Here is a 54,290-nt window from a genome sequence, read left to right as displayed (position 1 = left end):
CGTGGCGCAGGAACCAGTAGAGGTTGAAGTCCTGCAGGTCGTACGGCCCGATCTTCTGCTCGCTGGACTGGATCTCCTGGTCGGAGTCCGCGGGCACCAGCTCGGGGCTGATCTCGGTGTCGAGCACGTCGGTCAGGACCGTGCCGACCTCGTCGTCGAACTGCTGCGAGCTGATGACCCAGCGGATGAGGTGCTGGACGAGCGTCTTCGGCACCCCGGAGTTGACCGTGTAGTGCGACATCTGGTCGCCGACGCCGTAGGTCGACCACCCGAGCGCCGCCTCCGACAGGTCGCCGGTGCCGACGACGATGCCGCCGCGCTGGTTCGCCGCGCGGAACAGGTAGTCGGTGCGCAACCCGGCCTGGACGTTCTCGAACGTCACGTCGTACTGCGGCTCGCCCTGCGAGAACGGGTGGCCCAGCTCCTTGAGCATGAGCCGCGCCGTCTCGGTGATGTCGATCGTCTCGAACGTGACGCCGAGCGCCTCGGACAGCCGCTGCGCGTTCGACTTGGTCCGCTCGCCGGTGGCGAAGCCGGGCAGGGTGAAGGCGAGGATGTCCGAGCGCGGGCGCCCGGCGCGGTCCATCGCCCGCGCCGCCACGATCAGCGCGTGGGTGGAGTCGAGCCCGCCCGAGACGCCGATGACGACCTTCGCGTCGCCGATCGCGCGCAGGCGCTGCAGCAGGCCCGCGACCTGGATGTTGTAGGCCTCGAAGCAGTCCTGCTCGAGGCGTGCCGGGTCGGCGGGCACGAACGGGAAGCGCTCGACCTCGCGGCGCAGCCCGATGTCGCCGGCCGGCGGGTCGAGCACGAAGCCGATCGTGCGGAACGGGAGGTCGTGGCGGCGGCGGTTGTCGTCGAACGTCCCCATCCGCAGGCGCTCGGAGCGGAGCAGGCGCAGGTCGACGTCGGCGACGGCGTGCCGCTCCCCGGACGGGAAGCGCTCGGTCTCGGCGAGCAGCGTCCCGTTCTCGTGGATGCTCGTCTGGCCGTCCCAGCTGACCTCGGTGGTCGACTCGCCGTCGCCGGCCGCGGCGTAGACGTAGGCCGCCGAGCAGCGCGCCGAGGCCGACCTCGCCAGCAGCTGGCGGTCGTCGGCCCGCCCGACCGTGATCGGGCTGCCGGAGATGTTGGCCAGCACCGTCGCCCCGGCCAGCGCCGCCTCCGCGCTCGGCGGGATCGGCACGAACATGTCCTCGCACACCTCGACGTGCAGCACGAGGCCGTCGACGTCGGTCGCGTCGAAGAGCAGGTCGGCGCCGAAGGGGACGTCCTCGCCGCCCAGCGTGATCGTCCCAGCCTCCCCCGCGCCGGAGGCCAGCTGGCGGGGCTCGTAGAACTCGCGGTAGTTCGGCAGGTAGGTCTTGGGGACGACGCCGAGCACCCGCCCGCGGTGCACCACCACGGCGCAGTTGTAGGCCCGGTTCCGGTGGCGCAGGGGCGCGCCGACCACCAGCACCGGGGTCAGCTCCGTCGACGCCGCGACGACGTCGCCGAGGGCGGCGACGACGCTGTCGAGGAGGGTGTCCTGCATCAGCAGGTCCTCGATCGAGTAGCCGGACAGGCACAGCTCCGGGAACACCGCGAGGCCCACCCCGTCCTCGTGGCACTCCCGGGCGACGGCCAGCAGGGAGCGGGCGTTGGCCGGCGGGTCGGCGATCGTGGTGCGCAGGGTCGCGGCCGCGACGCGCACGAAGCCCTGGTGGTAGACCGACGTGAAGGGCGGGGTGGGCATGTCCGGCTGTCCTCCTGGGCCTGCTCCGGGGCGGAGACGCGGGCGAGCGTAGATCGCCCGCCCGGTCGCCGCCGGAGGGTCAGGCGGTGCCCGCGACCGGCGTGACCGGCGTGCGGTCCTCCTCGGGCACGAGCGCCCAGGCGGCCAGGTAGGCGATCAGACCCACGAGGTGCCCGAAGACGGCCAGGAGTATCGCCACGACCCGCACGAGCGTCGGGTCGAGGCCGGTGCGGGCCGCGCTGCCGCCGCAGACGCCGGCGATCCAGCGGTCGCCGACGCTGCGGCGGAAGCCGAACGACTCCGGCGCGGGCTGCTGTTCCGGCGGCTGTTCCGGCTGCGGCGCGGGGGTCGGGTCGGCGGGCGTGTTCTCCGGTGTGCTCACGGGACCGAGCGTGCCGCCGCGGGACGGCCGCGCCCTCCGGGTCGGTCCCTGGTCCGACCCCGGTCCTCGCCCCGGGTGCCTCAGGGAGTCCCCGGGGTCGCAGGTCACGGTTGACCCGGCGCCCGGCGGGCACTCCTGCCGCGACCCCCTCGAGCCCCCGGGAGCACCGTGTCCGCCGCACCGACGCACCTCACGGCCGTCCCGCCCGCCGCGCCCGTCCGGGTGCCGCCCGGCGAGTTCGTCGCGGACGACCCCCCGGTGCCGGCCGGGGCGGTGCGCGCGGTCGCCGACGAGATCGCCGAGGCCGCGGCCACCGTCGCGGAGGACGTCGAGCAGATCGTCGAGGGAGCCGTCGGCGAGCTGCTCGCGGGCGCCGGCGTGGCGTGGGGCCTCGTCCGCGACGCCCTGGGCGAGCTGACCGACACCGGCGTGGCGGACCTGCCGCGCACGGTGGTCGAGGTCGGCGGCGCCGCGCTCGCCGCGCTGGCCGCCGAGACGTGGCGCCGCGGCGGCGCGGTCGCCGCCACCACGCAGGTCGCCGGCCGCCACGCCGCGGCCCGGGCGGCGACCGCCGTGCTCCGGATCGCCACCGCGGACCCGTCCGGCCGCCGATCCTGACCGTTCGTCACAGTCACGCCGTCTCACCCAGCCGCAGTCACCCTTTTGACGTAGCACTGGCGATGTGTTCTGACTTACAGTGACCGGCACCGCCGGCACAGCCGGCGGACCACCACTGTCAGCAGCGGGTGTCCCGGGGGGTCCGGGGACCCCGCAGGAAGGGGTCGGCGATGCGCACGACCTACCGGGTCCTCGCCTGGATCCTGGCCCTCGAGGTGGTCGTGCAGGCCGCCGCCATCGCCTGGGCGCTCTTCGGCCTCAGCGCCTGGATCGAGGGCGGCGGGGTGCTCGACGCCGCCGCGATGGAGGCCGAGCCGCAGTTCGACGGCGTCGTCGGCTTCATGGTCCACGGCCTCAACGGGCAGATGATCGTGCCGGTCGTGGCGCTGGTCCTGCTCGTGGTCTCGTTCTTCGCGAAGCTGCCCCGCGGGGTCGCGTACGCCGCGGCGCTGTTCGTCATGGTCCTGCTGCAGGTGCTCCTGGGCATCGTGTCGCACTCGATCCCGGCGCTCGGGATGCTCCACGGGGCCCTGGCACTGGCCATCCTCGTCACCGCCGTGCTCTCGGCCCGGCTCACCGCCGCGCCCGCGAGCACCGCGACGCCGGCCGCGATGGCCTGAGCGGGCTCGACGATGTTGCGAGCGCGGCGGCGGTGGCGCACCAGGGTCCGGCGCCGGACCCTGGTCGCCCTCGTCGCCGCGCTCGCGGTCGTCGTCCCGATCGCCTGGATGTGGGCCGACAGCCTGGTGCCCGCGACGTACTCGGTCGCGGACATGGGCACGCCCGACTTCGGTGGCGGCCCGGTCGGGCCGGACCACGCGGGGATGGCGGGAATGGCCGGGACGACCTCCGTCGACCGGCTCCGGGAGCCCCCGGGTCCGGCCGACGTCGACGTCACGCTGGTCGCCCGCGGCGGGCGCGTGACGCTGCCGTCGGGACGTGTGGTCGACGGCTTCACCCTCAACGGCACCACCCCGGGCCCCGAGATCCGGGCCGTGCAGGGCCAGCTCGTGCAGGTCCGGCTGGTGAACGAGAACGTGGCCGAGGGCGTCACCCTGCACTGGCACGGCTACGACGTGCCCGCCGGTGACGACGGTGTCGCCGGCGTGACCCAGGACGCCGTGCGGCCGGGCGGCTCGTTCGTCTACCGCTTCCGCGCCGGGCAGGCGGGGACGTACTGGTACCACTCGCACCAGGTGGCCGACCCGCAGGTGCAGGGCGGGCTGTTCGGCGCGCTCGTCGTCACCCCGACCGACGGGCTCGGCGGCACCGGCGACGTCACGGCCGTCACCCACCTCTACCAGGGCCGGCGCACGGTCAACGGGCTCGACGGCGACGTCGCGGCCCCGGGCGCCCCGGGCACGCGGGTGCGCGTGCGCGTGGTCAACACCGACAACGGGCCGGTGCAGGTGTGGGTCGGCGGCGCGCCGTACCGGCTCGCCGCGATCGACGGCACCGACGTCACCGGGCCGACCCCGACGAGCGACGCGCTGAACGTCACCGCGGGCGCCCGCGCCGACCTGGAGATCGACCTCCCCGCCGACGGTGCGGGCGTGCGGGTCGAGCTCGGCGGCGCCTCCGCGGTGACCTTCGGGCGGCCCGCGGCCCCCACCCCGCGGCCGCGGGGCGAGCTCGACCCCCTGCGCTACGGCAGCCCGGCCGCCCTGCCCTTCGACCCCGCGGCCGCCGACCGGCGCTTCGACTACGTCATCGGGCGGCGCCTCGGGTTCCTCGACGGCACGCCCGGCCTGTTCTGGACGATCAACGGCCACCTCTGGCCCGACGTGCCCATGTTCGTCGTGCGCGAGGGCGACGTCGTCCGCATGCACATCGACAACCGCAGCGGCCAGCTGCACCCCATGCACCTGCACGGGCACCACGCGGTGGTGCTCGCCCGCGACGGCGTGCCGGCCACCGGCAGCCCGTGGTGGGTCGACAGCCTCGACGCGCAGGACGGCCACACATACGACGTCGCGTTCGTGGCCGACAACCCCGGCCTGTGGATGGACCACTGTCACAACCTGACCCACCCGGCCGAGGGCCTCATGGCCCACCTGATGTACGAGGGCGTGACCACGCCGTACCGCGTGGGTGGGGACCCCCACAACGACCCGGAGTGATCGCGCCCCGCGACGGGGGGATACTCGTCGGTAACCCACGCGGTCGCCACGACCGCCCGGAGGTGACCGATGTCCACCCCGACCACGCTCGCGCCCGGGGTCGCCCCCTGGCTGCTCGCCCACGCGACCGCCTGCGCCGAGGCCGTGACCAGCGCTCTCGCCCTGCTCGACGACGACGAGGTCGACACCGTCCCCGATCTCTCCGGGGAGGGCTTCACCCTCGAGGTGCACGCGGATCCGCCACGCGCGGTGCGGGCGCTGCGCTGGACCGCGCAGGGCTGGACCGTCACCGCCGACTCCGCCCTGCGACGGGCACCGCGCTGGACGGGCCTGGGCCTGCCGGCCGATGCCGATCCCCTCGAGCTGTGCGAGGCGCTGCGCGCCGCGGGCTGAGCAGCCGGCGGCAGGGGGCGGGTCCGGGCCGGTGCGGGCCCCTCGTCCGCACCGACGACCCGCACCGGAACGTACCGGGCGGTCGGCCCGCCACCAAGGCTCGAGCCGGACGGGCGGTCGCACCCCGTCGGCGAGCGCCCACGGGCCGTACGCACTTTGACGTACAGCGCTCGGGGCCGTAGCGCCCCTAGCCTCGGACGGGCGACGCCCCGCCGGGGGCCACGGGAGGCGACATGCGCGACCGGATGGACGACCACCTGATCCAGGAGCCCCGCATCCGTCGCGTCGTCCGGCGGCCGGCCGAGGACGTCGCGGAGCCGCCCCGGGACGGGCCCCCGGCCGCGGGGCGTCCCCGGCGCGACGAGCGAGCGGGCGACCGGTCCGGGGACCGGCAGACCGGCTAGCGGCCCCGCCCGTGGCCGTGACCGTTGCCGCGGCCGTTGCCGTTGCCGTTGCCGTTGCCGTGCCCGGGTCCGTCCCCGGAGCCGCCACGACCCGCGGCCGCGCGGTACTGCTCCCACCAGCGCTCCCACGCGGCCGCGGCGCGCGCCGAGTCCTGGCCACGGGAGCGGCGGGCCGACGACGTCGCCGCGACCTCGTCGACGTCCTCGACCGCCGTCTGCCGGGTCGTCGTGGTGCGGGCGGTGGTGCTGGGGGTCGGGTCGACCGGGATCACGGGGGGCGCGGCGACCGGCACGGGTAGCGGCGCCGGGAGCGCGGCGCCGGCGGCGTCGGGCCCGGCGGCCAGCGGCACCGGGTCGGCGGTGTTCGCCGCGACCACCACCCCGGCCACGCCGAGCACCCCGACCAGCCCGGCGCCCGCGGCGACGACCCGCCGGGCGGGGCGGAGGCGGTCGGAACGCTTGCGGCGGGCGGAGCGCGCGGTGACCGGGGTGACGGCGCGGGTGGCGGGCGGTAGGGCGATCGGGCCGGTGCGGTCGGTCGCGCCCTCGGACACGAGGGTGTCGACGCCCGGCGCGGACGCCGACTCCCCCGACAGCAGGCGGGCCGCCTGGGCGGCGGTGGGCCGCCGGGCGGGGTCGTGGTCGAGCAGCGCACGCAGCACCGGCGTGAGGTCGCCGGCGTGGCGGGCGGGCTGGACGACGCCGGTGGCGACGCGGGCGAGCACCTCGAGCGCGTTGCCGCCGTCGCCGGCCGGCGGGGTGCCCTCGAGGGCGGCGTAGAGCGTCGCGCCGAGGGAGAAGACGTCGGCCGCGGCGGTGGCGACGCCCCCGCGCGCGAGCTCGGGAGCCATGTAGTGGGGCGTGCCGGCGACCAGGTGGTCGCCCGCGCCGGGGTCGGCGTCGACGACCGCGATGCCGAAGTCGGTGACCGTCACGACGTCGCCGACGCCGATCATGATGTTGGCCGGCTTGACGTCGCGGTGGACGATCCCGCGCCCGTGCATCGCGGCGAGGCCCTCGGCGATCTCGGCGCCGATCGCCGCCACACGGGGCGGGGGCAGCGGGCCCTCGCGCTCGAGGAGGTCCGCGAGCGAGGGCGCCGCGACGTACTCCATGACGAGGCAGACCTCGCCGTCGAGCTCGGTCATGTCGAAGATCGCCGCGAGCCGCGGGTGGTGCAGGCGGGCGGCGACGCGTCCCTCACGGTGTGCCCGGTCGCGCACCTGCCGGGCGCGGGCCTCGTCGAGCGCCCGCCCGCCGTGCAGCCGCTTGATCGCGACGTCCCGGTCGAGCAGCTCGTCGTGGGCCCGCCACACCGAGCCGGAGCCACCGCGACCCACGGGGGCGATGAGGAGGTACCGGCCGGCGACGAGGCGTCCGGGCTCGATGGTGGCCCGGGCGTCCCACAGGGCGCTCGGTGCCGAGGTCGGCGTCGACATGCCCCTCCCTTCTACTCCCTGACCGTTCATCGCGGGGCGTGACCGTTCCGTTACCGAATCGGCACCGGATCGCGCAGCTCCCCCCGATCGGGTGGTGCCGCATCCTCGCCCACCCCCACGCTCGCGCCGCACCGGCCCACCGGTGCGCGAGCTGTGATCGGGGCCATGCGCCGTGTCGTGCGCGGGGACACAGCACTGACCAGCGGCGATCCGCTCGACTATTCGGTACCGTCGGTATCGAGTACTTCAGGTACTCCCATCCGACCCCGTACGACGCGGAGGGAACCGCCGACATGGCGATCTCGGACATCAAGGAGTTCACGCACCTGAGCGAGGCCGACGTCGCGGCCATCGGGCGTGAGTTCGACCAGATCCGTCGCGACGTCGAGGCGACGCGCGGCGAGGACGACGCCGCCTACATCCGTGGCGTGATCAAGCTGCAGCGCCGCCTGGAGATCGGCGGGCGCGCCGCGCTGGTGGGCAGCATCCTGCCCCCGCTGTGGATCGCCGGCACCGCCGCCCTGGCCGCCTCCAAGATCATCGAGAACATGGAGATCGGCCACAACGTCATGCACGGCCAGTGGGACTGGATGAACGATCCGGAGATCCACTCGGCCGCGTGGGAGTGGGACAACGTCTGCCCGGCCGAGCAGTGGAAGCACTCCCACAACTACCTGCACCACACGTACACGAACGTGATCGGCAAGGACAAGGACGTCGGGTACGAGATCCTCCGCGTCCGGTCCGACCAGCCGTGGCACCCCTACTACCTGGGCCAGCCGCTCTACAACGCGCTGCTGATGTTCCTGTTCCAGTGGGGCGTCGCGCTGCACGACCTCGACATCGAGGGCGCGGCGAAGATGGACGCCGACCCCGAGGAGATGAAGGCCAAGCTGCGCCAGATCGGGCGCAAGGCCGGCAAGCAGGCGCTCAAGGACTACGTGTTCTTCCCGGCCCTGTCCGGCCCGTTCTTCCCGGCGACGATCGCCGCGAACGTGACGGCCAACTTCGTCCGCAACGTGTGGTCCTACGCGATCATCTTCTGCGGGCACTTCCCCGACGGTGCCGAGGTGTTCACCGAGGAGGAGCTCGAGGGCGAGACGTGGGGCGAGTGGTACCTGCGCCAGCTGCTCGGCTCGGCCAACTTCACCGGCGGCAAGCTCATGCACCTCATGAGCGGCAACCTCGGCTACCAGATCGAGCACCACCTGTTCCCGGACCTGCCGTCGAACCGGTACCCGGAGATCGCGGAGAAGGTGCGCGACATCTGCGCCCGCTGGGACCTGCCCTACACGACCGGGCCGTTCCCGCAGCAGTTCTGGCAGTCCACGCGGTCGATCTGGAAGCTCTCGCTGCCGGTGGCGGGCGAGCTCAGGCGCTTCGTCGACCGCCTGACCGGCCGCGAGAAGCCGACCCCCGAGAACGCCGACGTTCCGGCGCCGCGGACGGCCGCCGAGCCGACCCACGTCGAGGAGCCCGTCGCCGCTTGATCCCTACGTGCGTGATCTTTCGAGCTATCGCTCGAAAGATCACGCACGTACGGTCACGAGTCGGGCGAGACCATCACGTAGTCGTCGGGCAGGGGCCGGCCGTCGAGGTGCGCCTCGAGCATCTCGTGCACACCCTCGGCGATCTTGACCTGGGCCTCCTGCGTCATGCCCGAGCAGTGGATCGTCATGGCCTCGCGGCCCTTCGGCAGCGACCGCCACGGGTGGTCGGCCGGGGCCGGCTGCGGGTACCACGTGTCCCCCGCGTAGCCCGCGAGGTGACCGGACTCGAGCGCCTCGACCAGCCCGTCCCGGTCGACGATCGCGCCGCGCGCGGTGTTGACCAGCCACGACCCCGGCTTCATCGCCTTCAGGCGCTCGGGCCCGAACAGGGCCTGGCTGCCGTCCATCAGCGGCAGCGCCAGGCAGATCACGTCCGACTGCGCGACCAGGGTGTCGAGCCGGGCGTAGCGCACGCCCAGCGTGGCCTCCTCGCCCGGCGACCGGCGGTGGTTCGCGTAGTAGAGCATCGTCACGTCGAAGCCCTTGAGGCGCAGCGCGGTGCGGGCGCCGATCGCGCCGAGCCCGACGATGCCGACCGTCTTGCCCTCGAGGTCGTGCGACGGCGCGGAGACGCCGGCGACGTCCCACCCCCCGTCGCGGGCGTTCTCGTGCGCCGGGACGAAGTTCCGGACCAGCGCCAGGATCTGCAGGACGTTGTGCTCGGCGACGCTGACGACGTTGCTGCCGGTGACCTCGGCGACGGTGATGCCGTGCTGCTTCGCGGTCTCCGGGTCGGTGTGGTCCGAGCCCACGCCCGCGGTGATCACGAGCTTGAGGTTCGAGGCCTTGGAGACCCGGTCCTCGTCGAGGTAGACCGGCCAGAAGGGCGTCGTGATCAGCACCTCGGCGTCGGAGAGCTCGGCGTCGAGCCCCTCGCCGGTGTCGGTGGTGGTGACCAGCTCGTGGCCACGGTCGGTGAGGAAATCGTGCAGCCCCAGGGCCTGGTCGGCGCTGGCGGGGACGTCGCCCTCGACGGCGTCGGACGGCGGGTAGGACACGTAGACGACCTTCATGCGGTCGGCTACCCGATCGCACGGGTGCCCTGCGGGCAGGTGAGCAGAAAACAGTGCTCCGGCACTGATCTCTGCTCACCTGCCGGAGGCACCTAGCGCAGGGCAGCGATCCTGTCGAGCACGGTCTTGCGGTTCTTGGTGCGGCGCTCGTAGGCGTCGACCTTCCCGAGGTCGCTCGGCGAGAGCCCGTCGACCGCCTTGGCGGCGTCCGCCGCGTTGAGGTCGTCGTAGTTCTTGATCGGCAGCTCCTCCTCGCGCGAGACCGCGCCCTTGGCCTCGCCCTCGGCCTGGGCGACGCCCGGCACGCGGCGGGCCTGGTCCGCGGCCGCGCCCGCGGCCCCGCCGATCTGCGTGCCGAGGCGCTGCAGCAGCGCCGGGAACGCCTCGGCGAGCTCGCGGGTGAACTGGGCCTGGGCGCGGGCGAACGCCTGCACCCACTCGGCCGTGCGGTTGCCGGCGGCCTCCTCGGCCTCCGCGACGTTCTCCAGCAGCTCCTTGTAGGCCCGCAGCGACTCCTCGCCGCCCTGCCGGGCCCGGCTGACGATCTGCTCGTTCAGGCTCCGGACCTGCTCGACCACCTGCTCGACGCGCGGATTGCCGGCCATCGCTCCTCCTCGATCGGTGCTGCGCTGCACCACGGGGTGACAGCGGGTGGCGTCTCGCTTCCCGGCCATCGACACGGCCAAACAGGTGATCGGCGACCGCTCTCCGTACGCGGGACGAGCGGCGGTACCCCGGGCGTTCCGGAGAGCACGACGAGCTGTGTGACGCGCCTCGCATCGCCACCTACAGTGGTGACCGCCGCAACACGGTGCGTAGGAGGTCGTCAGCGATGCGCAAGCCACGCCACGTCCGGCTCACGGAGCCCCTGGTCCGGGAGAACGGGGAGCTGCGTCCGGCGAGCTGGGAGGAGGCCCTCGCGCGCGCCGCGGCGGGTCTGCGGGGCGTCCCGGCCGACGCCTTCGGGATGTTCAGCTGCTCGAAGGCGACCAACGAGATGAACTACGCCGCGCAGAAGTTCACGCGGGCGGTGATGGGCAGCAACAACGTCGACAGCTGCAACCGCACTTGACACGCTCCCAGTGTCGTCGGTCTGACGACGGTGTTCGGTGCCGGCGGCGGCACCTCCGCCTACATCGAGGCGGAACACGCCGACCTGCTCGTGCTGTGGGGTTCCAACGCGCGCGAGACGCACCCGATCTTCTTCCACCACGTGCTGCAGGGGCTGCGCCACGGCGCGCGGATGTACTCGGTCGACCCGCGCCACACCTCGACGGCGCACTGGGCCGATGCCTGGCTGGGCCTCGACGTCGGCACGGACATCGCGCTGGCCAACGCGATCGGCCGCGAGATCATCCACGCCGGGCTGGTGAACCGCGCGTTCGTGGAGCGCGCCACCACCGGCTTCGACGACTACGCGGCGACGGTCGAGCCCTACACGCTCGAGCGCGCCGAGGAGATCACCGGTGTGCCCGCGGCGACGATCCGCGAGCTCGCGCACGCCTACGCCCGCGCCGACCGCGCCCAGATCTGCTGGACGCTCGGCATCACGGAGCACCACAACGCCGCGGACTACGTGTTCGCGCTGATCAACCTCGCGCTGCTGACCGGCCACGTCGGCCGGTACGGCTCGGGGCTGGTGCCCCTGCGCGGGCAGAACAACGTGCAGGGCGGCGGTGACATGGGCGCGATCCCGGCCAAGCTGCCCGGCGGCTACGACGTCGGCGACGAGGCTGCGCGGCACCGCTTCGCGCAGGTGTGGGGCACCGACGACTACCCGCGCGAGCCGGGCATGCACCTCTCGCAGATGTTCGAGGCGATGGAGCGCGGCGAGCTCACGGCGCTGTACTGCATCGGCGAGAACCCCGCGGAGTCCGAGGCCAACGCCGCGCACGCGCGGCACCTGCTCGAGGGGCTGGACTGCCTGGTCGTGCAGGACATCTTCCGCACGGCCACCGCCGAGCTCGCCGACGTCGTCTTCCCCGCGACGGCCGACTGGTGCGAGTACGAGGGCACGGTGACCAACTCCGAGCGCCGCGTGCAACGGGTGCGCAAGGCGATCGAGCCGCCGGGGCAGGCCCGACCGGACACCCTGATCATCAGTGCCCTGGCCACCGAGCTGGGGCACGACTGGGGGCAGCCCAGCGCCGAGGAGGTCTGGGACGAGCTGCGGTCGGTGTCGCTGAACTGGCACGCCGGCATGAGCTACGCCCGCCTCGACGCGCTCGGCGGCATCCAGTGGCCCTGCCCGTCGGAGGACCACCCGGGCACGCCGCTCATGCACGCCCGGCTCTGGGCCGACGATCCCGCCGAGCGGGGCGCGCCGGCGCCGTTCACGCCGGTGGAGCACGTCGCGCCCGTCGACGCCCTCGACGACGAGTTCCCCATCCGCCTCACCACGGTGCGGGTGCTCGACGCCTACAACTCCGGGGTGCAGACCGGCGGCTATTCGTCGCCGCTGCGCCGCCGCGAGTCGCTGCGCATCGACGCCACCGACGCCGCACGCCTGGGCATCGCCGACGGCGAGCGCGTGCGCGTGGTGTCCCGGCGGGGAGCCGTGGAGGCGCCGGTGGCGGTCGACCCGTCGCTGCGGCCGGGGCTGGCGTCGTTCACGCCGCACTTCACCGAGGAGGTCGACGTCAACGTGCTGACCAACGACGCCTGGGACCCCAAGTCGGGGACCTCGGAGTTCAAGGCGACGGCGGTCCGGGTGGAGAAGCTGGACCGGATGGCCCCGGCGGCCACCGCGATGCCGGTGGCGGGAAGCTGACGGATGGATCTGCACCTCTCGAAGGCCGAGCCCAGCACCCTCGAGCGCGACACGGTCGACGCGGCGTTCGGCACGCTGGTCGCCCCGTCGAGCCGGGAGGACCGGCCGCAGCGCAGCGAGCACGCGGGCCACGACGCCCGTGCCCGGCGGCACCTGCTGCTCCCGGTGCTGCACGCGGTGCACGACGCCGTCGGCTGGATCTCCGAGGGCGCGCTGAACCACATCGCGCGGACGCTGTCGGTGCCGCCGGCGGAGATCTACGGCGTGGCGACGTTCTACGCGATGTTCTCCGTCGAGCCCCGGGCGCCGCGGGTGGTGCACGTGTGCGACGACGTTGCGTGCGGTCCGTACGGCGGCGAGGAGATCATCTCCCGGCTCACCGATGAGCTCGGCCCCGAAGGTGCCGGGTCGCAGGTGTGCTGGGTGCGCAGCCCGTGCCTCGGGCTCTGCGAGCGGGCCCCGGCCGTGCTGCACCAGCGCACGGGCGAGCCCGACCTCAGCCAGGCCCCGGCCCGTCCCGACGGGGTGGCCGCCGCGGCCGGCAGCGACGACCCCGCGCTGGCCGACGAGGCCGACGCGGTCTTCGCCGACACTCGCGTCAGCGCCCCGCAGACCGGTCACGGTGGGCACCTGCCCGACGGGGCCCCGTTGCGCCTGCTGCGCCGGGTCGGGGTCGTCGACCCCGAGAGCCTCGACGACTACCGCGCCCACGGGGGCTACGCGGCGCTGCGCCGCGCGGTCGACCTCGGCCCGACGCGGGTCATCACCGAGCTCGAGGACTCCTCGCTGACGGGCCGCGGCGGCGCCGCGTTCCCCACCGGGGTGAAGTGGAAGGGCGTCGCCGGCGCGCCGGAGCGGCCGCACTACCTCGTGTGCAACGCCGACGAGTCCGAGCCGGGCACGTTCAAGGACCGCGTGCTCATGGAGGGCGACCCGTTCGCGCTCGTCGAGGCGATGACGATCGCCGGGTACGTCACCGGCGCGCGCACGGGCTACCTCTACCTGCGCGGGGAGTACCCGCTGGTCACCCGCCGGCTGGAGAACGCGATCGCCGCGGCGCGGGCCCGTGGCTTCCTCGGCGAGGACGTCATGGGTGAGGGGTTCGGGTTCGACATCGAGCTGCGGCGCGGGGCCGGCGCCTACATCTGCGGCGAGGAGACCGCGCTGCTCGAGTCGATCGAGGGCTTCCGCGGCGAGCCGCGCAACAAGCCGCCGTTCCCGAGCGTCGCGGGCCTGTTCGGCAAGCCGACGGCCATCAACAACGTCGAGACGCTCTACAACGTGCTCGGCATCCTCGACATCGGCGGGCAGGCGTTCGCCGAGATCGGGGGCGGGCGCTCCACCGGCACCAAGCTGTTCTGCCTCTCCGGTGCGGTCGGGCGGCCCGGGGTCTACGAGGTCGGTTTCGGCACCACGCTGCGCGAGCTGCTCGACGTCGCCGGCGGGGTGCGCGGCGAGCTGCGCACCGTGCTGCTCGGCGGCGCCGCGGGCGGGTTCGTCATGGAGGAGAACCTGGACGTCCCCCTCACCCTCGAGGGCACCCGCGACATCGGGGCCACCGTCGGGTCCGGGGTGGTCCTCGTGTTCGACACCGACGCCGACCTCACCGGCACCCTGCGGCGGATCGCGGCGTTCTTCCGCGACGAGTCGTGCGGGCAGTGCGTGCCCTGCCGCGTCGGCACCGTGCGCCAGGAGGAGGCGCTGGCCCGCCTCGAGCGGGACACGCCGATCGGCTCGCGCGAGACCGAGATCGCCCTGCTCGACGACCTCGCCCGCGTCATGCGCGACGCCTCGATCTGCGGGCTCGGCCAGACCGCGCCCGCCGCCGTCACCTCGGCTCTGCAGCTCGGCCTGCTCGACCGGCCGAGCCGCTCCCCCAACGGAAAGGTCCCCTCGGTATGACCACCACGGGCAAGGGGCCGGCTCCGGCGGGCAGCGGCTCGACGGCGCCGGACGACCGGTCGATCGATGGCGCCAGCGAGGCGGCCGAGGGCGCCGACGTCCGCGCCGGCGACCACGGCGGGAGCGGTCCGCCCCCGGGCGAGCGCACGGACGGCGACACGGCTGTCCCGTCGCCGGTCGGACCCACCGTGCTCGACCCGGCCTCCTCGGGCGGCAAGCCCGAGGAGCGCCTCGCCACCGGCCCGGTGATGCTCGGGCCGATCCGGCGGCGGGTCAGCCTCGAGCTCGACGGCCGCGAGGTCCGGGTCACCGAGGGCTCGACGATCCTCGACGCGCTGCACGAGCAGGGCACGCCGGAGCAGGCGGACACGCCGACGCTGTGCTGGGCCCCGAACATGGACCCGATCAACGCCTGCCGGGTCTGCGTCGTCGAGGTCGAGGGCTCGCGGGCGCTGGTGCCCTCGTGCGCCCGGGCGTGCGAGGACGGCATGCAGGTCCGTACCGACACCGAGAAGGTGCGGCACAGCCGGCGGATGGTGCTCGAGCTGCTCGCGTCGTCGGTCGACATGGACCGCGCGAGCGTCGACGTGCAGCGCTGGATGGGCGACTACGGCGTCGACGCCGGGCGCTACGGCCCACCCGCTCCCCCGGCCGCGGCCGGCGAGCGCGACCGACGCCACGCGGGCCACCACCACGCCCCCGACGGCGCCACCGCGGCCACCGTCGCCCAGCCCGTGAAGATCGACAACGACCTCTACGTCCGCGACTACTCGCGCTGCATCATGTGCTACAAGTGCGTCAACGCCTGCGGCACCGACGCGCAGTTCACGTTCGCGATCGCCGCGGCCGGGCGCGGTTTCGACGCCCGCATCGCCACCGAGTTCGACGCCCCGCTGCCCGACTCGGCCTGCGTGTACTGCGGCAACTGCATCGGGGTCTGCCCCACCGGCGCGCTGGTGTCCCGCCGCGAGCACGAGCTGCGCGAGGAAGACGACTGGCACCCCGAGGAGGAGACGGTCACCACGACCATCTGCTCGTTCTGCGGCGTGGGCTGCAACCTCGAGCTGCACGTCCAGCAGAACGAGATCGTCAACGTCACCAGCCCGTCCGACCACTCCGTGACCCACGGCCACCTCTGCATCAAGGGGCGGTTCGGGTTCCAGCACGTGCAGAACTTCTGAGCCGGGTGGGGCCCCCACCGACCGCGAACGGCCGAACACGCGCGGCCATGAGGGGCCAACGCCGTGGCGGACCTTCTCGCGGGCCTGCGGGGCTGATGAAGTGTGCCCAACCGAGGAGGGATGTCACCGTGGCGACGTCGCAACGGAACAAGAAGGACCGGACCGGCGAGGTGGTGGACGGGCTGCACCAGCTGGTCGCCGCGGGTCGGATCGAGGACGTCGAGGCGGTGCTGACCACCCTCATCGAGAGCGAGCCGGCCGAGGAGCCGACGGTCGAGGAGCGCGAGACGCGGTCCTACGCCGAGGGGATGCGCGACGGGCTCGCGCTCGCGCGCCGGGCCCAGGACGTCGCCCAGAGCGGCTGACGCCGTGCCCGCCGGACAGGGCGGTCCAGCACCGGGCCGCCACCCACCACGCGAGGAGCTTCCATGACGGCTGCGGCCGTGCTCGACGACGACCGTCCCGCCCCGTCGCTGCCGGAGACGGCGGAGGGGGCGGCCCCGGCCCAGCCCAGCGCCTCCGACCGGCTGCGTGCCCTGGCCATCGCGGCCATCGACCGTCTGGCGGGCGCGGCGGCGGAGAAGGTCGAGGAGGTCGCCGACCGCCTCGGCGACATGGCGGCCGACGCGGCCAAGGGCGCGGTCGGCAAGGCCGGGCTCGGCGTCGGTGCGAGCGCGGCGCTCGCGGCCGGCAAGGCCAAGCTGGAGGGCAAGAACCCGGTGTGGGCGGGGATCAAGGGCGGGGTGGGGGCGATGAGCACGGGGCAGAAGGTGCTGCTCGGGCTCGCGCTGCTCCTCACCGCCGTGCTCGCGCCCGTGGCACTGATCGTGCTCGCCCTGGTCCTGATCATTGCGGCGATCGTCGGGGCCGTCACGGGCTGAGCCACCCGGGCGACACCGCGGGTCCGGACACGACCGGCCGGGTCCCCTCGGGAACCCGGCCGGATCGGGGTGTGGTGCCCGCTCAGCGAATGCCGACGACCTCCTGGGCCAGCGCGGCGTGGCGCGTCTGGGCGGCGGAGATGATGCCGCGGCGGTTCTTGTTCGCCTCCTCGTAGACGATGACCTTGTTGAGGTCCTCGACGTCGTCCAGCGCCTTGATGCGGGCGACGGCGTCGTTGACGCCGAGCTCGTCGTAGCGCTGGATCGGCAGCTCGCTGGCGTGCAGCGCGCCGAGCCGGGCGCGGGCCTCGTGCAGGGCCCGGGCGGTGTCGTCGGCGCCCTCGCGACGGCTCACGCGCTCGGCCCGGTCGAGCGCGGCGTCACGGCCGGTCTCGGCGACCTCGCGGGCGTCGTCGCCGAGCAGCGCCGCGCGCTGGGCGGTGTCGGTGACGACGCCGCGGACCTGCTCGCCACGCTGCTGCAGGCGCGCCGCCCAGCGGCTGACCTGCTCGCGGGCGAAGCTCACCGGCAGCCGCACGGCGCGGGTGGCGCCGCCGACCACCATCTGGACCGGCGTCGGCTGCAGCGCCGGCGGGCCGCCGAGCGCGTGCTCGGCCAGCACGGTGGTCAGCCACTCGATGGTGGCGGTGTGCGCCTCCTCGAGCCGGTCGGCGAGCCGGCGGATCCCGTCGTCCTTCGCGGTCTCGGCGAGGGCGCGCAGGTAGACCGCGCGGTCCCGCAGCTGGTGCTCCAGCGTCAGGTCCCCGAGCAGGGCCTCGTCGACGGGCCCGGCCTGCTCGACCGTGGCCTTGACGACGGCGCCGACGCGGCCCACGAGGGGCGACACGACGTCGGCGACCCCGCCGAGGCGCTGCAGCTCGCGGGTGATGTCCGCGGTGCGGTCCTCGGCGTGGCGGGCGTTCTCCGTCAGCTCGCGACGGACGGCCTCGGTCCGCGCCTGGGCCACGCGGATACGGGCGACCTGGACCTCGGTCTGGGTCAGCTGCAGCATCGAGCGGAGCTGGGCGATGATGTCGGCCTGGTGGATCACACTTCTCCTCGGATCGTCGTCGGTGTGGGTGCGTGTGCGTCGTCCGGCCTCCGAGGCCGGAGGCGATTCGGCTACCACGCGTCCCGTGGCCGTATGCGGATCGCGTCCCGATCGGCCCGTGCGCTGCGATGCAGCTCCTCGGGGCACTCGGAGGGTTCGCGGCGCGGGGTCGTTCGGGCACACCGACGGGCATGTCTCAGCCCACGAACCGGCACGGGGAGCCGCCGAACCCCGACGCCACCGGCACACCGCAGCAGCACGACCGGACCGGCCGCGGATCGGGGCCGTACACCCCGTCCGGGCGTGACGACCAGGGCAACCCGATCCCCTCCGTGCCGCACGAGGGGCTCCTGGGCCGGATCGCGACCGCCGTCATCGCCGGCGAGGCGGTGGTGCTGCTCGTCGTCGGCGTCGCGGGGATCGTCGTCAGCTGGGGCTCGTCCTTCACCGAGCAGACGGACGACACCTTCCTGGCCCTGCGCCTGAACCCCGCGCACAGCGTGCTGCTGCTGGTCACCGCCGTCCTCGCCGCGGTGAGCCTGCGCCGGCGCACCTGGTTGCGGATCTTCGCGGGCGCCCAGGCCGTCGTCTACCTGCTGCTGTTCGCCTTCGGCGCGGCGTTCAGCGTCAACACCGGCGACGCGACGTTCCTGGCGCTCAACACCCCGGACCACGTGCTGCACGCGGTGCTCGCGCTGCTCGGCTTCATCTGCGTGATGATCGCGAGCGCGCGCATCGTCGAGCCGCCGCCGGGCTCGCTGCCCTACCCCGGCGTCATCCCGGAGACCGGCGAGCAGCCGCCCCAGGGCCCCACGCCGGAGCAGCCCGAGCCGAGCCGCGACTCCGACGTCAACAAGGGCCGGACCGAGCCGCACCCCGAGGAGCGGGCGCGCTGAGCCACGGAGCTAGGCGAGCGGGCGCCGGCCGCGGTGGATCCACCGGTCCTTGACGAACACCACGATCCCGCCGAGGACGACGACCAGCGCCATGTCGGCGCCCGCCCGCTGCAGGCCGTCGAGGAGCAGGCCGGTGTCGCCGGCGACGACCCCGACGCCGACGAGGCCGGCCGCGGGGACCAGCGCCAGGGCGATGAGCGCCCCGGCGAGCACGGCCTCGCGGAACGACGTGATGATCACGAGCCCGGCCACCGCGCCACCCGCGCCCACGAGCCAGTCGGCCGCGGTCGGGTCGGCGATCATGTGCACCCCCTCGCTGCCCGCGAGCACCCCGGGCTTGGCCAGGCCCAGCGCACGCAGCACCAGGAACGTGACGCCGCCGGCCGCGGCGAGGATCAGGTAGCCCGTCACCACCGACACCAGCGAGCGCCGCACCCGGTAGAGGCTGCCGCGCAGGATGGCGACGCCCAGCTTCGCGACCGGCTCGAACGCCGGTGCGATGATCGCCGAGGCGGCGAGCGCGAGGGCCTGCGGCACCGGCGGCGAGAGCAGCCCGGCGACCGCGATCACGCCCCCGAGGGCCATCAGCACGAGGTAGTTGACGCTCATGCGGCCGTGGTGACGCAGCGTGCGCTCGAACTCCTCCCACGGCGACTCGTCGGCGTCGTCCTCGATGGCGTCCTGCACGCCGGTGGCGATGACGCTCTCGGTGCGCAGGGTCGCGACCGCGATCGGGCCGTGCTCGCGGGCGTGCTCGACCTCGGCGAGGACGTCGTCGATGCTGCGGTTGAGCACGTGCAGCGTGAACACGTCACCCGGCGGCTTCACCGAGCCCTCGGGCTGGCGCGTCATGGCGAGCACCCCGTCGTGGTCGGCCAGGACCTTCTCGAGGTCCTCGGCGGCCGACGACGGCACGGTGACGTCGATCTGGTGGTGCATGGCGTCCCCCTCGGTCCGGTGCGGCTCAGGCGGCCCGTGGGCGCACGGCGCGCACCACGACGAGCTCTTCGGTCTGCTGCCCGGGCGCGGCGAGCCCGCGCTCGCGCAGCAGGGCACTGCGGGCCGTGAGCACCGGCCCGTACGGGTGCTCCCGGCGCGCGACGACCTCCGCGGCCAGGCCACGGGCCTCCAGCCGCCGCACGGTGACGGCCGGGTCGTTGAAGGCGGAGTGGACGACGAGCAGCCGGCCGCCCGGCGTCAGCACCTCGGGGGCCTCGTCGCAGAGGCGGTCGAGCACCGCCCGCCCGTCGCGGCCGCCGTCGAACGCGCGGGCGATGCCGTGCTCGGGCAGCTCGTCGGTCTCCGCGGGCACGTAGGGCGGGTTGGAGACGACGACGTCGAACCGCTCCCCCGCGACCGGCGCGGTCAGGTCGCCGCGGCGCACCCGCACGCGCCGGCCGTACCGCGCGGCGTTGATGCGGGTGGAGAGCAGCGCCCGCCGGGACAGGTCGACGGCGGTGACCTCGGTGCCGGGCACGCCGGCGGCGACGACCGAGAGCGCGCCGGCACCGGCGCCGAGCTCCAGGACGCGGCACGGGCGGCCGGCGCCGCACCCGTGGTCGGTGAGCTCGGCGCGCAGCACGTCGGCGAGCAGCCAGGTGTCGCGCTGGACGGGGTAGACGCCCGGGACGCGGAACACGCGGTGGTGCGGGTGCAGGCCGGTGGGCTCGGGGGCGGGCGCAGACCGGGGGGGCACCGGTCGTGCCGGCGTGCGGCGGGGATCGGGCGCGACGGTCGTCATGGGCTCCTCGGCTGGGCTCGGCGGCGAGTCGGGTCGCGGGGCGCCGGCGCTCGCCGGCCCGGCCTCCGGGCGGGATCGCTGTCGACCCCGGTGTCGACCCAGGCCCTGGCGTTACCCGGACAAAGGGGCACATCCAGCCCTCACGACGGGGTCGGCAACATCACGTGCCGGGCGGGGCTGGCCGCCCTTCCCGATCGGGTACGCCAGGCGCCTGCACCATCCGATCGGCGAAGGAGCCCCCGTGTCCGCCCTGCCCCGCGCCCGTGGTCCGCTCTCGGCCGCCGTGCTCGACGTGCTCGGCGGCCACACCGCCGACCTCCGCGCCCTCGACACCGCGGCCGCCGATCCCCAGGGCGACGACCTGCAGCTCGCCCTCTACTGCTGCTACGAGCTGCACTACCGCTCCTTCGACGGCGTCGACGACGCCCTCGAGTGGGACCCGGAGCTGCTGGCGCTGCGCGCGCGGCTCGAGGAGGTCTTCCTCGCCGCGGTGCGCGGGAGCGTCGCGGGCGGCGACGACGTCGAGGCCGCCGTCGACGCCCTGCTCGTCGAGCCGACCGAGGGCACGGGCCCGTCGTGGCGGCTCGCGGCCGACGGCGAGCGCTGGCAGCTCGACGAGTACGTCGCGCTGCGCTCGATCTACCACCTCAAGGAGGCCGACCCGCAGGCCTGGGTCATCCCCCGGCTCGACGGCCTGCACGGGCGGGCCAAGACGTCACTCATGACCGTGGAGCACGACGAGTTCGGCGCCGGGCGCGCCGACCGCGTCCACGCGCGGATCTTCGCCGACATGATGGACCAGCTCGGCCTCGACAGCGGTTACCACGCCTACCTGGACGCCGCGCCCGCCGAGGTGCTCGCGACGATCAACATCATGTCGCTGTTCGGCCTGCACCGGCGCTGGCGCGGGGCGTCGGTGGGCCAGTTCGCGCTCATCGAGATCACCTCGCCGCCCGGCTCGGCGCGCCTCGTCGCGGGCATCGAGCGCCTCGGGCTGCCGGAGAGCGCCACGGCGTTCTACGCCGAGCACGTCGAGGCCGACGCGGTGCACGAGCAGGTGGTGCGCCGCGAGCTGCTCGCCGGGCTGCTCGAGCGCGAGCCGGAGCTGGCGGCGGACGTGGTGCTCGGGATCCAGGCGTCGACGCTGCTCGAGGACCGCCTCGCCGAGTACGTGGTGGGCCGCTGGGCGGAAGGTCAGTCGGCGCTGCGGTCGGTGCCGGAGCCGTCGGAGCCGTCCGCGGCCTGATCGCGGGACGGCCGCAGCTTGCGCCGGTGGCTCGTGTCGCAGAACGGGTAGCGCTTGGTGCGCCGGCAGGCGCACAGGGCCACGACCGGGCGCTCGCTGCGCACCGTGCGGCCGTCGGGCAGCTCCAGCTCGACCGGCCCCTCGACGAGGAACGGGCCGCCCTCGGTCATCGTGACGCGGACGGGGCGCTGCGGTGCCGGCATGCGGCGCGTCTACCCGGCGGGCAGGTCGCGGCACACGCGCTGTGAGAAGGCCTCCACGAGGCCCGCGAGCTCGCCGGGGCGGGTCAGCGGCAGCATGTGGGCCCCGCGGGCCGTGGTCGCGACCTCGACGCCCGGCCGGACCGCGGCCAGGGCCGCGGCCCAGCCGGCGGTCGCGAGACGGTCGTGCGGGCCCCGCGCGACGAGCACCGGGACGTCGGTCGCGGCCAGCGTCGCGCGCAGGTCGCGGCGGCGGGCCGCGCGCAGGGCGCGGGCGAACCCGGACAGCCGCGTGGTGGCGTACTCCCGCAGCATCTCCGGCACCCGCCGCGGGTCCTCGCGGGCTGCCGTGCGCAGCCAGCGCGAGACCAGCCGGGGGCGCGGCGCGATCCGCGGGTCGGTGGTCGGGCCGACGAGGACGAGCGCCCGGACGGCGTGCGGGTGCCGCCGGGCCACCTCGGCGACGACCTGGCCGCTCGCCGAGTGCCCCATCAGCACCACCGGGCCGTCGGCGAGGAGCCCCTGGTCGGCGATCCGGGCCGCGAGGAGGTCGGCGAGCGACGCCGGGTCCAGCGCCTGCCCGCGCGGCGCCGGCAACCCGAAGGCCGGCAGCGTGACGACCACCGCCGGCAGGGCGCTGTGCAGGGCCTCGGTCACGGCGGTCCAGCCGCGGGCGGTGAGCCCGAGGCCGGGCACGGCGACGGCGCGGGGAGTGGGCACGGATCCGGGCTACCCGGGACGCGCTCCCCCGGTCACCCCGAGCGGCGGACCACGAGCGTCGCGGGCAGCAGGCGGTGCGGGGCGACGCCCGGGGCGGACCCGTCGCGGCGGGCGCGCACGACGTCGTCGAGCACCTCGACCAGCGTGCGGCCGAGCTCGTACTTGTCGGTGTGCACGGTGGTCAGCGGCGGGTCGAGGTCGGCGGCGAGGGTGAGGTCGTCGTAACCGACGACAGCGCAGTCCTCGGGCACGCGCCGCCCCCGCTCGCGCAGCGCGCGGACGGCCCCGACGGCCATGAGGTCGTTGAACGCGAACAGCGCGGTGACGGCCGGGTGCTCGGCCAGCAGCTGGTCGGCCGCGGCCGCGCCCCCGGTGAGCGTCGGCGGTCCGGTGACCACGGGCGAGCCCGGCGCCGCGGCATCGGTGAAGGCGTGCCGGCGGACGTGGTCGACCCCGACCGCCCCGTCGAGCATGCCGAGGCGACGGTGCCCCCGCGCGTGCAGGTGCTCGACGGCGAGGCGGGTGCCGGTGGCGAAGTCCGACGACACGCTGGCGACGCCCGGCTCGGGCGCCCGCCGGTCGGCGACCACGAGCGGCAGGCGCCGGTGCACCTCGGTCAGGTCCTCGTCGGCGAGGGCCTCGAAGAAGCCGATGACGCCGTCGGCGCCCCGCTCGAGGACGTCGCGCGCCGCGGCGGACTCCCGGCCGGCGTGGGCGTCGGTGTTGTGGACGACCACCGACGACCCGCGGGCCGCGGCGGCGTCGAACACGCCGCGCGCCACCGCCGGGAAGAACGGGTTGGCGATGTCGGAGAGGATCAGCCCCAGCGTCCCGCCGCGCTGCGTCCGCATGCCGCGGGCGAACACGCTGGGCCGGTAGTCGAGCTCCTCGATCGTCGCGAGCACCCGGCGGCGGGTGGCGGCGCTGATCTCGCCCTTGCCGTTCATGGCCCGCGAGACGGTCTGCCGCGAGACGCCGGCCGCGCGGGCGACGTCGTCGATCGTGACCCGGACCTCCCGTCCGAGGATCTCGCCCACCATCGTCCCCTCTCCCCGACGCGACCCTAGCCGGGGAGACCGACGTCCTCGCGCCGCGCGCCGGCGGCGGGTCGGACCGCGCGGACCACGGGCTCGGGGTGGCCCCCGGCCGCCGCGCGCCGCGCGACGGCCGTGCCGATCTCCGCCGCGGCGGCGTCCGGTGCGAGCACGAGCGCGCTGCCGCCGAAGCCGCCGCCGACCAGCCGTGCCCCGAGGGCGCCCGCGTCCAGCGCCGCGGCGACCACGGCGTCGAGGGCCGGGACGGAGACCTCGAAGTCGTCGCGCAGCGAGGCGTGCGACGCGGTGAGCTCCGGGCCGACGTCGGCCGGTCGGCCGTCGCGCAGGAGCGCCACGACCCGGTGCACCCGGGCCTCCTCGGTGACGACGTGGCGCGCCCGCCGCAGCAGGTCGCCGTCGAGCCGCCCGAGCATGTCCGGGGTGGCGTCGCGCAGGGCGGGGACGCCGAGCGCCTCGGCGGCCGCGACGCAGGCGGCCCGGCGGTCGGCGTACCCGCCGTCGGCGAGGTCGTGGCGGACGCGGGTGTCGACGACGAGCGTCACCAGCCCGACCTCGTCGAGCCCGAGCGCGACGTCCTCGCCGTGCAGGGTGCGGCAGTCCAGCAGCAGCGCGGCGCCGTCGCGGCAGAGCAGTGACGCCGCCTGGTCCATGATCCCGACGGGGGCGCCGACCACGTCGTTCTCGGCGCGGCGCCCGGCGCGGGCCAGCGCGTGGCGGTCGAGGTCGCTCCCGCCGAGCTCCGCGATCGCCAGCGCCACCGCGCACTCCAGCGCCGCCGACGACGACAGCCCCGAGCCCAGCGGCACGTCGCCGTCGACGACGAGGTCCCAGCCACCGGTGATCGCGGGGTCGGCCTCCCGCAGCGCCCACAGCGTCCCGAGCGCGTAGGCCGACCAGCCGCGGGCCCGGTCGAGGGCCTCGAGCGTCGTCGTCACCGGCGCGCCGGGCTCCTGGGCCGAGCGGACGGTGACGATGTCGTCGCCGCGGCGGCCGGCGGCGACCCGGCAGCGGCGGTCGATGGCGAAGGGCAGGACGTGGCCCTCGTTGTGGTCGGTGTGCTCGCCGATGAGGTTGACCCGCCCGGGTGCGGAGAAAACGCCCTCGGGGTCGCGGCCGGTGGCGGCGCGGAAGGTGGCCACCAGGTCGCTGCTCATGCCGGCACCACCGCCCTCCCGCACGCCTCGCGCAGCCGCGCGGCCGCGACCTCGGGGGCGACGTCGGTGAGGAACGCGCCCCCGAACGTCTCCGACCCGGCGAGGTACTTGAGTTTGCCCCCGCCGCGGTGGGGCGGGCAGACCTCGAGGTGGAGGTGGGCGACGTCGCGGTCGGCGCCGTCGGTCGGGGCGCCGTGGACGCCCAGGAGGTAGGAGGTCGGGAAGCCGAACCAGGCGTCGTAGCCGGCGAGGACCGTGGCCAGCACGCGCGCGAGGTCGGCGCGTGCGTCGGGTCCCAGCTCCGGCAGGGACGGGACGTGCTCGCGGCTCCAGACGTCCACCTCGTAGGGGAAGCGCGCCCACGGCGGGACCCCGGCGACGAAGTGGTCGCCGGCGACGACCTCGCGCGGTCCGCCGGCCTCGGCGGCGACGACGTCGCAGAACACGCAGCGGCCCGTGCGGTCGTGGTGGCGGCGGCCGGCGGCCAGCTCGCGCGCCGGCCGAGGCGGGACGTCGGGGTAGGCGTAGATCTGGCCGTGGGGGTGGTGCAGCGTCACGCCCACCGCCTCGCCCTTGTTCTCGAAGGGCAGCACGTAGCGCACGCGGGGGTCGGCGGCGAGGTCGGCGACGCGGCGGGCCCACGTCTCCACGAGCAGGTGCACGCGGCGCACGCCCACCGACGCGAGCGTGGCGTCGTGGTCGTCGGTGAACACGACGACCTCGCAGTGCCCGTACGCGGGCTCGACGGGCACGAGGTCGGTGCCGGCGATCGACGGCTCGGGTGGGTGGGTCGACAGTGACGGGAAGCGGTTGTCGAACACCGCGACGTCGAAGTGCTCGCGCGGGATCTCGGTGGCGGACCCGCCGGGGCGCGTCGGGCACAGCGGGCAGGACGCGGCCGACGGCTTGTACGTCCGGTCCTGGCGATGGGTCGCGAACGTGACCCACTCACCGTGCGTGGGGTCGTAGCGCCGCTCGCTCACGGCTCCCCGACCCACGAGAAGTACCGGATGGTCCGGCCGTCCTCGAGCTCGCCGACCTCTTCGTGGGCGTCGGCGTCGACCTCGGCGTCGACCTCGCCGTCGACTCCTGGCTGCTCCTCCACCCGTCCCCTCCCCTTGACGCGGGCAACACGTCGGTATCAAAGTCGTGAACCATCACGTTAACGTTCACGGCCAGGCGAGGACAGGGAGAACGCGACGACCTGAGCCTCACGCCGGCTCGAGGAACTCCAGCCGGTTGCCGAAGGGGTCGTGGGCGTAGAAGCGCCGGAAGCCGGGGACGTCGCGGTCCCACGTGACGTCCTGGCCCGTCGTGGCGACCCGGCGGGCCAGGGCGTCGAGGTCGTCGACGGCGATGCCGGGGTGGGCCTTGCGGGCGGGGACGAAGCCGTCCTCGACCCCGAGGTGCAGCTCGAGCCCACCGGCCCGGAACCAGGCCCCGCCCCGCGCGGCGAGCACCGGCGGCTTGGCGACCTCGGTCATCCCGAGCACGCCGGCGTAGAACCCCCGCGCGGCGTCCTCCTCCCCCGCGGGCATCGCGAGCTGCACGTGGTGGAGGCCGGTGAACACGACGGTCATTCTGCGACCTCGGTGACGGATCCCGCGCTGAGCGCGGACATCGTCACCGAGGTACCTCAGGCGCGGTCGGCGAGGTGGTGGAGGGACCGCGCGAAGGCGTCCGCGGCGCGGCGGCGGGCGGCCAGCGAGCGCGTGCCGGTGTCGGTCAGGCGGAAGCTGCGGGGGTTGCTGGCGGGGCGGCTCACCAGCCGGTTGCGCTGCAGGCGGTGCAGGGTCGGGACGATCCGGGAGTAGGGCAGGTCGAGGGCGTCGCCGACCTGCGCGCGCAGCGTCTGCGCGATCTCGTCCTGCCGCTTCGGGCCGTCGGCCAGGGCGGCGAGCACGAGCGCGTCGATCTGGCCGCGGTCCCGGATGCGGGCGCGCGAGCCGGCCGCGGCGCGGCGGGTTGCCGTCGTGGTCATGGACAGCAGGTTCGCCCCGCCACCGCGGTGGTCAAACGACGCCGATCGACCCAGCTGACCAGCCCGGACGGTGGAACGGAACCCGCTCGCGGCGCCGTGACGGCACGTCCTAGCGTGCCCCGTCGTGGACACGGGGACGACGGGCCGGGACGCGGTGCGACGGGCACTGGAGGCAGCCGGCGCCCCGCGGGAGATCGCGGTGTTCACCGCGCCGGTGCCCTCGGCCGCGGCCGCCGCCGAGCAGCTGGGCTGCCCCGTGGGCGCGATCGCCAACAGCCTGGTGTTCACCTCGGGCGACGGGGTCGTGCTCGTGCTCGCGTCCGGGGCGCACCGCGTCGACCCGCGCCGGATCGCCGACCACCTGGGCGTGGCGAAGCGCCGGGTCAAGCGCGCCGACCCGGGCACCGTCCTGCGCGCCACCGGGCAGCACGTCGGCGGCGTCGCGCCCGTCGGGCACCCGGCGCCGCTGCCGTGCGTCGTCGACGTCGCGCTGGCGGCGTACCCGACGGTCTGGGCGGGGGCCGGCGACGAGCACTCGATGTTCCCGACCACCGCCGACGAGCTCGTGGCTCTGACCGGCGGGACGCTGCTCGAGGTCGCCGCCCGCTGACCCCGCTCGGCGTGTCGCGCCGGTGAGGATGTGGCGATCCTGGCGTCCAGCGCCAGCAATGCCGCGTTGCTCGCACCCCCGGCTGCGTGCCTCGTGGGTCACAGATATGGACGCTGCGTTCTTTTCGTGATTGTATATGGGCAGAGCGTTCACATCGAGGAGGAACGATGAGCAGCACCGAGACCACCCGCACCGCGCTCGTGACCGGCGGGTCCGGCGGGATCGGGCGTGCGGCGGCCCTGCGCCTCGCCGCCGACGGCATCGCCGTCGGCGTGCACTACGCCGGGAACAAGGCCCGTGCGGAGGAGGTCGTCAGCACCATCGAGGCCGGCGGCGGGCGGGCGATCGCCGTCGGTGGCGACGTCGCCGAGCCGGCGGACATGGCGGCCGCGTTCGACGCCGTCGAGCAGGCGTTCGGTGGCGTCGACGTCGTCGTCCACACCGCCGGGATCATGATCCTGGCCCCGCTGGCCGAGCTCGACCTCGACGACCTCGACCGCATGCACCGCACCAACATCCGCGGCACCGTCGTCGTCGCCCAGGAGGCCGCCCGCCGCGTGCGGACCGGCGGCGCGATCATCGCGTTCTCGACGTCGGTGACGCGGCTGTCGTTCCCGACCTACGGCGGCTACGTCGCCAGCAAGGGAGCCGTGGAGGCGCTCGTGCCGGTGCTCGCCCGCGAGATGCGCGGCCGCGACGTCACCGTCAACGCCGTCGCCCCCGGCCCGACGGCCACGCCCCTGTTCCTCGACGGCAAGTCCGACGAGCAGGTGGCGGGCCTCGCGAAGGCCGCCCCGCTCGAGCGCCTCGGCCGGCCCGAGGACATCGCCGAGGCCGTCGCCTTCCTCGCCGGGCCCGCCCGGTGGGTGAACGGCCAGACCCTGTTCGCCAACGGCGGGCTCGCCTGAGAGGAGCACGATCATGATCATCGTCATCACCGGCGCGTCCAGCGGGTTCGGCGCCATGAGCGCCCGGGCCCTCGCCGAGGCCGGGAACACGGTCTACGCCGGCGTCCGCGACACCACCGGGCGCAACGCCCCCGCCGTCGCCGACGCCGCCGCGTTCGCCGCCGAGCACGGCGTCGACCTGCGCACCGTCGAGCTCGACGTCGCCGACCAGGACTCGGTCGACGCCGCGATCGCCACGGTCGTCGAGGACGCCGGGGGACTCGACGTCGTCGTCCACAACGCCGGGCACATGGTGCTCGGCCCCACAGAGGCGTTCACCCCCGAGCAGCTGGCGAGCGTCTACGACACGAACGTCGTCTCGACCCAGCGGGTCAACCGCGCCGCGCTGCCGCACCTGCGGGAACAGGGGCACGGGCTGGTGCTGTGGGTCGGCTCGACGAGCACCCGCGGCGGCACCCCGCCCTACCTCGCGCCGTACTTCGCGGCGAAGGCGGGCATGGACTCCCTCGCGGTCAGCTACGCCGCCGAGCTGGCGCGCTTCGGCGTCGACACCACGATCGTCGTCCCGGGCTCGTTCACCACCGGCACCAACCACTTCGCCCACGCCGGGCACGCCGCCGACGACGCCGTGGCCGGCGCCTACGAGGAGCGCTACGGCGGGCTGATGGACCAGGTCGGCGCCCGCCTCGCCGAGCTCGCGCCGCCCGACGCCGACCCGGCCGAGGTGGCGCGGGCGATCGTCCGGGTGGTCGACACCCCGGCCGGGCAGCGCCCGTTCCGGGTGCACGTCGACCCGGCCGACGACGGCGCCGAGGTCGTCAACGCCGTCGGCGACCGGGTGCGCACGGAGTTCTACCGGCGCATCGGCCTCGACGACCTGCTGCACGCCCGGCCGTCGGCGTGACGGCTAGCGTGATCGGCGTGACCGAGCAGCGGACCCGCCCGCGCGGGCGCGGACGGCGCCCCGCGGACGAGGTCCGCAGCGAGGTCCTCGCGGCCGCGGGCGAGCTCCTGCTCACCGAGGGCATGGCCGGCTTCACCTTCGAGCGCGTCTCGGCGATCTCGGGCGCGAGCCGGACCACGCTGCACAAGTGGTGGCCCTCGCGCGGCGCGCTGGCGGCCGAGGCGTACTTCCGCACGGTCGCCGGCACGCTCGCGTTCCCCGACACCGGCGACATCGCCGCGGACCTCACCGAGCAGATGCTCGCCTTCGTGCGGCTGGTGACGGACACGGCGGCGGGACGGGTGCTCGCCGACCTCATCGGGTCGATGCAGACCGACCCGGAGCTCGCCGCGGCCTACCGCGAGCACTACTCCGCCCCGCGCCGCGCGCTGGCCGTGACGGCGATCGAGGCGGCCCGCGACCGCGGCGAGCTGCGCGACGACGTCGACGCCGAGACCGTGGTCGACCAGCTGTGGGGCGCCTGCTACCACCGCCTGCTGATCCCCGACCAGCCGCTGACCGCGGACTTCGCCCGCACGCTGGTCGCCCAGCTCGTGCACGGGATCGCCCGCCGCTGAGTGTCGGCTCACCTGGTCGTGCGGCGAGCCCGCTGCACCGCGTGCCACACCGGGGCGTAGCATCGGTAGCGCGTCACTGGATCGATCCCGAAGGACCGGTCCGGTGGCGCTCCCCCGAACCACCCGCGACCCGAAGAAGAAGGTTCGCCGTGACCGCCAGCACCACCTCGGGCTCCGAGGCGGACAGCGCCCTGGACACCGAGATCGCCGAGCTGCGCCAGATCCTCGACCGCCTCGACGGCCTGACCCACCAGGCACGCACCCGGCTGCGGCGCATCGAGCAGCACCGCAACGGCGTCGACGCCCGCTGGATCGACCGCTCGCTGCGGTAGGCCCGAGCACCGTTCCGACCCCGGCCCGCCCCGATCACCGGGGCGGGCCGACCTGTGTCCGAGCCGCGACCGCGTGGCCCTCTCGGCGGGGGTCATCAGGCGGCGAGGGCCGCGTAGCGCCCCTCGCGGTCGACCAGCTCGTCGTGGGTGCCGGACTCCACGACCCGGCCGTGGTCGAGCACGGCGATGCGGTCGGCGTGCCGCACGGTGGAGAGCCGGTGGGCGATGGTCAGCGTGGTGCGGTGGCGCGCGAGGTCGTCGAGCGCGAGCTGCACGGCCCGCTCGGTGCCGGTGTCGAGGGCGCTGGTGGCCTCGTCGAGGACCAGCACCCGCGGGTCGCGCAGCAGCGTGCGGGCGATCGCGATGCGCTGCTTCTCGCCACCGGAGAAGCGGTGGCCGCGGGCACCGACCATCGTGTCGTAGCCCTCGGGCAGGGCGGCGACCACGTCGTGGATCCGCGCCGCGCGGGCCGCGGCCTCGATCTCGGCGTCGGTCGCGTCGGGCTTGGCCGCCCGCAGGTTCTCGCGCACGGTGGTGTGCAGCAGGTAGGTCTCCTGGCTGACCACCCCGATCACGCGGGCGACGTCGGCCAGGCGCAGGTCGCGCAGGTCGACGCCGTCGACGGTGATCCGTCCCGCGTCGGGGTCGTGCAGGCGGGCGACGAGCGCGCCGAGCGTGGTCTTGCCCGACCCCGTCTCCCCCACGAGCGCGAGCGTCGTACCGGCGGGGATGGCGAGGTCGACCTCGTCGAGGGCCGGCCGGTCGCCCCCGGGGTGGGTGAACGTCACCCCCGACAGGCGGACGTCGCCGCGCACCTCCCCCAGTTCGACGGGGTGCTCCGGGTCGGCGATGTCGACGGTGAGGTCCTGGTACTCGAAGATCCGCGCGAAGAGCGCGAGCGAGCTCGCGACCTGCACGCCCACGTCGAGCAGGCCCGACAGCGGCCGGAAGATGCTGCCCTGCAGCGCGGTGAAGGCGACCAGCGTGCCGATCGACAGCTCGCCGATCGTCCACGGGAAGCCGGCGCCGAGGTAGATCAGCGCCGGGATCGCGGCGAAGACCACGCTCATGGTGGCCATCCGCCAGCGGCCGGCGAGCTGGGAGCGCATCTCGAGGTCGGTCAGCCGGGCCGACGACGCGGTAAAGCGCTCGACCAGGGCGGGGCCGGTGCCCAGCGTGCGGTGCAGCGCGGCGGCGTCGACCGACAGACCCTCCTCGATGGTGACGTTGAGGTCGGCGAGCTCGCGCTGGCGGGCCGCGGTCAGCGTGCGCCGCATGCGCGCGACCCGGCGGCTGATGAGCACGGCCGGGGGCAGCACGACGAGCGTGACCAGCGAGAGCTGCCAGGACAGGGCGACCATCGCCACGGCGGTGGCGACGACGGTGGTGAGGTTGGCGGCGATCGAGGTGGCCGTGGATGTGACCACGGTCTGCATGCCGCCGATGTCGTTGGTGATCCGCGACTGCACCTCGCCGGTGCGGGTGCGGGTGAAGAAGCCCAGCGACTGGCGCTGGAGGTGGGCGAAGACGTCGGTGCGCAGGCGGTGCATGACGCGCTGGCCGACGCCGGTGGAGATCCAGGTCTGCACCACGCCGAGCACGGAGGTGACGGCGGCGACGGCGATCATGCCGGTGGCGAGCAGGGCGAGCAGGCGCAGGTCGCGGTGGGGCAGCGCGTCGTCGATGACGGCGCGCAGCAGGAACGGGGAGGCCAGGCCGACGATCGACGAGGCCACGATCACCGCGATGACGACGGCGAGCGCGCCGCGGTGGGGACGGAACAGGCGCGCGATGCGGCGCAGCGAGACGGCGCGGGCCTCCTCGGCCTCGCGGGCGCGCGTCTCGAGTGACGGTTCCTGGGGGCGGGGCAAGGGGCGGCTCCTTCGGACGGCCGTGCTGAGGTTACCTCAACATGAGGCTGCAACAGCAATCCGGGCTAGGCTGTTCCCGTGCACGGTGCGCCCGAGGACGACGGCTCGCTGGCCGGCGTCTTCTGGCTGGTCGCGCGCCGGCTGCGCCACCAGTCGCGCGAGGCGCTCGCCCCGTACGGCGTCTCGCTCTCCCAGCTGCGCGCCCTCGAGGTCCTGCTGCGCCACGGCGGCCTGCGCCCGGGCGAGCTCGCCGAGCACCTGCGCATCGCCCCGCGCACGGCCACCGAGGTGGTCGACGCGCTGGCCGACCGCGGCCTGGTCGAGCGGCGGCCCGACCCGGCGGACCGCCGCGCGACACGGGTGAGCGCCACGGCCGCCGGGCAGGAGCTCGGCGAGGCCGTGCGGGCGACGCGGGCCGCCGAGGCCGACCGCGTGTTCGCCCGCCTCGACGACGCCGACCGCGCCGAGCTGTACCGCCTGCTGCACCTGCTCGCCGACGGGTGACGCCGGCGTAGGCTCATGTCAGACACTGTCATCGCATGACGGAGGCGGACGTGGGCGGGAGCGAGGTCTGGGTCCTCGGGGCCACCGGGCGCAGCGGGCGGGCCATCGCCGCCCGGGTCGCGGAGCGCGGCCACGCCGTCGTGCTCGTCGGTCGCGACGCCGCGCGCCTCGACGACGCGGCGGCCGGGATCGGCGACGGCACGGGCGGGGTCCGCTCGGTCGTCGCCGGCGACGTCGAGGCGATGGCCGCGCAGGTGCGTGCCCAACGCCCCGGGGTCGTCGTCCACACCGTCGGCCCGTTCGCGACCACCGCGGTGCCGATCGCCCGGGCCTGCCTGGCGGCGGGGAGCCACTACCTCGATCTCGCCAACGACGTCGTCTCCGCGGGCGGCGTGCTGCACCTCGACGCCGAGGCGGTCGCCGCCGGCGTCACGCTGGTCACGGGCGCGGGGTTCGGCGTCGTGGCGGCCGAGGCCGCCGTCGTCGCGCTGTGCCGTGACCGACCGGCGCCGGCGTCGGTGCGCACCGACACGGTGCCGTCCCTGGCCACCGACGGCGGCGTCGTCGGCGAGGCCCTCGCCGCGTCGCTGGTCGACGGGCTGCCCGAGGGCGGACGCCGCTACCGCGGCGGACGGCTGGTGCGCACGCGGATCGGCGCCGACGGCGCCGAGGTCACGCTCCCCGACGGGGAGCGCGTCACCACCGTCGGCGCCCCGTTCGGTGACCTCGTGGCGGCGTGGCGCGCCAGCGGCGCGCCCGACGTCGTGGCCGCGACCAGCGAGCTGCCGAGCTCCCCGCTGGCCCGCGCCGCCCTGCCCGTGGCGGGCGCCGTGCTCGCCGTCGGCCCGCTGCGCCGCCTCGCCCGGCAGCGGTTCGCGCAGGTCGCGCTGCCGGCACGGGAACGCCCGCGCGAGCACTCGTGGGCGCGCGCCGTCGCGCGCGAGCCCGACGGCACCGAGCGCGAGCAGTGGCTGCGCCTGGGCGACGCCTCGGCGTTCACCAGCACCGCGGCCGCCGCCGTCGCCCACCGTCTCGCCGCCGGGACGGCGCCGCCCGGCGCCGACACCCCGGTGGCCGCGCTGGGCCTCGACCTGGTCACCGAGGCGGGCGGGGAGCTCGTCCCCGGCTGATCACGCCGCGTCGAGCACCTCGCGGAGCCGGGCGGCGAACTCGTCGGGCCTGCCGGGCCAGCCGAACTCCCCGTCGAGGAACCCGCCGTGGTGGCTCGGGAAGACGACGGCCTCCCGGCCCAGCGCGGCGGCGGCGGCACGGGCGGTGCGCGCGGTGTAGGTGTCGCCGGTCTCCTCCCCCACGGCGAGGACGACCCGGGTGGGTACCGACGTGAGCCGCTCGACGTCGAGCCGGTACTCGACCACGGCGTTCGACCGCTCGGAGAGCAGCGGGTCGTCGCGGGAGCCGTCGTCCTCGGTGGGCATGCCGAACGCGGCCGGGTCGGGCGTCGGCTGGGCGAAGTACGCGTCGGTGAACTCCCCGGACCACGACGTCATCGCCATGAAGGCGGCCATCCCGTGGCCCCGGCCCTTCGCCTGGTAGGCCTCGCGGAACGCGCGGGTGGCGCGGTCGGCGGCCGCCGCGTCGGGCAGCAGGCCGGTGATCGGCGGTTCGTGGGCCACGAGCGTGACGACGTCCTCCGGGTGCGCGGTGACGAGCGCCAGGCCGGTGACCGCTCCCCCGCTGCTGCCGAACACCTCGACCGGACCGGCGCCCAGCGCGGCGACCAGCGCGTGCAGATCCTCGGCCTGGGTGACGGGGTCGTTGTCGGTGCGGCCGTCCGCACGGGTGCTGCGACCGAGCCCGCGCGGGTCGTACGCGACGACCGTCCGGTCGGGGAACCGCGCAGCGAGGGCGCGGAAGCCGGTGGCGTCCATCGGCTGGCCGATCGCCAGGAGCACCGGGCGCCCGCCAGCCGGCGGCAGCGGGCCGTGGACGTCGTAGACGATCTCGGCGCCGGCCGTCGACAGGGTGCGCGTCTCCACCACGACTCCCTCGTATTAAAACAGGACCAAGGAGTTGCAGCGTCGCAGTCCCCGTGCGGAGCGTCAAGCACGGTGATGAGGTGAGGACATGGCCGACGGCGCGAGCACCATCGTGACCACCCCCGAGCAGGAGAAGCTGCGCGGGGAGGTCCGCGCGCTGTGCGCCCGGTTCCCGGACGAGTACTGGCGCGAGCGCGACCGCGCCCGCGAGTACCCCGACGCGTTCGTCGACGCGCTGACCGAGGCCGGCTACCTCGCCGTGCTCATCCCCACCGAGTACGGCGGCGGCGGGCTCGGGATCACCGAGGGCTCGATCGTGCTCGAGGAGATCAACCGCTCCGGCGGCCACTCGGCCGCCTGCCACGCGCAGATGTACACGATGGGCGCGCTGCTCAAGCACGGCAGCGAGGAGCAGAAGCGGACCTACCTGCCCGCGATCGCCGACGGCACGCTGCGCCTGCAGGCGTTCTCGATCACCGAGCCCGAGGCCGGCTCGAACACCACCGACATCCGCACCACCGCCGTCCGCGACGGCGACGCGTACGTCGTCACCGGGCACAAGAACTGGACCAGCCGCCTCGAGCAGTCCGACCTCGCCCTCGTGCTCGCCCGGACGTCGGCGCGCTCGGACGACCCGGCCGAGCGCACCCGCGGCATCAGCCTCTTCCTCGTCGACCTGCGCGAGGTCCGCCGCGACCAGCCCGAGGCGCTGCAGGTGACCCCGGTGCGCACGATGTTCAACTACGCCACCAACGAGGTGCGCTACGCCGACATGCGGGTGCCGGCGTCGGCGCTGATCGGCGAGGAGGGCAAGGGCTTCCGCTACGTCATCGACGGCTGGAACGCCGAGCGCATCCTGCTCGCCGCCGAGGCCGTCGGGGACGGGTACTGGTTCGTCGAGCGCGCCACCGCGTACGCGAACAGCCGCGAGGTGTTCGGGGGCCCGATCGGCGCGAACCAGGGCGTGCAGTTCCCGCTGGCCCGGGCCTACGCCCAGGTCACGGCCGCCGACCTCATGCGCTACCGCGCGGCCGCGCTCTTCGACGCCGGGGAGAAGTGCGGCGAGCAGGCCAACCTGGCCAAGTTCCTGGCCAGCGAGGCGAGCTGGCAGGCCGGCAACGCGTGCCTGGACACCCACGGCGGCTACGGCTTCGTCGACACCTGGGACGTCGAGCGCAAGTTCCGCGAGACGCGGATGTACCAGGTGGCACCGGTGAACAACAACCTCGTGCTCGCCTACGTCGGCCAGCACGTCCTGGGCATGCCGCGCTCCTACTGATTCCTCACGCGGTGGGTGGCGGCCCGAGGAGCTCGATCCCGTGCCGGGCCGCGGCCGCCGCCAGCACCGCGGGGTCGACCGCGGCCGACGCAGGGAGCTCGCGGCGGGCGGCCGGGGCGCCGACCTCGGCCGCGAAGCCCTCGAACCCCGCCGGCGACGTGATCACCAGGGATCGGAAGGGCTCGTCCGGCCCCACGAGGAACGTGTGGGCGCGTCCGGCCGGGAGCAGCACGAAGTCCCCCGGCCCGCCGTCGATCACCTCGCCGTCGCAGCGGAACGACACGGTGCCGCCCAGCACGTAGAAGGCCTCGTGCTCGTCGCGGTGGCGGTGCAGGGGCGGACCGAAGCCGGGCGGGTGCAGGACCTCGACCACCGCGAAGCGGCCGCCGGTGTCGGCGCCGGCGGCCTTCACCGTGACGAGGTTGCCGAGGAACCACAGCGCCTCGCCCTCGTCGGCGCGCAGGCGGTAGGGCTGGACCGCGGTGGGGTGCGACATCGCGCGCCTCTCGTCCGACGCCGTCGGGTGACCAGGTGCGAGCATGCCCGGCCGGCGGCCGAGGTCAAGACCGGGCGGTCAGCGCGCCGCCTGCGCCCGCCGCGCCGCGGAGATGACCTCGGTGAGCGCACCGTGCAGGTCGCGGAGCTCGCCGACGTCCATCGCGAGGCGCTCGACGATCGCCGGCGGGATCCGCTCGGCCTGCGCGCGCAGCGCGGTGCCGGCCGGGGTGAGGCGCACGGCCAGCGAGCGCTCGTCGTCGCGGCTGCGTTCGCGGGTGAGGTAGCCGACGGCCTCGAGTCGCTTGAGCAGCGGCGAGAGCGTGCCGGGGTCGAGCTCGAGCCGCCGCCCGAGCTCGGTCACCGACAGCGGCGCGGACTGCCAGAGCGCCAGCATGACGAGGTACTGCGGGTGGGTGAGGTGCATCGGCTCGAGCAGCGGCCTGTACACCGAGATCACCGTGCGCGCCGCCACCGCGAGCGCGAAGCAGACCTGGTTCTCGAGGGCCAGGGGGTCGACGTCGTCAGGGAGCGCCGGCGGGGCCGTCTCGAGCGCGTCCATCGTGGCCTCCCGGCGTCGTCGTGGGCTGTCGTGGGCTGTGGCGCAGCTCCCGGTGCCCCCAGCTTACGTGGTGCGCATACTATTGGTGTGCAAACCATTGGGGCAGCGAGCATGGGAGCCCGCATGACGCCCGAGACGCCGGTCCGCCGGCCGAACCCCCTGCAGTGGCTCTGGTACGCCTTCGGTGGCGGGCTGCCCGCCCGCCTCGCGCCGTGGGTGCTGCACGACACGACCTGCCGGACCTGGTGGCTGCGGCACGTCGTCCGGGCGGTCGTGCAGATCGCGCCGTTCGTCGTCGCGATCGTCGTGTTCGTCCCGGGCCCGCTCTGGCTGCGCACGATGTGCGCACTCGGCGGCGCCATCATGGGCCTGATCTTCTCGATGAGCTACCTGCACGAGACCGCGGAGCACCGGCTGGTCAAGGCCGGCTACCCGGCCGGCACGGGGCCGGCGCGGCGCGCCGAGCGCACCGCCGACAAGGACGCCGCGGCCGCCGAGCGCTACGCCGCCCGCTACCGGACGCCACCGACGGAGTGAGGCGGGCCGATCGTGGGCACCCGACCGGGTGACGGTCGACCCCCGCTCCCTGCACGGCCGGCCCGTCCTGGTCACCAGAGCCTCGGGATTCCTGGGCCGCCACCTGGTGCGCCGGCTGCACGCGCTCGGGTCCCACGTGCACGCGGTGGCCCGTCCCGGCACGCCCCCGCGCCCGACCGGTGACGTGCGCCGGTGGCACCACGCCGACCTCGGCGACGCCGACGCCCTCGCGGCCGTGGTCCGCGCCGCGCGCCCGGTCGCCGTCGTCCACCTGGCCAGCGAGGTGCGCGGCGACCGCGACGGCGACCTCGCCGTGACGATGCTCGAGGCCAACACGCGGGCGGCGGTCGCGGTGATGACCGCGGCCCGCGCGGAGCCCGGCTGCAGGGTCGTGCTCGCCGGCTCGATCGAGGAGCCCCGCGGCGACGAGCCCCCGGTCTCGCCGTACGCCGCGGCCAAGGCGGCGGCGACCGGCTACGCCCGGCTGTTCCACGCGCAGGACGGCCTGCCCGTGACCGTGCTGCGGATCGCCATGGTCTACGGCCCCGACCAGCCCGACACCGCCAAGCTCGTCCCCCACGTCTGCCGCTCGCTCGTGGCGGGCGCGGTGCCCACGCTGGGCAGCGGCACCCGCGGGGTCGACTGGGTGCACGTCGAGGACGTCGCCGACGCGCTGGTCCGCGCGGCGGTGGCACCGGACGCCCCCGGCCAGGTCCTCGACGTCGGCTCCGGGCGGGTGGTGACGATCGCCGAGGTCGTCCGCGAACTGGCCGACCTCGCCGGGCACCACGGGCCGCTCGGCCTCGGCGCCCGCGGCGACCGGACGGGCGAGCGCGTCCAGGTGGCCGACCCCGAGCCGGCCGCCCGCGTGCTCGGGTGGCGCGCGACCACGCCGCTGCGCGACGGCCTGGCCGGCACGCTCGCCTGGTACCGGGAACACGAGGCCCCGGCCGCGAGCTGACCCCTGGCGTCGGGGGCGCACACTGTGCCCCGACCGTGCGACCAGGAGGACCACCGTGACAGCGCCCGAGACGCCGGACTCCCTCGGCGGCGACGACCCCGACACCGTCGACGACACGTCGCTCGAGCAGCTCGACGAGGCCGAGTCGCTCGACGACCCCGACCTCGCCGACCAGCTCGACGAGGGCGTCTCCCCCAACGAGCAGCCGTGGGGCACCGACGCCTGGGGCACCACCCAGTCCGAGGAGCTCGAGGGGCAGCCGCTGGCCGGCCGCCTGGACCGCGAGGACACGTCGGACCGCGACGACGACGACGACGGCGACGGCCTCGGGGACGCGAGCGACACCGACGGCGAGCTCTGGGACGACGAGGTCGGCGGCGGGCGCTCGGGGCGGCTGGTGCTGCGCGAGGACGGCGAGGACTTCTACGCCGACGACGTGGGCGTCGACGGGGCGGGCGCCAGCGCCGAGGAGGCCGCGATCCACCTGGTGGACGACGAGCGCTGACCCCGTCATCCGGCCCGGGTGATGCGGTCGGGCCGGGCCCGAGGGTGTGCTCGACGGTGTCGATGCCGTCGCCCGAGGGAGCCCCGATGTCCGCCGTGGACGACCTGACCGAGCTCGTCGAACGGGCCGGTGCCGCCGAGCGGGCCGCGCTCGCGGCCCGGTGGAAGGAGCGCCCGGACGTCGCGGCCCTGCGGGAGCGCGTGGTCGGGGTCCTGCGGGACCAGCGGGAGCTGGAGCGGCTCGAGCCCGCCGGCGGAGGTCGCCACGCCCGCCTCCGCGAGGCCTTCCTCGCGGAGGACGGGGAGATCGGCACCGGGCCGGCGTCCACCGGCCACAGCGAGGCCGCGCGGGCCGAGGCCGACGCCGCGGAGGCCGTGACGGTCGCGCGGCTGGCGCTGCTGGAGGCCCACCTGGCGGTGCTCGACGCCCGCCTCGCCCTCATCGACGCCGGCGAGGGCGAGCCCGGCGCGAGCGCGGTCGACGGGCACACCCCGCTGACCGGCCGCAACGCGGTCAGCCGGCACGGACCGGCCCTGGCCCGCGGGCTGCGCGGCGAGATCGCGTACATGCTCACGCGGAAGCCCCGCTCGATCCTCAAGAGCCTGGCGGTCGGCCTCGCCCTCGGACTGCTCTACCTCGGGTTCATCCGCCTGTTCCAGTGGGACAAGGCGCACACCTGGCTGCCCTACCTGGGTCTGTGGGCGATCTCGGTCGTCATGGGAGGCGCGGTCTGCCTCAACGCGATGAGCTTCGACGCCCTGCGCGTCCGCGCCGCCCTCGACAGCGGGGCCCGGCTCTGGCACCTGCTCGTGACCAAGAACCTCGCCCTGCTCTGCCTCGTCGCCCCGGTCGGCTTCCTGCTCAGCGGGCTGCTCGCGTGGCGCGCCGGGAACCTCGACGCGTTCTTCAAGGCGTGCGCGCTGATGGTCTCGTTCATCGTGCTGTGGCTGGGCGTCGGCAACGTCCTGTCGGTGGCGACGCCGATCCGCGACGAGCCCGTCCGGCAGCGGCGCAAGGACGGCACGCTCAAGCAGTTCGCGATCGTCTTCGCGGTGTCCTACGTGATCGGCTACGCGGTCAACATCATGCTGATCTGGCGGGTGTTCGCCGCCAAGGAGTGGGCCGACCGGTTGGGGAACGCGACCCTGCCGGCGCTCTTCGTCATCGTCAGCAGCATCGCGATGTGGCTGCTGCTGACCGTCGTCGCGGTCGCGCTGTCCCAGCAGCCGAAGATCCGGCGTGCGCTGATGAAGGAGCTGGCCGAGCAGCCGCCGGCCGGGTCGCGTCCCCTCGTCCTCGAGAGCTGAGGACGAGGGGACCGCCGGTCAGGAGCCGAGGATGCGGGCCTTCTGCTGCTCGAACTCCGCGTCGGTCAGCACCCCCTGGCTCCGCAGCTCGCCCAGCTCCTTGAGCTGGGCGATCGTGTCACCGGCCGGCGGGCCGGGCGGGGGTGCGTACTCCGGCGGCGGGGCGTACTGCGGCGATGCGTACTGGGGCGGTGCGTACTGGGGCGGCGGGGCGTACTCGGCCTCCTGTGCCGCCCACCGCCCCGCCTGACGGCGCGAGACGCGGTTCGACACCGCGGTCGCCGTCCCCGCCACCAGCGCCGTGCGCGCGAGGCCCCTCAACAGTCCCGGCACGTCCTCACCCCTCCCCGTCGGCCCCGGCGGCCGCGGGTGCGGCGCCGAGGGAAGCCATCACGAGGTCGACGGGGATCCGTCCCCCGGCGACCAGCTGGGCGCCGCCCCGGCGCAGGGCCGACGCCAGCGGCGCCGCCCACACGTTCTCGTAGACGAGGACCGCGGCGGTCACGCCGGGCGCCAGCACCGCGCCGGCCTCGGCGAGGTCGTCGCCGTCGAGCAGCCCCGACGCCGCCCCGTGGAACACGGCCAGGTCGAGGGAGCCGTCGCCGTCGAGGTCGGCGATCTCGACCGTCGTCACCGCGCCGTCCGCGTCCTTGCGCAGGAACACGAGGTCGAGGATGCGGATCAGCCCGCGATCGACGAGGTCGACCAGCAGGGGCATGCCCTCACCGGTCGCCGAGCCCGGGGGGAACTCGACGACGAGGTAGTCGATGGGTCCGGTGTCGGGTCCGGGGTCGGCGGCGGTCACCGGGAGACCTCCACGCGGTCGTCGCCGGGGCGCGGCGCGGGGATGCCCCGCGCGCTGTCCGCCGCCGTGGCCAGCGCGGCGGCGAGGTCGAGGTCGCCCGCGGGGCGGCGCCACGCCTCGGCGCCGGCACCGGCGCCCACGACGGTCGCCGACACGGCGTGGCGGGCGAGCTGGGCGGGCGTCATCGCGGTCGCCTGCTGCCACCGGCGGGCCGCGCCCCACGCCGCCGCCGCGACGAGGCCGGTCCCGGCCGCGCCCAGCAGGCCCCCCGCGGCGGTGAGGACGGCGCCGCCGACGAGGAGGCGGACGGTGCGGGACCGCGGGGGCGGGATCGCGGCGGGGCTGGTGTCGGGCATGGTGGCGCCTCCTCGGATGCTGTGCCGATCCGCGCCCGACGGTGCCGCCACCACCCGCCGGCGACATCGCCCGGCGTGGGTGACCCGGTCCCGGCCGCCCCGGGGAAGGACCGCACCGCGAGCCGTCCCCGCCCGGTGTCACCCCTCGCGGGTGAGGTCCGCGACGGCGTGCCCGGACACGGTGACCGCCGGCGCCGAGGAGGACGCTCATGATCGAGATCGCCCCCGTCGACCTCGCGCGCGTCCAGTTCGCGACGACCTCGATCTACCACTTCCTGTTCGTCCCGCTGACGATCGGGCTGGCCTTCCTGACCGCGGTGCTCCAGACCCGCTGGCACCGCACCGGCCAGGGCGAGTACCGGCGCCTGACGAGGTTCTTCGGCACCCTGCTCGTGATCAACATCGCCGTGGGGGTCGTGACCGGGCTGGTCCAGGAGTTCCAGTTCGGGATGAACTGGTCGGGCTACGCCCGCTTCGTCGGGGACGTGTTCGGCGCGCCCCTGGCCATGGAGAGCCTGGCGGCGTTCTTCCTCGAGTCGACGTTCCTGGGCCTGTGGTGGTTCGGGTGGGACCGGCTCTCCCGGCGGGTGCACCTGGCGACCATCTGGGCGGTGGCCGTGGGCAGCGCGCTGTCGGCGGCGTTCATCATGGCCGCGAACTCCTGGATGCAGCACCCGGTGGGCTACGCGATCGCGCCCGGCACCGGCCGCGCCCAGCTCACCGACATCGCGGCGGTGCTGACGTCGCCGGTGTTCCTGCGCAGCCTCCTGCACGTGCTGCTGGCGTCGGTGATCACGGGGGCCGTGGTGATGCTGGCCGTCTCGGCCTGGCACCTGCGGCGCCGGTCGGCGTCCGCGCCGGTGTTCACGCGCTCGGCGACGTTGGCGCTCGCCGTCCTCGCCCCGGTGACGGCGGTGAACCTGCTCGTCGGCAGCGAGCTCGGGGTCACCGAGGGCGAGTTCCAGCCGATGAAGATCGCGGCGGCCGAGGCCCAGTGGACGACGTGCCAGCCGTGCTCGTTCTCGCTGTTCCAGATCGGCGGGGGCAACGACGACCACGACCCCGACAAGGTCATCCAGGTCCCGCACCTGCTGTCCCTGCTGGCCACGAACTCCTGGAACGGCCAGGTGCAGGGGCTCGACGAGCTCCAGGCGCAGTACAGCGCGCAGTACGGCCCGGGCGACTACGTGCCGAACGTCTTCGTGCAGTACTGGTCGATGCGCGTCATGGCCTATCTCGGCAGCCTGCTCGTGGTGCTGGGGCTCTGGGGCCTGTGGCGCCGCAAGCGCCTCGAGACCTCGCGGTGGTTCCTGCGGGTGGCGATCTGGGCGGTGCCGATCCCGTTCGTCGTCAACACCGCGGGCTGGCTGCTCACCGAGAACGGCCGCCAGCCCTGGATCGTGCAGGGCCTGCAGCTGACGCGGGACGCGAGCTCGCCCTCGGTCTCCACCACGGCCCTCGTGGTGAGCCTGGTCGTGTTTCTGCTGCTCTACGGCCTGCTGGCGGTGGTCGCGTGGAGCCTGATGCTGCGCTTCGCCCGCCGCGATCCCCCGGACGCCCCCGTGCCCGACGTCGAGCCGGCCCGGGTCCCCGTCGCGACCTACTGAGGAGGGCGACCCGTGACGCTCGCCGAGTTCTGGTTCATCGCCCTGACCGTCGTGTGGGTCGGCTTCCTGCTGCTCGAGGGGTGCGACTTCGGCGTCGGGATGCTCCACGGCGTCGTGGGCCGCGACGAGGCCGGGCGCGAGGAGGCCATCGGCACCATCGCGCCCGTGTGGGACGGCAACGAGGTGTGGCTCGTCCTCGCCGTCGGCGGGACCTTCGCCGCGTTCCCCGCCTGGTACGCGACGATGTTCTCCGGCTTCTACCCGTTGGTCCTGCTGGCGCTGGTCGCGCTGATCCTCCGCGGGGTGTCCTTCGAGTTCCGCGCGCACGCGGGCAGCGCCCGCAGCCGCCGGCTCTGGAGCGCCGCCCTGACCGCCGGCAGCGCGGTGACCCCGCTGGTGATCGGGACCGTCCTCGCCGGCCTGCTGCACGGCGTCCCCGTCGACGCGGCGCAGGAGTTCGTCGGCGGGCTCGGCGACCTCGTCGCGCCCTATGCCGTGTACACCGGCGTCACGATCACCGTCGTGTGCCTCCTGCACGGCGCGGTCTTCCTGGCCCTGCGCGCCGGCGGGGAGGTCCGCGACCGGGCCGGGCGGGCCGCCCGGCTGCTCGGCCCGCTCGCCGCGGTGGCGGTGGCGGTGTTCGCGGTCTGGACCCGGCTCGGCGACGGCCACGGGGTGCTGCTGTCGCTGGTCGAGCTGGTCGCGGTCGTGGCCGCGATCGCGGCGGTCGTGCTCGCGAAGACCGGACGGTGGGGGGCGGCCTTCACCGCCACCGCGGTCACCATGGCCACCGTCGTGGTGACGATCTTCGCGGCACTGGCGCCGCGGGTGGTGGTCTCGACGCTCGGGCCCGCCCAGGACCTGACGATCGCGAACACCGCGGCGTCGCCGTATGCGCTGACGCTGATGACGATCGTGCTCGCCGTGCTGCTGCCGGTGGTCCTCCTCTACCAGGGCTGGACCTACGTGGTGTTCCGCCGCCGCCTGCGCGGCGAGGGCCGTCCGGGCGCCCCGACCGCCGGGCCGCTCCCCCGCCACGACCCCGAGCCCCCCACCGTGTCGGGCTGGCTCGTGGGGTGGGTCGCCGCGGTGGTGCTGCACCTCCTGCGCCCGGCGAACCGGCGGGACGCCCGGCGCGGCTAGGGCGCGGTCGCGGCCTCAACGGGGTGCGGGGCCGGGCGCAGCCGGGCGGCGGCCACGTGGGCCACGACCACCGCGACGATGACCAGCGGCGTGACGACGAGGCCGTCGGTCCCGAGCAGCAGCACCGCGAGCATCACCGACGTCAACGGCAGGCGCAGCATCACCACGCACATGGCGCCGATGCCCATCGCGACCCCGGGCACGATCGCCATCCCCGGCAGCGGCGCGAGGGCGAGTCCCACGGCGGCGCCGACGAACATCGCCGGGAAGACCGGGCCGCCACGGAAGGCGCTCAGCGACACCGCGTACCCCACGGCCTTGCAGGCGACGAGCAGGACGAGCGCGCCCAGCGAGTACGACGCGGCGCCGGTGAGCAGGCCGGGCAGGGCCGCCTGGCCGGAGAACAGGACGTCGGAGGTCGCGTGCCCGGTGGTCAGCGCGTAGACGGTGGCGAGGCCACCGACCACCAGGCCCGCGAGCGTGGTCAGCAGTAGCCGCGAGCGGTCGACCAGCGCGCGCAGGCGCAACCCCGTCCACGAGATCGCGGTGCCCAGCACCGCGGCGACGAGCCCGATGACGATCGCCCACCCGAACTGGGCGAGGTCGGGCCGCGCGAACGGTGGGAGGTCGGGCAGGGCGAGGGAGACCGACCCCAGCCCGGTCAGGGAGTCCAGGCCCACGAAGATCAGGGATCCGATCCCGGACGCGAGGAGCCCCGGCAGCAGGACCAGGCCGAGCGTCGCGCCCCCGATCCCCGCGGCCTCCATCAACAGGAACGCTCCGAGCAGCGGCGAGCCGAGCAGCGTGCTGATCGCCGCGAAGCTGCCGGTGCTGGCGACCACCGTGATCGCCGATGGCGCGAGCGAGGCCTTGGCGGTGCGGACCGCGAGGACGGCGAGGCCGCCGCCGATGGCGATCAGCGGCGCCTCGGGGCCGAGCACGGCGCCGAACGCCAGCGTCGCGGTGGCCGCGAGGATCACCCCGGGCAGCTCGCGACCGGTGGGTGGCGGGTGGTTGGAGAACCCGTCCGCCGGCGAGTGCCCGCCCCCGCCCGGCAGGTACCGGATCGTGCACGCGACGAGCAGCCCGCCGACCGCGAGCACCGGGAGCGGCCACCACGCGGGCGCGGGGCCCAGGCCGAGCGCCGTGGGCAGGCGCCGGAACAGGACGTCCTGGAGGAAGGCCACGGCGACCAGGAAGCCGTAGGCCAGGGCGGAGATCGGCACGCCGAGCACCGCGGCCAGCAGGAGCATCCGCAGGTAGGCGGCGGACCGCAGCAGCTCGGCCGGGTTCGGGGCGGCGCCGGTCGTCCCCGCGGGGGCCGCCCCGGCCCGGGTGGTGTCGCTCATCGCGCCGCCCCCGTCGCCGGGAGCTCGACGACACCGCCGAGGGCCTCGGACAGGCGGGCGGGGACGTCGGCGAGCCCGGCCTGGTCGAGGGCGCCGCGCAGGGAGGACGTGTCGGGCGCGGGCGGCGGTCCGGCGGCGACGACCTGGAGCACGCCCTGGCTCCAGGTCACGTCGACGACCTGCCACGACCGCGCCTGCGCCCACCCCTGGACCGCCGGCTGGGCGGCGGTGAGCACCTGCTGCCCGCGGGCGGTCTGCCACGTCCCGACGCCGAGCGGGACGGCCACGGCGACCAGGACGACCCCGATCACGACGGCCGTGCGCGCCCGCAGCCGGCCCACCGGACGCCCGGCGGCGATCGCGACCTCCCGGACGTGGCAGGCCGCGAGGGTGGCCGTGCCGGTGGCGATGATCGCGGTGACGTTGGTCAGGAACAGCAGCAGCGCGCCGGCGGACTGGTCGGGCGCCCCGGCCTCGAGCGTCAGCCCCACCACGGCCAGGGGCGGCACGAGCGAGATGGCGATGGCCACCCCGGGCAGGGTGTCGGAGACGTCCGGGCGCACGAGCGCGAAGGCGCCGACCGCGCCGGTGGCGAGCGCCGCGACCAGGTCGACGAGCTCGGGGGCGACGCGGGAGGCGACCTGCGAGTTGGTGGCGGCGACCTCCGGTACCGGGCTGAGCAGGCCCGACAGGTACCCGATGACCACCACCAGGAGCGCGCCGGCGACCACCACCACGGCGCTGCGGACCACCTGGCGGCGGTCGGCCAGCACCACGGCGAGCGCCGTGCCGAGGATCGGGGTCATCAGCGGGGCGACGATCATCGCGCCGATGACGGTGGCGGTCGAGTCGGCGACCACCCCGGCGCTGGCGATGACCGCGGCGAGCGTGAGCAGCACCCAGAACGCGGACCGGCCGGCACGGTCGGCCAGGAACAGCTTGCCCGTGACGCGCTCCAGGTCCGCGGCGGTCACCCGGACGTACGGCGCCCGGGCCAGGCCGGCGGTCACACCGCGCCGGGGACCGGGCCGGCGTCCCGTTCCGCCGGCACCGGGAGCGTGTGGACGGTCGCGGCGGCCGCCGCGGCCAGCTCGACCGCGGTCGTCCGGGAGCGGCGTCCGGCGCGCCGGGCCAGCGGGATGCCCAGGGCGCTGACGATCGCCAGCGAGACCACCGACCACGAGAACGCGGTGGCGAGCGCCTCGCCGGGTGCCGCCCCGGCCGCGGTCTGCGCCTCGTCGACCGACGTGTAGAGGCCGGCCACGACCGCGGTCACCACGGCCCCGCCGACGTAGCGGGCCATGTTCGAGATCCCGGACGCCGCCCCGACCTGGGCGGGCGGCACGGACGCCGTCGCCGCCGATGACGCGGGTCCGTTGGACAGGCTCAGCCCCAGGGCGACGGCGAGCAGGCCGGGCAGGAAGGCGGCGTAGGACCACGTCGTGTCGACGAAGGCCAGCAGGACGAAGCCGCCCGTCAGCAGCAGGAAGCCGCCCACCACCACGGGACGGCCGCCGAAGCGGTGCGCCAGCGGGGTGATCGCGGGTGCGGCGACGACCACGACGGCGGCCACCGGGAGGCACGCGAGCCCGGCCTCGAGGCTGGTCATGCCGAACGCGGCGGGGTTCTGGAAGTACAGGCTGATGAGGAACGAGATCCCCGCGATCGCGCCCGCGCCGATGAGGATCGCGAGCGTCGACGCCACGAGCAGCACGTTGCGCAGCAGCGCGAGGTCGACCAGGGGCGCGGCCACCCGTCGCTCGACGAGGACGAACCCGACGATCGAGGCCGCGGACACGGCGAGGCACCCCAACGTCGCGGGCGACGTCCATCCCCACGACCCGCCCTCGGAGACCGCGAAGACGAGCGGCGCGAGGATCGCGGCGACCAGCACGGTGCCGGCGAGGTCGATCGAGCGCGCACGGCCCGGGTCCCGCGACTCGGGCACGGCGGCGAGGACCCAGGGGATGCAGACGGCGGCGATGAGCGCGTCGATCCAGAACAGGCCCTGCCACCCGGTCGCCTCGGCGAGCACGCCGCCGACCACCGGGCCCGCCGCGGCCCCGGCCGCCGAGGCGGCGCCCCACAGCGTCACGGCCCGCATCCGCGCCGGCCCGGAGGTGGCCACCGAGAGCAGGCTCAGCCCCGTCGCGAGGATCGCGGCCCCGGCGGCGCCCTGGACGACGCGCCCGCCCACCACCCACGCGCCGGACGGGGCCAGCGCGATGACCACGCAGGACGCCACGAAGAGCCCGAGCCCGCCGACGAACATCAGCCGCCGGCCGAACACGTCGCCCATCGCGCCGGTGGTGACGATCGTGGCCGCGCCGACCAGCAGGTAGCCGGTCACCGCCCACTGGAGCAGCGCGATCGGGGCGCCGAGGTCGGCACTGATCGAGGGCAGCAGGATGCTCACGGCCGAGGTGTTGGCGTTGACGACGAACGTCGACAGGCAGCTCGTCGCGAGCACGCTGCCCGCCCCCCGGGTGGCCGGCGCGTCCGTGTCGGTCATGTTGCGAGCCTCCGTCGCGCCCGCGGGCGCGCACCTCATCCGCTCGGGGTGATCCGGCCGCCCGCCCGTCCCGCGCCCCGGCTGTCTCATCCGGCTCGGGTGAGGTCCCCGGGCCCGGCCGGGAGCACCGTCCGGTCACGACGCACCGCCTCGTGCCCGATCCGTGCCTGGAGGAGACATGACCGAACAACAGACCCCGTCGCCGGTCTCGGCGCCGTCGAGCGCCTCACCGCTCACGAACGGGGTGACCGCACCCCGCCGCTCGGGCGCCTGGGAGGGCTGGGTCCGCTTCGGCGGCGTGATGATGACGATCATCGGCGGCTTCGCCGTGATCGAGGGCCTCCTGGCGATCTTCTCGCCGACCTACGTGACGCTGACCGGCGCCGGCGTGCTGCTCTTCGACCTGACCGCGTGGGGCTGGGTGCACCTGATCCTGGGCATCCTCGTGCTCGCGACCGGCCTGGCCCTCGTCGGCAGTGCCCCCGGGTGGGCCCGCGGCCTCGGCATCTTCCTGGTCGCGATCAACACGATCGTCCAGTTCGCGTTCCTGCCGGCCTACCCCCTGTGGTCGATCCTGCTGATCGTGCTGGACATCGTCGTCATCTATGCCCTGATGGTCACCTGGGTCGGGGACACCGACTTCTGACCCGCGACGGGCCGGGGTCCGTCGACGAGGCCCGCCCGGGCGACGGGCGGGCCTCGCCCGCGTCGAGCACGAGGGAGAGCTGTGGAGGCCGACGCACCGTCACGACGGCGGATCGCTCTCGTCCTGGCCCGGTCGACGATCACGGTCGCGCTGCTCCTGGTCGTCTACTTCGCGCTGCCGCTGCACACGCGCGAGGACGACGGGACGCTCGTGCTGTTCCTGGCCGGGATGGCCGTCCTCGTCGCGATGGTCGTCTGGCAGCTCCGGGCGATCACCACCGCGGTGCACCCGGCGCTGCGCGCCGTCGAGGCCTTCGCGAGCGCGATCCCGCTGTTCATCCTGATCTTCGCGTCGACCTACGTCGTGCTCGACGGGACCTTCCCGGGCACCTTCTCCGAGCCGATGTCCCGGGTCGACGCCCTCTACTTCACCGTCACGGTGTTCGCGACCGTCGGGTTCGGCGACATCGTCCCGCTCAGCCAGCCCGCCCGGATCCTGGTGACCGTGCAGATGGTCGGCGACCTGCTCGTGCTCGGCCTCCTCGTGAACGCGATGCTCGAGGCGGTCCGGCGTGGGCGGTCGCGCCGTGGCGGCACCCCGCCCTCCTGACCCCGAGGAGTCCCGCCATGACAGCGCCACCAGCGCCACCAGCGCCACCCGCACCGGCCACCGGCTGGCACGTCGACGTGCCCCTGCTCGGCCCGGTGGGCTGGCCGCCGACCGGCACCCTCGCGTTCGTCATCGTCCTCGGGGGGCTCACCGCGGTCGAGATCCTCTCCTGGCCCGTGGCGGTGGCCATCGGCGTGGGGCACGTGCTCGCCCGCGACCACGACCACCGGCTCGTCCGCGAGGTCGGCGAGACCCTCCAGGAGGCGTGATGCTCGACGACGCCGACCGCGAGACGCTGGCCGAGACCGAGCGGCAGCTGGCCCGCAGCGACCCCCACCTCGACGCCCTGCTGCGCTCCGGCCACGCCCGCCGTCGCCGCGCCGTGGCGGTCGCCACCTGGCTGGTCGGCGTCGTCGGGACGCTGCTGGTGGTCGGGCTGCTCTGGCTCGGCCTCGGCGGCCAGGCCTGCCTCGTGGCGCTCATGGTGGCGCTCGTCCTCGGGCGGCGCCGCGCCCGGGCGCTGTGGCAGCGCCGACGGTCGTGAGCGGCCCCTGGTGCGACGTGCCGGCCGGGACCTTCCGCTATGGGGAGGCCCCCGGGCGCGCCGTGCACGTCGACGCCCACCGGATCGCGACGTACACGGTCACCAACGTCGAGTTCCTGGCGTTCGTGCAGGCCACCGGCCACGTCACGAGCGCCGAGGTGCACGGGGCGTCGTTCGTGTTCGCGGGGCTGCTCCCGGACGGCGCGCCGCCCACCCGCGGCGTGGTGGACGCCCCCTGGTGGCGGCGGGTGCCGGGCGCCTGCTGGTGGCGTCCCGAGGGCCCCGGCTCGGGGCTGGAGCACCGCCCCACCCACCCCGTCGTGCACGTGTCCTGGGACGACGCGGTCGCCTACGCCCGGTGGGCCGGCGTGCGGCTGCCCACCGAGGTCGAGTGGGAGCACGCGTCGCGTGGCGGGCTGGACGGCCGCACCTTCCCCTGGGGCGACGAGCTCACGCCGGGTGGCGAGCACCGGATGAACGTGTTCCAGGGGGCCTTCCCGTCCCGCGACGACGGCGACGACGGGTTCGTCGGCACGGCCCCGGTGACGGCCTTCGCCCCCAACGGCTACGGGCTGCACCAGACCACCGGCAACGTCTGGGAGTGGTGCGCCGACCCGTTCGATCCGGCGCGTCCCGGCGAGCGCAGCCTGCGCGGCGGCTCCTACCTCTGCCACGCCTCGCACTGCGAGCGCTACCGGTGTGCGGGCCGCACGGGCAGCGGGGCGGACAGCAGCGCGGGCAACGTCGGCTTCCGCGTCGCGCCCCGGGGCGCTGACTAGCCCGACGTCGGGCGCGCGGACACGATCGTCAGGCCCAGCACGCGCAGCTGGTCGAGGATGCCGTGCAGGTGGGCGTCGTCGAGGACGTCCCCGCGCAGCACCGCGCCCGGACGGATCTCCTCGACCTCCATGTCGCACAGGGCCTCGCGGGCGCGGGCGGACAGGGCGCCGTCGACCCGGAACTCGTAGTGCCGTCCGGTCATGCGTCCTCCCGGGGTCCGGATCGTCGGGCCGAGGGTCGCCGACGGCGCCGGGCCCGCCCTCACCCGCCGAGGATGGTCCGGCCGGGCCGCACGGGCCGTTCATCCCGCCGGGGTGAGCCGGTGGACCGGGCCGGTCACGACGGTCGGTGCCATGAACCCGCCCGACCGCCACGCCCGCACGGTGCTCCCCATCCCGGACCGCCCGGCGCCGGGTCTGACCACCTACGACGCCAAGGACCCCGACACCGCCTTCCCGCCGATCGAGCCGCTGCTCCCGCCGGCCGGCGCGCCGAACGTGGTCGTGGTCCTGCTCGACGACGTCGGGTTCGGGGCGTCCTCGACGTTCGGCGGCCCGTGCCGCACGCCGACCGCGGACCGGCTCGCCGCGCGCGGGCTGCGCTACAACCGTTTCCACACCACCGCGCTCTGCGCCCCCACCCGCCAGGCGCTGCTGACCGGCCGCAACCACCACTCCGTGGGCATGGGCAGCATCACCGAGACGGCGACCTCGGCGCCCGGCAACAGCTCGGTGCGGCCGAACACCAAGGCGCCGCTGCCGCTGACGCTCAAGCTCAACGGCTACTCCACCGCGCAGTTCGGCAAGTGCCACGAGGTGCCGGTCTGGCAGTCCTCCCCGGTGGGACCGTTCGACGCCTGGCCCTCGGGAGGCGGCGGGTTCGAGACCTTCTACGGGTTCATCGGCGGCGAGAACAACCAGTGGGAGCCCTCGCTCTACGACGGGACGACGCCCGTCGAGCCACCGGCGACGCCGGAGGAGGGCTACCACCTCACCGAGGACCTCGCCGACCGCGCCACCGCCTGGATGCGCCAGCAGAAGGCGCTCGCGCCCGCGAGGCCCTTCTTCGTGTACTTCGCGCCGGGCGCCACGCACGCCCCGCACCACGTGCCGAGGGAGTGGGCCGACCGCTACCGCGGCGAGTTCGACGACGGCTGGGACGCGGCGCGTGCCCACACCTTCGCCCGCCAGCAGGAGGCCGGGATCATCCCGGCGGAGGCCGAGCTGACCGCGCGACACGACGAGATCCCGGCGTGGGACGACATGCCCGACGAGCTCAAGCCCGTGCTGGCGCGCCAGATGGAGGTCTACGCCGGCTTCCTCGAGCACACCGACCACCAGGTCGGCCGGCTCGTCGACACGCTCGAGGACATGGGGATCCTCGACGACACGCTGATCTTCTACATGATCGGCGACAACGGGGCGTCCGCCGAGGGGACCGTGCAGGGCGCGTTCAACGAGATGGCCAACTTCAACGGGATGGCCGCGCTCGAGACCCCGGAGTTCCTGCGCAGCACGATGGACCTCCTCGGGTCGCCGGACTCCTACAACCACTACGCCGTGGGCTGGGCCTGGGCGATGAACACGCCCTTCCAGTGGACCAAGCAGGTCGCGTCGCACTGGGGCGGCACCCGCAACGGCACCGTCGTGCACTGGCCCCGCGGCACGTCCGACCCGGGCGGTCTGCGTTCGCAGTTCGTCCACGTCATCGACCTGGCCCCGACGATCCTCGAGGCGGCGGGCATCCCCGAGCCGACGATGGTCAACGGCGTGCTGCAGTCGCCCATGGAGGGCACGAGCATCCTCGACACGTTCGCCGACGCGGACGCCGCCGAGCGCCACGACCTGCAGTACTTCGAGATGTTCGGCAACCGCGGCGTCTACCACCGGGGCTGGAGCGCGGTGACCAAGCACCGCACGCCCTGGCTGATGTCCGGCCACCAGCCGCCGCCGTTCGACGAGGACGTCTGGGAGCTCTACGACGGCACCAGCGACTACAGCCAGGCCCGCGACCTCGCCGCCGACAAGCCCGAGGTCCTCGCCCGCCTGCAGCGGCTGTGGCTCATCGAGGCCGCCAAGTACGGCGTGCTGCCGCTGGACGACCGCACCGCCGAGCGCATCGAGCCGACGATGGCCGGGCGCCCGACGCTCGTCCAGGGCACCTCGCAGCTGTTCTTCCCCGGCATGGGGCGCCTCTCGGAGAACAGCGTGGTCTCGATCAAGAACCGGTCGTTCAGCGTGACGGCCGAGGTCGACGTCCCGGTCGGGGGCGGGCAGGGCGTCGTCATCGCGCAGGGCGGCCGGTTCGGGGGCTGGTCGGTCCACCTGTACGAGGGCCGGCTGTGCTTCTGCTACAACGTGCTCGGCATCCACGTCTTCACCACCCGCTCCGACGAGCCGGTGCCGGGCGGGGTGCACCAGGTGCGCGCCGAGTTCGCGTACGACGGGGGCGGCCTGGCCAAGGGCGGGGACGTCACCCTCTACGTCGACGGCGCGGCCGCCGGCGCCGGGCGCGTGGCCATGACCCAGCCGATGGTCTTCTCCGCCGACGAGACCACCGACGTCGGCCGTGACGAGGGCACCCCGGTCAGCCCCGACCTCACGGGCCCGTCGAGCCGGTTCACCGGGAAGATCCACTGGGTGCAGCTCGACGCCGGCGACGACGGCCACGACCACTTCGTGGATCCCGAGGAGCGGCTGCGGATCGCGATCGCCCGGCAGTAGGGGCTCGGTCGCGGGCAACGGGACCGTTCGTGAGCAGCCGCTTCCGGACCGTCGCGGGTTGGTCCGATCGTCGCTGCCCGTGCGGCCGGAGGCCCGTACGAACGAGGAGGTTGCGCGATTCCGCCGACGCTCCGGAGATCCTATGGTGGCCCTTGCGCGCGTCAACCAGCCGGCGCGCGCACCGACCCCAGGAGCGGCCCCGTGCTCCACGCGTCGGGATCGAGGACCGGTCCCCCACCGCTCCCGGCGGAGCACGTCCGCCGGGGAGAGCTGGAGGCGGCCCTCGACCGGGGAGCGGACCGGGACCTCGTCCTGCTGTCCGCGCCCCCGGGCTTCGGCAAGACCACGCTGCTCGCGTCCTGGACCGCCGCCGACCTCGGGCGGGCGACCGCCTGGGTGCGCCTCGACCCGGAGGACCGGGACCCACGGCGGCTCTGGGGCGCGGTGCTCGCCGCACTCACCGCGCTGCCCGCGGTCCCGGCGACGAGCCGGCTGCACCGGCTCGTCGTGTCGCGGTCGACCGTCGCGCCGGAGTTCCTCACCGAGCTCGCCGAGGCCCTCGCGGCCCTGCCCGCGCCGGTGCGCCTCGTGCTCGACGACGTCCACCACCTCACCGACCCCCTGTCCCGGCGCGGGCTGGAGATGCTGGTGCGCGACGCCCCGCGCGGCCTGCGGCTCGTGCTCGCGGGCCGGCGGGACCCGGCGCTGCCCCTGCCGCGGCTGCGGTTGGAGGAGCGGGTCGGCGAGCTGCGCGCGGAGCAGCTGCAGTTCACGCCCGCCGAGACGGCGGCACTCGTCGCGGCCTGCGCCCTGCCGCTCGACCCGGCGCAGGTCGAGGCCCTGCACGAGCGCACCGGCGGGTGGGTCGCCGGGCTGCGCCTGGCCGCGCTGTCGCTGCGGGACCACCCCGACCCCGGCCGGTTCCTCGCCGGGTTCTCCGGCGACGACCGGCCGGTCGCCGACTACCTCGTCGACGAGGTGCTCGCCGGGCTCCCGGCCGACCGCCGCGAGCTGCTCGGACGCGTCGCCGTCGACGATGCGGCGCCCGCCGCGCTCGCCACGCGGCTGGCCGGGCGCGACGACGCGGTGCCGCTGCTGGACGAACTCGCCCGGGACACCGGCCTGGTGTCGGGCAGCGGGGGCCCCGGCGACCCGTACCGGCTCCTCGGGCTGCTGCGCACGCACCTCGTCGCCGACCTCGCGCGCCGGGGTCCGGCGCTCGTGGCGGACCTGGAGGCCACGGCCGCGCGGTGGTGGTCCGCGCAGGACGCCCCGGTCGAGGCGCTGCGGCACGCCGACCGCTCGGGCGACCCCGCCCTCCTCGCGGCGCTCGCGCAGCGCTGGGGACCGTGGCTCGCCGGGCGGGGCGAGCACGCGGCCCTGGCGGTCGCCGCG

The 54,290-nt window shown here is 75.1% G+C and carries 61 protein-coding genes (1 of these 61 running past the window's edge); 34 read left to right on the top strand and 27 right to left on the bottom strand.

Annotated elements, in window-relative coordinates:
* Both ABD994_RS20910 and ABD994_RS20905 read right to left on the bottom strand, forming a co-directional pair.
* Positions 1-1,735 carry the 5' portion of an NAD(+) synthase gene (locus tag ABD994_RS20910; RefSeq protein WP_345419515.1) on the bottom strand. Its footprint begins 308 nt before the window's first position, so only the first 1,735 of its 2,043 coding nucleotides appear in the window; it begins with the start codon at positions 1,733-1,735; the stop codon falls past the left edge of the window.
* A 79-nt stretch (positions 1,736-1,814) separates the two neighbouring features.
* Positions 1,815-2,117, bottom strand: a complete 303-nt coding sequence (locus tag ABD994_RS20905; protein ID WP_345419512.1) for a PspC domain-containing protein — start codon at positions 2,115-2,117, stop codon at positions 1,815-1,817.
* A 168-nt stretch (positions 2,118-2,285) separates the two neighbouring features.
* Here ABD994_RS20905 and ABD994_RS20900 point away from each other — a divergent pair, with 168 nt between their 5' ends.
* The 5 genes from ABD994_RS20900 (at position 2,286) to ABD994_RS20880 (ending at position 5,652) form a co-directional block, all read left to right on the top strand.
* Positions 2,286-2,735: a hypothetical protein gene (locus ABD994_RS20900; protein ID WP_345419509.1), complete on the top strand. Its 450-nt coding sequence runs from the start codon at positions 2,286-2,288 to the stop codon at positions 2,733-2,735.
* 170 nt (positions 2,736-2,905) lie between these two features.
* A complete protein-coding gene (locus tag ABD994_RS20895; protein WP_345419506.1) occupies positions 2,906-3,355 on the top strand; it encodes a hypothetical protein in 450 nt (149 codons plus the stop codon).
* Between the two features lie 12 nt (positions 3,356-3,367).
* The gene (locus ABD994_RS20890; RefSeq protein WP_345419503.1) at positions 3,368-4,855 is read left to right on the top strand and encodes a multicopper oxidase family protein; all 1,488 of its coding nucleotides are present in this window, start codon (positions 3,368-3,370) and stop codon (positions 4,853-4,855) included.
* 69 nt (positions 4,856-4,924) lie between these two features.
* Positions 4,925-5,248 carry a hypothetical protein gene (locus tag ABD994_RS20885; protein ID WP_345419499.1) on the top strand — a complete coding sequence of 108 codons (324 nt, stop codon included), beginning with the start codon at positions 4,925-4,927 and terminating at the stop codon, positions 5,246-5,248.
* Positions 5,249-5,481: 233 nt separating this feature from the next.
* Positions 5,482-5,652, top strand: coding sequence for a hypothetical protein (locus tag ABD994_RS20880; protein ID WP_345419496.1), 171 nt, complete (start codon positions 5,482-5,484; stop codon positions 5,650-5,652).
* On the opposite strand, the gene ABD994_RS20875 is transcribed toward ABD994_RS20880, so the two are convergent.
* Complete coding sequence (locus ABD994_RS20875) at positions 5,649-7,091, bottom strand: serine/threonine-protein kinase (protein ID WP_345419493.1); 1,443 nt, start codon at positions 7,089-7,091, stop codon at positions 5,649-5,651. The two genes, ABD994_RS20880 and ABD994_RS20875, sit on opposite strands and share 4 nt — an antisense overlap.
* A 293-nt stretch (positions 7,092-7,384) precedes the next feature.
* Here ABD994_RS20875 and ABD994_RS20870 point away from each other — a divergent pair, with 293 nt between their 5' ends.
* Positions 7,385-8,581, top strand: coding sequence for a fatty acid desaturase family protein (locus tag ABD994_RS20870; RefSeq protein ID WP_345419490.1), 1,197 nt, complete (start codon positions 7,385-7,387; stop codon positions 8,579-8,581).
* Positions 8,582-8,634: 53 nt separating this feature from the next.
* Here the strand turns inward: ABD994_RS20870 and ABD994_RS20865 are convergent, their stop codons facing one another.
* Both ABD994_RS20865 and ABD994_RS20860 read right to left on the bottom strand, forming a co-directional pair.
* A complete protein-coding gene (locus ABD994_RS20865; protein ID WP_345419487.1) occupies positions 8,635-9,654 on the bottom strand; it encodes an NAD-dependent formate dehydrogenase in 1,020 nt (339 codons plus the stop codon).
* Positions 9,655-9,746: 92 nt separating this feature from the next.
* Positions 9,747-10,259, bottom strand: a complete 513-nt coding sequence (locus ABD994_RS20860) for a hypothetical protein (protein WP_345419484.1) — start codon at positions 10,257-10,259, stop codon at positions 9,747-9,749.
* Positions 10,260-10,486: 227 nt separating this feature from the next.
* Between ABD994_RS20860 and ABD994_RS20855 the strand changes: the two genes are divergently transcribed.
* From ABD994_RS20855 to ABD994_RS20835, 5 genes are all read left to right on the top strand, one after another.
* Entirely contained in the window at positions 10,487-12,424 is a 1,938-nt protein-coding gene (locus ABD994_RS20855; RefSeq protein ID WP_345419481.1) for a molybdopterin oxidoreductase family protein, read from the top strand.
* Positions 12,425-12,427: 3 nt separating this feature from the next.
* Positions 12,428-14,326: an NAD(P)H-dependent oxidoreductase subunit E gene (locus ABD994_RS20850; RefSeq protein ID WP_345419478.1), complete on the top strand. Its 1,899-nt coding sequence runs from the start codon at positions 12,428-12,430 to the stop codon at positions 14,324-14,326.
* Complete coding sequence (locus tag ABD994_RS20845; protein WP_345419475.1) at positions 14,323-15,507, top strand: 2Fe-2S iron-sulfur cluster-binding protein; 1,185 nt, start codon at positions 14,323-14,325, stop codon at positions 15,505-15,507. Before ABD994_RS20850 ends, ABD994_RS20845 begins: the two co-directional genes overlap by 4 nt.
* Before the next feature lie 128 nt (positions 15,508-15,635).
* Positions 15,636-15,872: a hypothetical protein gene (locus tag ABD994_RS20840; RefSeq protein WP_345419472.1), complete on the top strand. Its 237-nt coding sequence runs from the start codon at positions 15,636-15,638 to the stop codon at positions 15,870-15,872.
* Between the two features lie 63 nt (positions 15,873-15,935).
* Positions 15,936-16,388, top strand: coding sequence for a hypothetical protein (locus ABD994_RS20835; protein ID WP_345419469.1), 453 nt, complete (start codon positions 15,936-15,938; stop codon positions 16,386-16,388).
* Between the two features lie 82 nt (positions 16,389-16,470).
* Here the strand turns inward: ABD994_RS20835 and ABD994_RS20830 are convergent, their stop codons facing one another.
* On the bottom strand, positions 16,471-17,439 hold the full coding sequence (locus tag ABD994_RS20830; protein WP_345419466.1) for a DUF8129 domain-containing protein: 969 nt from the start codon (positions 17,437-17,439) through the stop codon (positions 16,471-16,473).
* A 191-nt stretch (positions 17,440-17,630) separates the two neighbouring features.
* On the opposite strand from ABD994_RS20830, the gene ABD994_RS20825 reads away from it, so the two are divergent.
* Positions 17,631-18,335, top strand: coding sequence for a DUF4383 domain-containing protein (locus tag ABD994_RS20825; RefSeq protein WP_345419463.1), 705 nt, complete (start codon positions 17,631-17,633; stop codon positions 18,333-18,335).
* A 9-nt stretch (positions 18,336-18,344) separates the two neighbouring features.
* Here ABD994_RS20825 and ABD994_RS20820 read toward each other — a convergent pair whose 3' ends face one another.
* Together ABD994_RS20820 and ABD994_RS20815 are read right to left on the bottom strand one after the other, a co-directional pair.
* The gene (locus ABD994_RS20820) at positions 18,345-19,274 is read right to left on the bottom strand and encodes a DUF389 domain-containing protein (protein WP_345419460.1); all 930 of its coding nucleotides are present in this window, start codon (positions 19,272-19,274) and stop codon (positions 18,345-18,347) included.
* Between the two features lie 25 nt (positions 19,275-19,299).
* The gene (locus ABD994_RS20815; protein ID WP_345419458.1) at positions 19,300-20,076 is read right to left on the bottom strand and encodes a HemK2/MTQ2 family protein methyltransferase; all 777 of its coding nucleotides are present in this window, start codon (positions 20,074-20,076) and stop codon (positions 19,300-19,302) included.
* A 241-nt stretch (positions 20,077-20,317) separates the two neighbouring features.
* On the opposite strand from ABD994_RS20815, the gene ABD994_RS20810 reads away from it, so the two are divergent.
* Positions 20,318-21,322, top strand: coding sequence for an iron-containing redox enzyme family protein (locus ABD994_RS20810; RefSeq protein ID WP_345419455.1), 1,005 nt, complete (start codon positions 20,318-20,320; stop codon positions 21,320-21,322).
* Here the strand turns inward: ABD994_RS20810 and ABD994_RS20805 are convergent.
* The 8 genes from ABD994_RS20805 to ABD994_RS20770 form a co-directional block, all read right to left on the bottom strand.
* A complete protein-coding gene (locus ABD994_RS20805) occupies positions 21,271-21,525 on the bottom strand; it encodes a CDGSH iron-sulfur domain-containing protein (RefSeq protein WP_345419452.1) in 255 nt (84 codons plus the stop codon). The two genes, ABD994_RS20810 and ABD994_RS20805, sit on opposite strands and share 52 nt — an antisense overlap.
* Before the next feature lie 9 nt (positions 21,526-21,534).
* Complete coding sequence (locus ABD994_RS20800) at positions 21,535-22,242, bottom strand: alpha/beta fold hydrolase (RefSeq protein ID WP_345419449.1); 708 nt, start codon at positions 22,240-22,242, stop codon at positions 21,535-21,537.
* A gap of 32 nt (positions 22,243-22,274) precedes the next feature.
* On the bottom strand, positions 22,275-23,282 hold the full coding sequence (locus ABD994_RS20795) for a LacI family DNA-binding transcriptional regulator (RefSeq protein WP_345419446.1): 1,008 nt from the start codon (positions 23,280-23,282) through the stop codon (positions 22,275-22,277).
* Positions 23,283-23,305: 23 nt separating this feature from the next.
* A complete protein-coding gene (gene galK / locus ABD994_RS20790) occupies positions 23,306-24,451 on the bottom strand; it encodes a galactokinase (protein WP_345419443.1) in 1,146 nt (381 codons plus the stop codon).
* Positions 24,448-25,434 carry a galactose-1-phosphate uridylyltransferase gene (gene galT / locus ABD994_RS20785; RefSeq protein ID WP_345419440.1) on the bottom strand — a complete coding sequence of 329 codons (987 nt, stop codon included), beginning with the start codon at positions 25,432-25,434 and terminating at the stop codon, positions 24,448-24,450. Before galT ends, galK begins: the two co-directional genes overlap by 4 nt.
* A complete protein-coding gene (locus ABD994_RS20780; RefSeq protein ID WP_345419437.1) occupies positions 25,431-25,556 on the bottom strand; it encodes a hypothetical protein in 126 nt (41 codons plus the stop codon). Before ABD994_RS20780 ends, galT begins: the two co-directional genes overlap by 4 nt.
* A 106-nt stretch (positions 25,557-25,662) precedes the next feature.
* Complete coding sequence (locus ABD994_RS20775; protein ID WP_345419434.1) at positions 25,663-26,031, bottom strand: VOC family protein; 369 nt, start codon at positions 26,029-26,031, stop codon at positions 25,663-25,665.
* Between the two features lie 56 nt (positions 26,032-26,087).
* Positions 26,088-26,432 carry a PadR family transcriptional regulator gene (locus ABD994_RS20770; protein WP_345419431.1) on the bottom strand — a complete coding sequence of 115 codons (345 nt, stop codon included), beginning with the start codon at positions 26,430-26,432 and terminating at the stop codon, positions 26,088-26,090.
* Between the two features lie 124 nt (positions 26,433-26,556).
* On the opposite strand from ABD994_RS20770, the gene ABD994_RS20765 reads away from it, so the two are divergent.
* The 5 genes from ABD994_RS20765 (at position 26,557) to ABD994_RS20745 (ending at position 29,803) form a co-directional block, all read left to right on the top strand.
* On the top strand, positions 26,557-27,042 hold the full coding sequence (locus ABD994_RS20765) for a YbaK/EbsC family protein (RefSeq protein ID WP_345419429.1): 486 nt from the start codon (positions 26,557-26,559) through the stop codon (positions 27,040-27,042).
* A gap of 167 nt (positions 27,043-27,209) precedes the next feature.
* Positions 27,210-27,950, top strand: a complete 741-nt coding sequence (locus ABD994_RS20760; protein ID WP_345419426.1) for an SDR family oxidoreductase — start codon at positions 27,210-27,212, stop codon at positions 27,948-27,950.
* A gap of 13 nt (positions 27,951-27,963) precedes the next feature.
* Positions 27,964-28,854: an SDR family oxidoreductase gene (locus ABD994_RS20755; RefSeq protein WP_345419423.1), complete on the top strand. Its 891-nt coding sequence runs from the start codon at positions 27,964-27,966 to the stop codon at positions 28,852-28,854.
* A 17-nt stretch (positions 28,855-28,871) separates the two neighbouring features.
* A complete protein-coding gene (locus tag ABD994_RS20750) occupies positions 28,872-29,471 on the top strand; it encodes a TetR-like C-terminal domain-containing protein (RefSeq protein ID WP_345419420.1) in 600 nt (199 codons plus the stop codon).
* 149 nt (positions 29,472-29,620) lie between these two features.
* Positions 29,621-29,803, top strand: a complete 183-nt coding sequence (locus tag ABD994_RS20745) for a hypothetical protein (RefSeq protein ID WP_345419417.1) — start codon at positions 29,621-29,623, stop codon at positions 29,801-29,803.
* Positions 29,804-29,898: 95 nt separating this feature from the next.
* Here ABD994_RS20745 and ABD994_RS20740 read toward each other — a convergent pair whose 3' ends face one another.
* Entirely contained in the window at positions 29,899-31,674 is a 1,776-nt protein-coding gene (locus ABD994_RS20740) for an ABC transporter ATP-binding protein (RefSeq protein WP_345419414.1), read from the bottom strand.
* A 78-nt stretch (positions 31,675-31,752) separates the two neighbouring features.
* Between ABD994_RS20740 and ABD994_RS20735 the strand changes: the two genes are divergently transcribed.
* Together ABD994_RS20735 and ABD994_RS20730 are read left to right on the top strand one after the other, a co-directional pair.
* Positions 31,753-32,178 carry a MarR family winged helix-turn-helix transcriptional regulator gene (locus ABD994_RS20735; RefSeq protein ID WP_345419411.1) on the top strand — a complete coding sequence of 142 codons (426 nt, stop codon included), beginning with the start codon at positions 31,753-31,755 and terminating at the stop codon, positions 32,176-32,178.
* A gap of 35 nt (positions 32,179-32,213) precedes the next feature.
* A complete protein-coding gene (locus ABD994_RS20730) occupies positions 32,214-33,308 on the top strand; it encodes a saccharopine dehydrogenase NADP-binding domain-containing protein (protein ID WP_345419408.1) in 1,095 nt (364 codons plus the stop codon).
* Here ABD994_RS20730 and ABD994_RS20725 read toward each other — a convergent pair whose 3' ends face one another.
* Complete coding sequence (locus tag ABD994_RS20725; protein ID WP_345419405.1) at positions 33,309-34,178, bottom strand: alpha/beta fold hydrolase; 870 nt, start codon at positions 34,176-34,178, stop codon at positions 33,309-33,311.
* An 85-nt stretch (positions 34,179-34,263) separates the two neighbouring features.
* Here ABD994_RS20725 and ABD994_RS20720 point away from each other — a divergent pair, with 85 nt between their 5' ends.
* Positions 34,264-35,454 (top strand): acyl-CoA dehydrogenase family protein, encoded by a 1,191-nt coding sequence (locus ABD994_RS20720; protein WP_345419402.1) that lies wholly within the window; start codon positions 34,264-34,266, stop codon positions 35,452-35,454.
* Positions 35,455-35,458: 4 nt separating this feature from the next.
* Here ABD994_RS20720 and ABD994_RS20715 read toward each other — a convergent pair whose 3' ends face one another.
* Both ABD994_RS20715 and ABD994_RS20710 read right to left on the bottom strand, forming a co-directional pair.
* Positions 35,459-35,950 (bottom strand): quercetin 2,3-dioxygenase, encoded by a 492-nt coding sequence (locus ABD994_RS20715; RefSeq protein WP_345419399.1) that lies wholly within the window; start codon positions 35,948-35,950, stop codon positions 35,459-35,461.
* 78 nt (positions 35,951-36,028) lie between these two features.
* On the bottom strand, positions 36,029-36,511 hold the full coding sequence (locus ABD994_RS20710) for a MarR family winged helix-turn-helix transcriptional regulator (protein WP_345419395.1): 483 nt from the start codon (positions 36,509-36,511) through the stop codon (positions 36,029-36,031).
* 123 nt (positions 36,512-36,634) lie between these two features.
* Here ABD994_RS20710 and ABD994_RS20705 point away from each other — a divergent pair, with 123 nt between their 5' ends.
* The 4 genes from ABD994_RS20705 to ABD994_RS20690 all read left to right on the top strand — a co-directional run bounded on the left by ABD994_RS20705 (position 36,635) and on the right by ABD994_RS20690 (position 39,821).
* Entirely contained in the window at positions 36,635-37,048 is a 414-nt protein-coding gene (locus ABD994_RS20705) for a DUF5313 family protein (RefSeq protein ID WP_345419392.1), read from the top strand.
* Positions 37,049-37,076: 28 nt separating this feature from the next.
* Positions 37,077-38,009 carry an NAD-dependent epimerase/dehydratase family protein gene (locus ABD994_RS20700; RefSeq protein WP_345419389.1) on the top strand — a complete coding sequence of 311 codons (933 nt, stop codon included), beginning with the start codon at positions 37,077-37,079 and terminating at the stop codon, positions 38,007-38,009.
* A gap of 55 nt (positions 38,010-38,064) precedes the next feature.
* A complete protein-coding gene (locus ABD994_RS20695) occupies positions 38,065-38,514 on the top strand; it encodes a DUF5709 domain-containing protein (RefSeq protein WP_345419387.1) in 450 nt (149 codons plus the stop codon).
* A gap of 86 nt (positions 38,515-38,600) precedes the next feature.
* Complete coding sequence (locus ABD994_RS20690; RefSeq protein WP_345419384.1) at positions 38,601-39,821, top strand: hypothetical protein; 1,221 nt, start codon at positions 38,601-38,603, stop codon at positions 39,819-39,821.
* 18 nt (positions 39,822-39,839) lie between these two features.
* Here the strand turns inward: ABD994_RS20690 and ABD994_RS20685 are convergent, their stop codons facing one another.
* From ABD994_RS20685 to ABD994_RS20675, 3 genes are read right to left on the bottom strand one after another with little or no spacing between them, the layout of a single operon-like run.
* Positions 39,840-40,154 carry an SHOCT domain-containing protein gene (locus ABD994_RS20685; protein WP_345419381.1) on the bottom strand — a complete coding sequence of 105 codons (315 nt, stop codon included), beginning with the start codon at positions 40,152-40,154 and terminating at the stop codon, positions 39,840-39,842.
* Positions 40,155-40,158: 4 nt separating this feature from the next.
* Positions 40,159-40,626 carry a DUF6325 family protein gene (locus tag ABD994_RS20680; protein WP_345419378.1) on the bottom strand — a complete coding sequence of 156 codons (468 nt, stop codon included), beginning with the start codon at positions 40,624-40,626 and terminating at the stop codon, positions 40,159-40,161.
* Entirely contained in the window at positions 40,623-40,982 is a 360-nt protein-coding gene (locus ABD994_RS20675) for a hypothetical protein (RefSeq protein ID WP_345419375.1), read from the bottom strand. The genes ABD994_RS20680 and ABD994_RS20675 overlap by 4 nt, the downstream gene beginning before the upstream one ends.
* Positions 40,983-41,191: 209 nt before the next feature.
* On the opposite strand from ABD994_RS20675, the gene ABD994_RS20670 reads away from it, so the two are divergent.
* Together ABD994_RS20670 and cydB are read left to right on the top strand one after the other, a co-directional pair.
* Entirely contained in the window at positions 41,192-42,589 is a 1,398-nt protein-coding gene (locus ABD994_RS20670; protein WP_345419372.1) for a cytochrome ubiquinol oxidase subunit I, read from the top strand.
* A gap of 12 nt (positions 42,590-42,601) precedes the next feature.
* On the top strand, positions 42,602-43,732 hold the full coding sequence (gene cydB / locus ABD994_RS20665; RefSeq protein WP_345419369.1) for a cytochrome d ubiquinol oxidase subunit II: 1,131 nt from the start codon (positions 42,602-42,604) through the stop codon (positions 43,730-43,732).
* On the opposite strand, the gene ABD994_RS20660 is transcribed toward cydB, so the two are convergent.
* From ABD994_RS20660 to ABD994_RS20650, 3 genes are read right to left on the bottom strand one after another with little or no spacing between them, the layout of a single operon-like run.
* A complete protein-coding gene (locus ABD994_RS20660; protein ID WP_345419366.1) occupies positions 43,729-45,081 on the bottom strand; it encodes a chloride channel protein in 1,353 nt (450 codons plus the stop codon). The two genes, cydB and ABD994_RS20660, sit on opposite strands and share 4 nt — an antisense overlap.
* Positions 45,078-46,091: a DUF389 domain-containing protein gene (locus ABD994_RS20655; protein WP_345419363.1), complete on the bottom strand. Its 1,014-nt coding sequence runs from the start codon at positions 46,089-46,091 to the stop codon at positions 45,078-45,080. Before ABD994_RS20655 ends, ABD994_RS20660 begins: the two co-directional genes overlap by 4 nt.
* Positions 46,088-47,593, bottom strand: coding sequence for an MFS transporter (locus tag ABD994_RS20650; protein ID WP_345419360.1), 1,506 nt, complete (start codon positions 47,591-47,593; stop codon positions 46,088-46,090). The genes ABD994_RS20655 and ABD994_RS20650 overlap by 4 nt, the downstream gene beginning before the upstream one ends.
* A gap of 178 nt (positions 47,594-47,771) precedes the next feature.
* On the opposite strand from ABD994_RS20650, the gene ABD994_RS20645 reads away from it, so the two are divergent.
* The 5 genes from ABD994_RS20645 (at position 47,772) to ABD994_RS20625 (ending at position 50,171) form a co-directional block, all read left to right on the top strand.
* Positions 47,772-48,239, top strand: coding sequence for a DUF7144 family membrane protein (locus ABD994_RS20645; protein ID WP_345419357.1), 468 nt, complete (start codon positions 47,772-47,774; stop codon positions 48,237-48,239).
* A gap of 81 nt (positions 48,240-48,320) precedes the next feature.
* Complete coding sequence (locus tag ABD994_RS20640; RefSeq protein ID WP_345419354.1) at positions 48,321-48,848, top strand: potassium channel family protein; 528 nt, start codon at positions 48,321-48,323, stop codon at positions 48,846-48,848.
* 17 nt (positions 48,849-48,865) lie between these two features.
* Positions 48,866-49,117 carry a hypothetical protein gene (locus tag ABD994_RS20635; RefSeq protein WP_345419351.1) on the top strand — a complete coding sequence of 84 codons (252 nt, stop codon included), beginning with the start codon at positions 48,866-48,868 and terminating at the stop codon, positions 49,115-49,117.
* Positions 49,117-49,392: a DUF3040 domain-containing protein gene (locus ABD994_RS20630; protein WP_345419347.1), complete on the top strand. Its 276-nt coding sequence runs from the start codon at positions 49,117-49,119 to the stop codon at positions 49,390-49,392. Before ABD994_RS20635 ends, ABD994_RS20630 begins: the two co-directional genes overlap by 1 nt.
* Positions 49,290-50,171, top strand: coding sequence for a formylglycine-generating enzyme family protein (locus ABD994_RS20625; protein WP_486303754.1), 882 nt, complete (start codon positions 49,290-49,292; stop codon positions 50,169-50,171). Before ABD994_RS20630 ends, ABD994_RS20625 begins: the two co-directional genes overlap by 103 nt.
* Here ABD994_RS20625 and ABD994_RS20620 read toward each other — a convergent pair.
* A complete protein-coding gene (locus tag ABD994_RS20620; protein ID WP_345419341.1) occupies positions 50,168-50,374 on the bottom strand; it encodes a hypothetical protein in 207 nt (68 codons plus the stop codon). The genes ABD994_RS20625 and ABD994_RS20620 overlap by 4 nt on opposite strands.
* A 151-nt stretch (positions 50,375-50,525) precedes the next feature.
* On the opposite strand from ABD994_RS20620, the gene ABD994_RS20615 reads away from it, so the two are divergent.
* Both ABD994_RS20615 and ABD994_RS20610 read left to right on the top strand, forming a co-directional pair.
* Entirely contained in the window at positions 50,526-52,895 is a 2,370-nt protein-coding gene (locus ABD994_RS20615) for an arylsulfatase (protein WP_345419338.1), read from the top strand.
* Positions 52,896-53,096: 201 nt separating this feature from the next.
* A partial coding sequence (locus tag ABD994_RS20610; RefSeq protein ID WP_345419333.1) for a winged helix-turn-helix domain-containing protein occupies positions 53,097-54,290 on the top strand: 1,194 nt, incomplete at its 3' end.

The sequence above is a fragment of the Actinomycetospora chlora genome (assembly GCF_039542135.1).
GTDB lineage: Bacteria > Actinomycetota > Actinomycetes > Mycobacteriales > Pseudonocardiaceae > Actinomycetospora > Actinomycetospora chlora.
Note: the sequence above shows the minus strand (reverse complement) of the source record. Positions and strands in the feature narration are given on the sequence as shown.

Bases quoted from the DNA above. Each gene is read 5' to 3' on its own strand.
- ABD994_RS20710 (WP_345419395.1), bottom strand. From the start codon at position 36,511: ATGGACGCGCTCGAGACGGCCCCGCCGGCGCTCCCTGACGACGTCGAC.
- ABD994_RS20630 (WP_345419347.1), top strand. From the start codon at position 49,117: ATGCTCGACGACGCCGACCGCGAGACGCTGGCCGAGACCGAGCGGCAG.
- ABD994_RS20755 (WP_345419423.1), top strand. From the start codon at position 27,964: ATGATCATCGTCATCACCGGCGCGTCCAGCGGGTTCGGCGCCATGAGC.
- ABD994_RS20775 (WP_345419434.1), bottom strand. From the start codon at position 26,031: ATGACCGTCGTGTTCACCGGCCTCCACCACGTGCAGCTCGCGATGCCC.
- ABD994_RS20645 (WP_345419357.1), top strand. From the start codon at position 47,772: ATGACCGAACAACAGACCCCGTCGCCGGTCTCGGCGCCGTCGAGCGCC.
- ABD994_RS20615 (WP_345419338.1), top strand. From the start codon at position 50,526: ATGAACCCGCCCGACCGCCACGCCCGCACGGTGCTCCCCATCCCGGAC.
- ABD994_RS20635 (WP_345419351.1), top strand. From the start codon at position 48,866: ATGACAGCGCCACCAGCGCCACCAGCGCCACCCGCACCGGCCACCGGC.
- ABD994_RS20705 (WP_345419392.1), top strand. From the start codon at position 36,635: ATGACGCCCGAGACGCCGGTCCGCCGGCCGAACCCCCTGCAGTGGCTC.
- ABD994_RS20690 (WP_345419384.1), top strand. From the start codon at position 38,601: ATGTCCGCCGTGGACGACCTGACCGAGCTCGTCGAACGGGCCGGTGCC.
- ABD994_RS20720 (WP_345419402.1), top strand. From the start codon at position 34,264: ATGGCCGACGGCGCGAGCACCATCGTGACCACCCCCGAGCAGGAGAAG.
- ABD994_RS20660 (WP_345419366.1), bottom strand. From the start codon at position 45,081: ATGAGCGACACCACCCGGGCCGGGGCGGCCCCCGCGGGGACGACCGGC.
- ABD994_RS20865 (WP_345419487.1), bottom strand. From the start codon at position 9,654: ATGAAGGTCGTCTACGTGTCCTACCCGCCGTCCGACGCCGTCGAGGGC.
- ABD994_RS20715 (WP_345419399.1), bottom strand. From the start codon at position 35,950: ATGTCGCACCCCACCGCGGTCCAGCCCTACCGCCTGCGCGCCGACGAG.
- ABD994_RS20835 (WP_345419469.1), top strand. From the start codon at position 15,936: ATGACGGCTGCGGCCGTGCTCGACGACGACCGTCCCGCCCCGTCGCTG.
- ABD994_RS20620 (WP_345419341.1), bottom strand. From the start codon at position 50,374: ATGACCGGACGGCACTACGAGTTCCGGGTCGACGGCGCCCTGTCCGCC.
- ABD994_RS20845 (WP_345419475.1), top strand. From the start codon at position 14,323: ATGACCACCACGGGCAAGGGGCCGGCTCCGGCGGGCAGCGGCTCGACG.
- ABD994_RS20825 (WP_345419463.1), top strand. From the start codon at position 17,631: ATGTCTCAGCCCACGAACCGGCACGGGGAGCCGCCGAACCCCGACGCC.
- ABD994_RS20730 (WP_345419408.1), top strand. From the start codon at position 32,214: ATGACGGAGGCGGACGTGGGCGGGAGCGAGGTCTGGGTCCTCGGGGCC.
- ABD994_RS20675 (WP_345419375.1), bottom strand. From the start codon at position 40,982: ATGCCCGACACCAGCCCCGCCGCGATCCCGCCCCCGCGGTCCCGCACC.
- ABD994_RS20880 (WP_345419496.1), top strand. From the start codon at position 5,482: ATGCGCGACCGGATGGACGACCACCTGATCCAGGAGCCCCGCATCCGT.
- ABD994_RS20670 (WP_345419372.1), top strand. From the start codon at position 41,192: ATGATCGAGATCGCCCCCGTCGACCTCGCGCGCGTCCAGTTCGCGACG.
- ABD994_RS20875 (WP_345419493.1), bottom strand. From the start codon at position 7,091: ATGTCGACGCCGACCTCGGCACCGAGCGCCCTGTGGGACGCCCGGGCC.
- ABD994_RS20805 (WP_345419452.1), bottom strand. From the start codon at position 21,525: ATGCCGGCACCGCAGCGCCCCGTCCGCGTCACGATGACCGAGGGCGGC.
- ABD994_RS20890 (WP_345419503.1), top strand. From the start codon at position 3,368: ATGTTGCGAGCGCGGCGGCGGTGGCGCACCAGGGTCCGGCGCCGGACC.
- ABD994_RS20850 (WP_345419478.1), top strand. From the start codon at position 12,428: ATGGATCTGCACCTCTCGAAGGCCGAGCCCAGCACCCTCGAGCGCGAC.
- ABD994_RS20870 (WP_345419490.1), top strand. From the start codon at position 7,385: ATGGCGATCTCGGACATCAAGGAGTTCACGCACCTGAGCGAGGCCGAC.
- galK (WP_345419443.1), bottom strand. From the start codon at position 24,451: ATGAGCAGCGACCTGGTGGCCACCTTCCGCGCCGCCACCGGCCGCGAC.
- ABD994_RS20770 (WP_345419431.1), bottom strand. From the start codon at position 26,432: ATGACCACGACGGCAACCCGCCGCGCCGCGGCCGGCTCGCGCGCCCGC.
- ABD994_RS20760 (WP_345419426.1), top strand. From the start codon at position 27,210: ATGAGCAGCACCGAGACCACCCGCACCGCGCTCGTGACCGGCGGGTCC.
- ABD994_RS20895 (WP_345419506.1), top strand. From the start codon at position 2,906: ATGCGCACGACCTACCGGGTCCTCGCCTGGATCCTGGCCCTCGAGGTG.
- ABD994_RS20815 (WP_345419458.1), bottom strand. From the start codon at position 20,076: ATGACGACCGTCGCGCCCGATCCCCGCCGCACGCCGGCACGACCGGTG.
- ABD994_RS20820 (WP_345419460.1), bottom strand. From the start codon at position 19,274: ATGCACCACCAGATCGACGTCACCGTGCCGTCGTCGGCCGCCGAGGAC.
- ABD994_RS20860 (WP_345419484.1), bottom strand. From the start codon at position 10,259: ATGGCCGGCAATCCGCGCGTCGAGCAGGTGGTCGAGCAGGTCCGGAGC.
- ABD994_RS20650 (WP_345419360.1), bottom strand. From the start codon at position 47,593: ATGACCGACACGGACGCGCCGGCCACCCGGGGGGCGGGCAGCGTGCTC.
- ABD994_RS20885 (WP_345419499.1), top strand. From the start codon at position 4,925: ATGTCCACCCCGACCACGCTCGCGCCCGGGGTCGCCCCCTGGCTGCTC.
- ABD994_RS20795 (WP_345419446.1), bottom strand. From the start codon at position 23,282: ATGGTGGGCGAGATCCTCGGACGGGAGGTCCGGGTCACGATCGACGAC.